Source organism: Roseateles sp. Mitsp63 (assembly GCF_059491535.1).
Map to the genome: position 1 here is coordinate 2,083,561 of NZ_CP168509.1, position 53,359 is coordinate 2,136,919.

59 protein-coding genes (2 of these 59 running past the window's edge) are annotated in these 53,359 nt (G+C 68.5%); 31 read left to right on the forward strand and 28 right to left on the reverse strand.

Features of this window, described 5'->3' with window-relative positions; genetic code table 11:
• The 3 genes from ACEN96_RS09110 to ACEN96_RS09120 form a co-directional block, all read left to right on the forward strand.
• Positions 1-604: the final stretch of an EAL domain-containing protein gene (locus ACEN96_RS09110; RefSeq protein WP_495587698.1), read on the forward strand. Its footprint begins 1,325 nt before the window's first position; only the last 604 of its 1,929 coding nucleotides appear in the window; its start codon lies off the left edge, out of view; it ends in the stop codon at positions 602-604.
• Positions 605-712: 108 nt separating this feature from the next.
• Positions 713-1,045: a hypothetical protein gene (locus ACEN96_RS09115; protein WP_495587699.1), complete on the forward strand. Its 333-nt coding sequence runs from the start codon at positions 713-715 to the stop codon at positions 1,043-1,045.
• Entirely contained in the window at positions 1,042-1,326 is a 285-nt protein-coding gene (locus ACEN96_RS09120; RefSeq protein ID WP_495587700.1) for a type II toxin-antitoxin system RelE/ParE family toxin, read from the forward strand. The genes ACEN96_RS09115 and ACEN96_RS09120 overlap by 4 nt, the downstream gene beginning before the upstream one ends.
• A 13-nt stretch (positions 1,327-1,339) precedes the next feature.
• Here ACEN96_RS09120 and ACEN96_RS09125 read toward each other — a convergent pair whose 3' ends face one another.
• On the reverse strand, positions 1,340-1,888 hold the full coding sequence (locus ACEN96_RS09125; RefSeq protein WP_495587701.1) for an NUDIX hydrolase: 549 nt from the start codon (positions 1,886-1,888) through the stop codon (positions 1,340-1,342).
• Positions 1,889-1,929: 41 nt separating this feature from the next.
• Here ACEN96_RS09125 and maiA point away from each other — a divergent pair, with 41 nt between their 5' ends.
• Both maiA and pgeF read left to right on the forward strand, forming a co-directional pair.
• Positions 1,930-2,568, forward strand: coding sequence for a maleylacetoacetate isomerase (gene maiA / locus ACEN96_RS09130; protein WP_495587702.1), 639 nt, complete (start codon positions 1,930-1,932; stop codon positions 2,566-2,568).
• Positions 2,558-3,391, forward strand: a complete 834-nt coding sequence (gene pgeF, locus ACEN96_RS09135; RefSeq protein ID WP_495587703.1) for a peptidoglycan editing factor PgeF — start codon at positions 2,558-2,560, stop codon at positions 3,389-3,391. The genes maiA and pgeF overlap by 11 nt, the downstream gene beginning before the upstream one ends.
• Here pgeF and ACEN96_RS09140 read toward each other — a convergent pair.
• Positions 3,311-3,631 carry a hypothetical protein gene (locus ACEN96_RS09140; protein ID WP_495587704.1) on the reverse strand — a complete coding sequence of 107 codons (321 nt, stop codon included), beginning with the start codon at positions 3,629-3,631 and terminating at the stop codon, positions 3,311-3,313. The genes pgeF and ACEN96_RS09140 overlap by 81 nt on opposite strands.
• A 150-nt stretch (positions 3,632-3,781) precedes the next feature.
• Here ACEN96_RS09140 and phaC point away from each other — a divergent pair, with 150 nt between their 5' ends.
• From phaC to ACEN96_RS09160, 4 genes are all read left to right on the forward strand, one after another.
• A complete protein-coding gene (phaC, locus tag ACEN96_RS09145; RefSeq protein ID WP_495587705.1) occupies positions 3,782-5,521 on the forward strand; it encodes a class I poly(R)-hydroxyalkanoic acid synthase in 1,740 nt (579 codons plus the stop codon).
• Positions 5,522-5,568: 47 nt separating this feature from the next.
• The gene (locus ACEN96_RS09150) at positions 5,569-6,756 is read left to right on the forward strand and encodes an acetyl-CoA C-acetyltransferase (RefSeq protein WP_495587706.1); all 1,188 of its coding nucleotides are present in this window, start codon (positions 5,569-5,571) and stop codon (positions 6,754-6,756) included.
• A gap of 99 nt (positions 6,757-6,855) precedes the next feature.
• Entirely contained in the window at positions 6,856-7,593 is a 738-nt protein-coding gene (gene phbB, locus ACEN96_RS09155; RefSeq protein ID WP_495587707.1) for an acetoacetyl-CoA reductase, read from the forward strand.
• Positions 7,594-7,765: 172 nt separating this feature from the next.
• Positions 7,766-8,719, forward strand: a complete 954-nt coding sequence (locus ACEN96_RS09160) for a glycine betaine ABC transporter substrate-binding protein (RefSeq protein ID WP_495587708.1) — start codon at positions 7,766-7,768, stop codon at positions 8,717-8,719.
• 54 nt (positions 8,720-8,773) lie between these two features.
• On the opposite strand, the gene ACEN96_RS09165 is transcribed toward ACEN96_RS09160, so the two are convergent.
• Positions 8,774-9,580, reverse strand: coding sequence for an IclR family transcriptional regulator domain-containing protein (locus tag ACEN96_RS09165; protein ID WP_495587709.1), 807 nt, complete (start codon positions 9,578-9,580; stop codon positions 8,774-8,776).
• Positions 9,581-9,663: 83 nt separating this feature from the next.
• Between ACEN96_RS09165 and ACEN96_RS09170 the strand changes: the two genes are divergently transcribed.
• From ACEN96_RS09170 to ntrC, 10 genes are all read left to right on the forward strand, one after another.
• On the forward strand, positions 9,664-10,476 hold the full coding sequence (locus ACEN96_RS09170) for a TIGR00266 family protein (RefSeq protein ID WP_495587710.1): 813 nt from the start codon (positions 9,664-9,666) through the stop codon (positions 10,474-10,476).
• 222 nt (positions 10,477-10,698) lie between these two features.
• Entirely contained in the window at positions 10,699-11,730 is a 1,032-nt protein-coding gene (locus tag ACEN96_RS09175) for a YncE family protein (protein WP_495587711.1), read from the forward strand.
• Between the two features lie 18 nt (positions 11,731-11,748).
• A complete protein-coding gene (locus tag ACEN96_RS09180; RefSeq protein WP_495587712.1) occupies positions 11,749-12,639 on the forward strand; it encodes a polysaccharide deacetylase family protein in 891 nt (296 codons plus the stop codon).
• Positions 12,640-12,694: 55 nt separating this feature from the next.
• Complete coding sequence (locus ACEN96_RS09185) at positions 12,695-13,714, forward strand: sterol desaturase family protein (RefSeq protein ID WP_495587713.1); 1,020 nt, start codon at positions 12,695-12,697, stop codon at positions 13,712-13,714.
• The gene (locus tag ACEN96_RS09190) at positions 13,714-14,655 is read left to right on the forward strand and encodes an EI24 domain-containing protein (protein ID WP_495587714.1); all 942 of its coding nucleotides are present in this window, start codon (positions 13,714-13,716) and stop codon (positions 14,653-14,655) included. Before ACEN96_RS09185 ends, ACEN96_RS09190 begins: the two co-directional genes overlap by 1 nt.
• Positions 14,656-14,688: 33 nt before the next feature.
• The gene (locus ACEN96_RS09195; RefSeq protein ID WP_495587715.1) at positions 14,689-15,486 is read left to right on the forward strand and encodes a competence/damage-inducible protein A; all 798 of its coding nucleotides are present in this window, start codon (positions 14,689-14,691) and stop codon (positions 15,484-15,486) included.
• A 241-nt stretch (positions 15,487-15,727) separates the two neighbouring features.
• Positions 15,728-17,146 (forward strand): type I glutamate--ammonia ligase, encoded by a 1,419-nt coding sequence (gene glnA / locus ACEN96_RS09200; RefSeq protein ID WP_495587716.1) that lies wholly within the window; start codon positions 15,728-15,730, stop codon positions 17,144-17,146.
• A gap of 210 nt (positions 17,147-17,356) precedes the next feature.
• Complete coding sequence (locus ACEN96_RS09205; RefSeq protein WP_495587717.1) at positions 17,357-17,881, forward strand: hypothetical protein; 525 nt, start codon at positions 17,357-17,359, stop codon at positions 17,879-17,881.
• Positions 17,882-17,935: 54 nt separating this feature from the next.
• Complete coding sequence (glnL, locus tag ACEN96_RS09210; RefSeq protein WP_495587718.1) at positions 17,936-19,048, forward strand: nitrogen regulation protein NR(II); 1,113 nt, start codon at positions 17,936-17,938, stop codon at positions 19,046-19,048.
• A gap of 42 nt (positions 19,049-19,090) precedes the next feature.
• A complete protein-coding gene (gene ntrC / locus ACEN96_RS09215) occupies positions 19,091-20,584 on the forward strand; it encodes a nitrogen regulation protein NR(I) (RefSeq protein WP_495587719.1) in 1,494 nt (497 codons plus the stop codon).
• A 57-nt stretch (positions 20,585-20,641) separates the two neighbouring features.
• Here ntrC and ACEN96_RS09220 read toward each other — a convergent pair whose 3' ends face one another.
• From ACEN96_RS09220 to ACEN96_RS09230, 3 genes are all read right to left on the reverse strand, one after another.
• Positions 20,642-22,042 carry a hypothetical protein gene (locus ACEN96_RS09220; RefSeq protein ID WP_495587720.1) on the reverse strand — a complete coding sequence of 467 codons (1,401 nt, stop codon included), beginning with the start codon at positions 22,040-22,042 and terminating at the stop codon, positions 20,642-20,644.
• A gap of 19 nt (positions 22,043-22,061) precedes the next feature.
• Positions 22,062-22,757: a hypothetical protein gene (locus ACEN96_RS09225; protein ID WP_495587721.1), complete on the reverse strand. Its 696-nt coding sequence runs from the start codon at positions 22,755-22,757 to the stop codon at positions 22,062-22,064.
• 85 nt (positions 22,758-22,842) lie between these two features.
• Entirely contained in the window at positions 22,843-23,415 is a 573-nt protein-coding gene (locus ACEN96_RS09230) for a PEP-CTERM sorting domain-containing protein (RefSeq protein ID WP_495587722.1), read from the reverse strand.
• Between the two features lie 307 nt (positions 23,416-23,722).
• On the opposite strand from ACEN96_RS09230, the gene ACEN96_RS09235 reads away from it, so the two are divergent.
• Positions 23,723-24,688 (forward strand): DUF3616 domain-containing protein, encoded by a 966-nt coding sequence (locus ACEN96_RS09235; protein ID WP_495587723.1) that lies wholly within the window; start codon positions 23,723-23,725, stop codon positions 24,686-24,688.
• A 35-nt stretch (positions 24,689-24,723) separates the two neighbouring features.
• On the opposite strand, the gene ACEN96_RS09240 is transcribed toward ACEN96_RS09235, so the two are convergent.
• Positions 24,724-25,479, reverse strand: a complete 756-nt coding sequence (locus tag ACEN96_RS09240; RefSeq protein WP_495587724.1) for an SDR family oxidoreductase — start codon at positions 25,477-25,479, stop codon at positions 24,724-24,726.
• A 187-nt stretch (positions 25,480-25,666) separates the two neighbouring features.
• Between ACEN96_RS09240 and ACEN96_RS09245 the strand changes: the two genes are divergently transcribed.
• The 5 genes from ACEN96_RS09245 (at position 25,667) to ACEN96_RS09265 (ending at position 28,728) form a co-directional block, all read left to right on the forward strand.
• Complete coding sequence (locus ACEN96_RS09245; RefSeq protein WP_495587725.1) at positions 25,667-26,143, forward strand: NUDIX hydrolase; 477 nt, start codon at positions 25,667-25,669, stop codon at positions 26,141-26,143.
• Positions 26,140-26,835 carry an alpha/beta fold hydrolase gene (locus tag ACEN96_RS09250; RefSeq protein ID WP_495587726.1) on the forward strand — a complete coding sequence of 232 codons (696 nt, stop codon included), beginning with the start codon at positions 26,140-26,142 and terminating at the stop codon, positions 26,833-26,835. Before ACEN96_RS09245 ends, ACEN96_RS09250 begins: the two co-directional genes overlap by 4 nt.
• A gap of 112 nt (positions 26,836-26,947) precedes the next feature.
• Positions 26,948-27,325 carry a hypothetical protein gene (locus tag ACEN96_RS09255; protein WP_495587727.1) on the forward strand — a complete coding sequence of 126 codons (378 nt, stop codon included), beginning with the start codon at positions 26,948-26,950 and terminating at the stop codon, positions 27,323-27,325.
• Positions 27,326-27,451: 126 nt separating this feature from the next.
• Positions 27,452-27,853 (forward strand): VOC family protein, encoded by a 402-nt coding sequence (locus ACEN96_RS09260; RefSeq protein ID WP_495587728.1) that lies wholly within the window; start codon positions 27,452-27,454, stop codon positions 27,851-27,853.
• Positions 27,850-28,728: a helix-turn-helix transcriptional regulator gene (locus ACEN96_RS09265; protein ID WP_495587729.1), complete on the forward strand. Its 879-nt coding sequence runs from the start codon at positions 27,850-27,852 to the stop codon at positions 28,726-28,728. Before ACEN96_RS09260 ends, ACEN96_RS09265 begins: the two co-directional genes overlap by 4 nt.
• 45 nt (positions 28,729-28,773) lie before the next feature.
• Here the strand turns inward: ACEN96_RS09265 and ACEN96_RS09270 are convergent, their stop codons facing one another.
• Complete coding sequence (locus tag ACEN96_RS09270) at positions 28,774-29,154, reverse strand: tetratricopeptide repeat protein (protein ID WP_495587730.1); 381 nt, start codon at positions 29,152-29,154, stop codon at positions 28,774-28,776.
• Positions 29,155-29,315: 161 nt separating this feature from the next.
• Between ACEN96_RS09270 and ACEN96_RS09275 the strand changes: the two genes are divergently transcribed.
• A complete protein-coding gene (locus ACEN96_RS09275; protein ID WP_495587731.1) occupies positions 29,316-30,152 on the forward strand; it encodes a hypothetical protein in 837 nt (278 codons plus the stop codon).
• 447 nt (positions 30,153-30,599) lie between these two features.
• Here the strand turns inward: ACEN96_RS09275 and ACEN96_RS09280 are convergent, their stop codons facing one another.
• Positions 30,600-31,031, reverse strand: coding sequence for a hypothetical protein (locus tag ACEN96_RS09280; protein ID WP_495587732.1), 432 nt, complete (start codon positions 31,029-31,031; stop codon positions 30,600-30,602).
• Between the two features lie 238 nt (positions 31,032-31,269).
• On the reverse strand, positions 31,270-31,779 hold the full coding sequence (locus ACEN96_RS09285) for a GNAT family N-acetyltransferase (RefSeq protein ID WP_495587733.1): 510 nt from the start codon (positions 31,777-31,779) through the stop codon (positions 31,270-31,272).
• 53 nt (positions 31,780-31,832) lie between these two features.
• Between ACEN96_RS09285 and ACEN96_RS09290 the strand changes: the two genes are divergently transcribed.
• Positions 31,833-32,309, forward strand: a complete 477-nt coding sequence (locus ACEN96_RS09290; RefSeq protein WP_495587734.1) for an ankyrin repeat domain-containing protein — start codon at positions 31,833-31,835, stop codon at positions 32,307-32,309.
• 25 nt (positions 32,310-32,334) lie between these two features.
• Here ACEN96_RS09290 and ACEN96_RS09295 read toward each other — a convergent pair whose 3' ends face one another.
• Positions 32,335-33,327, reverse strand: coding sequence for an MBL fold metallo-hydrolase (locus tag ACEN96_RS09295; RefSeq protein ID WP_495587735.1), 993 nt, complete (start codon positions 33,325-33,327; stop codon positions 32,335-32,337).
• A 96-nt stretch (positions 33,328-33,423) separates the two neighbouring features.
• Between ACEN96_RS09295 and def the strand changes: the two genes are divergently transcribed.
• Positions 33,424-33,960: a peptide deformylase gene (def, locus tag ACEN96_RS09300; RefSeq protein WP_495587736.1), complete on the forward strand. Its 537-nt coding sequence runs from the start codon at positions 33,424-33,426 to the stop codon at positions 33,958-33,960.
• A gap of 112 nt (positions 33,961-34,072) precedes the next feature.
• Complete coding sequence (locus tag ACEN96_RS09305; RefSeq protein ID WP_495587737.1) at positions 34,073-36,121, forward strand: DUF6600 domain-containing protein; 2,049 nt, start codon at positions 34,073-34,075, stop codon at positions 36,119-36,121.
• Positions 36,122-36,154: 33 nt separating this feature from the next.
• Here the strand turns inward: ACEN96_RS09305 and ACEN96_RS09310 are convergent, their stop codons facing one another.
• The 6 genes from ACEN96_RS09310 to ACEN96_RS09335 all read right to left on the reverse strand — a co-directional run bounded on the left by ACEN96_RS09310 (position 36,155) and on the right by ACEN96_RS09335 (position 42,665).
• The gene (locus ACEN96_RS09310; protein ID WP_495587738.1) at positions 36,155-36,913 is read right to left on the reverse strand and encodes a DUF481 domain-containing protein; all 759 of its coding nucleotides are present in this window, start codon (positions 36,911-36,913) and stop codon (positions 36,155-36,157) included.
• A gap of 92 nt (positions 36,914-37,005) precedes the next feature.
• The gene (gene fahA / locus ACEN96_RS09315) at positions 37,006-38,337 is read right to left on the reverse strand and encodes a fumarylacetoacetase (protein WP_495587739.1); all 1,332 of its coding nucleotides are present in this window, start codon (positions 38,335-38,337) and stop codon (positions 37,006-37,008) included.
• A gap of 66 nt (positions 38,338-38,403) precedes the next feature.
• Complete coding sequence (gene hmgA, locus ACEN96_RS09320; RefSeq protein ID WP_495587740.1) at positions 38,404-39,759, reverse strand: homogentisate 1,2-dioxygenase; 1,356 nt, start codon at positions 39,757-39,759, stop codon at positions 38,404-38,406.
• Positions 39,756-40,004: a DUF2783 domain-containing protein gene (locus tag ACEN96_RS09325; protein ID WP_495587741.1), complete on the reverse strand. Its 249-nt coding sequence runs from the start codon at positions 40,002-40,004 to the stop codon at positions 39,756-39,758. Before ACEN96_RS09325 ends, hmgA begins: the two co-directional genes overlap by 4 nt.
• Positions 39,995-41,707 (reverse strand): FAD-dependent oxidoreductase, encoded by a 1,713-nt coding sequence (locus ACEN96_RS09330; RefSeq protein ID WP_495587742.1) that lies wholly within the window; start codon positions 41,705-41,707, stop codon positions 39,995-39,997. The genes ACEN96_RS09325 and ACEN96_RS09330 overlap by 10 nt, the downstream gene beginning before the upstream one ends.
• A 4-nt stretch (positions 41,708-41,711) precedes the next feature.
• Positions 41,712-42,665, reverse strand: coding sequence for an MBL fold metallo-hydrolase (locus ACEN96_RS09335; RefSeq protein WP_495587743.1), 954 nt, complete (start codon positions 42,663-42,665; stop codon positions 41,712-41,714).
• A 117-nt stretch (positions 42,666-42,782) separates the two neighbouring features.
• On the opposite strand from ACEN96_RS09335, the gene ACEN96_RS09340 reads away from it, so the two are divergent.
• Complete coding sequence (locus ACEN96_RS09340) at positions 42,783-43,631, forward strand: IclR family transcriptional regulator (RefSeq protein ID WP_495587744.1); 849 nt, start codon at positions 42,783-42,785, stop codon at positions 43,629-43,631.
• A gap of 27 nt (positions 43,632-43,658) precedes the next feature.
• Here the strand turns inward: ACEN96_RS09340 and ACEN96_RS09345 are convergent, their stop codons facing one another.
• The 5 genes from ACEN96_RS09345 to ACEN96_RS09365 form a co-directional block, all read right to left on the reverse strand.
• The gene (locus tag ACEN96_RS09345; RefSeq protein ID WP_495587745.1) at positions 43,659-44,558 is read right to left on the reverse strand and encodes a spherulation-specific family 4 protein; all 900 of its coding nucleotides are present in this window, start codon (positions 44,556-44,558) and stop codon (positions 43,659-43,661) included.
• Between the two features lie 28 nt (positions 44,559-44,586).
• Positions 44,587-45,681 carry a tetratricopeptide repeat protein gene (locus tag ACEN96_RS09350; RefSeq protein WP_495587746.1) on the reverse strand — a complete coding sequence of 365 codons (1,095 nt, stop codon included), beginning with the start codon at positions 45,679-45,681 and terminating at the stop codon, positions 44,587-44,589.
• 21 nt (positions 45,682-45,702) lie between these two features.
• Positions 45,703-47,058, reverse strand: coding sequence for an Nramp family divalent metal transporter (locus tag ACEN96_RS09355; protein ID WP_495587747.1), 1,356 nt, complete (start codon positions 47,056-47,058; stop codon positions 45,703-45,705).
• A 114-nt stretch (positions 47,059-47,172) separates the two neighbouring features.
• Positions 47,173-47,481 (reverse strand): class IIb bacteriocin, lactobin A/cerein 7B family, encoded by a 309-nt coding sequence (locus tag ACEN96_RS09360; RefSeq protein WP_495587748.1) that lies wholly within the window; start codon positions 47,479-47,481, stop codon positions 47,173-47,175.
• Between the two features lie 248 nt (positions 47,482-47,729).
• Complete coding sequence (locus ACEN96_RS09365) at positions 47,730-48,425, reverse strand: arylesterase (RefSeq protein WP_495587749.1); 696 nt, start codon at positions 48,423-48,425, stop codon at positions 47,730-47,732.
• Here ACEN96_RS09365 and ACEN96_RS09370 point away from each other — a divergent pair.
• Positions 48,424-49,119, forward strand: a complete 696-nt coding sequence (locus ACEN96_RS09370; protein ID WP_495587750.1) for an ABC transporter ATP-binding protein — start codon at positions 48,424-48,426, stop codon at positions 49,117-49,119. The genes ACEN96_RS09365 and ACEN96_RS09370 overlap by 2 nt on opposite strands.
• A 20-nt stretch (positions 49,120-49,139) precedes the next feature.
• On the opposite strand, the gene ACEN96_RS09375 is transcribed toward ACEN96_RS09370, so the two are convergent.
• The 6 genes from ACEN96_RS09375 to ACEN96_RS09400 all read right to left on the reverse strand — a co-directional run.
• Entirely contained in the window at positions 49,140-49,709 is a 570-nt protein-coding gene (locus ACEN96_RS09375; protein WP_495587751.1) for a DUF2062 domain-containing protein, read from the reverse strand.
• A 105-nt stretch (positions 49,710-49,814) separates the two neighbouring features.
• Entirely contained in the window at positions 49,815-50,612 is a 798-nt protein-coding gene (locus ACEN96_RS09380; RefSeq protein WP_495587752.1) for a peptidylprolyl isomerase, read from the reverse strand.
• Between the two features lie 69 nt (positions 50,613-50,681).
• Positions 50,682-51,023: a BolA family protein gene (locus tag ACEN96_RS09385; RefSeq protein WP_495587753.1), complete on the reverse strand. Its 342-nt coding sequence runs from the start codon at positions 51,021-51,023 to the stop codon at positions 50,682-50,684.
• Entirely contained in the window at positions 51,020-51,670 is a 651-nt protein-coding gene (locus ACEN96_RS09390) for a septation protein A (protein ID WP_495587754.1), read from the reverse strand. Before ACEN96_RS09390 ends, ACEN96_RS09385 begins: the two co-directional genes overlap by 4 nt.
• Positions 51,671-51,691: 21 nt before the next feature.
• Positions 51,692-52,147 (reverse strand): peptide-methionine (R)-S-oxide reductase MsrB, encoded by a 456-nt coding sequence (gene msrB / locus ACEN96_RS09395; protein WP_495587755.1) that lies wholly within the window; start codon positions 52,145-52,147, stop codon positions 51,692-51,694.
• Positions 52,144-53,359: the 3' portion of a protein adenylyltransferase SelO gene (locus ACEN96_RS09400; protein WP_495587756.1), read on the reverse strand. 326 nt of this gene lie beyond the right edge of the window; only the last 1,216 of its 1,542 coding nucleotides appear in the window; the start codon falls outside the window, past its right edge; it ends in the stop codon at positions 52,144-52,146. The genes msrB and ACEN96_RS09400 overlap by 4 nt, the downstream gene beginning before the upstream one ends.

Consider the following 53,359-nt stretch of genomic DNA (forward strand, 5'->3'; position numbering starts at 1 on the left):
GAAGCTGAACCCCGTCGGCGAATTCGAGCCCGCGGCGCGCTGGCTGCCGCTGGCCTTGCGGCATCGCTTGAGCGCCGAGGCCGACCTGCAGGCGCTGGCGCTGGCGCTGCAGGCCTCGCAGCAGGACCGCCGGCCGCGCTGCGTCAACGTGGCGCCGGCCTCGCTCAACGACGGCAGCTTCATCGCCCGGGCGCGCGAGCTGGTGCAGGCCGCGCCGTCGGCGGCGCGGCGGCAGATCGGTCTGGAGCTCGCGGAGCCCGCGGCCGTGCAGCATTTCGAGGCGCTGCAGGAGCTCGGCCGCCAGTTGAGGCCGCTGGGGGTTCAACTGGGCCTGGAGCACGCGGGTGCGGGACTGGCTCAAATCGATCGTCTTTTCCAGGCGGGCCTGGACTACGTGAAGCTGGACAGCGCGGTGGTGTCGGGGGTGTCGGCGGACGTGGCGCGGGCGGCCTTCGTGCGCAGCCTGGTGGTCATGCTGCGCAGCCTGTCGCTGAAGGTCTACGCGGAGGGCGTGACGGACGCGCTCGACGCGCAGGCGCTGTGGGACTGCGAGCTCGACGGCATCACCGGTCCGTGGGCCTCGGCGCAGGAGATCAAGCCCTGACTCATCGAAGTCGGTGAATCGCTTGATGGCCGTCAAGCACTCTTGCCAAGCGTTTTGAAGCTCTCAGAATCCGCGCCTTCCTCTTGTCGCTGAAAGAGCAGGTGCAGAATGTCCGCCGTTCTCCAACCGATTGAACCGTTCATGCCGCGCGTCGATTTCCATGTCCAGATTGACGAGCAGATCAAGGCCCGCGTCGAGGCGCTCGCCACGCGCATCAACGTGGACATGAGCGAACTCGTCGAGTTCCTCGTCAAGCGCTGGGTCGAGCGCACGGATCCCGACGAGCCTGACGTGACCCTCCATGAAGTACTCATGGAGCGCCGTCTCGACAACGGCGTGAAGGCAGCGTTGCGCGGGGACTTGGTGCCCGAAGAGGAAATCGAGGCCGAAGACGCGCAGATGATGGCTGACATCCGCCGTCGCCAGGAGCGCGGTGGGTGAAGGCCCGCTGGACCCGCGAAGCCCGAGCCCAACTCCAGCGTCAAGTCCGATATCTCGCGGCGCGCAATCAGCAGGCAGCCGATCGGCTCTACGTTGATGCGCGCGCCGCTGCGGACCTGATCGCGCGACATCCGGAGTTTGGCCGGCGCATCGACCCTCGCGTGCGGGAGTGGGGGGTTGGAAAGGACAAACGTTACGTGCTTCGCTACGTCGCGAAGATCGTCGTCGTCGAGATCGTGGAGTTCTGGCACACCGCGCAAGACCGTCCGTTGGCGGCCTGAGCGGGACGCGCTGTCAGTCGATATCCGCCGTATGCAACGGATACCCGTTGCCGCCGCGGCGGTCGTCGAAGAAGCGCTGCAGCGCTTCGCGGATCGTGTGGAAGGCGATCTCGTCCCAGGGGATCTCGTGCTCGTGGAAGAGCTTCGCTTCCAGCGTCTCCGGACCCGGATCGAACTCGGGGCTCAGCAGCTTCGCGCGGTAGAACAGGTGCACCTGGCCGACGCGCACCACGTTCATCACGCAGTACAGGTTCTGCAGCTCGATCCGCGCGCCGGCCTCCTCGACCGTCTCGCGCGCCGCGCCCTCGGCGAGCGTCTCGCCCAGCTCCATGAACCCCGCCGGCAGCGTCCACTTGCCCAGCCGCGGCTCGATCGCGCGCTTGCACAGCAGCACCTGCTCGCCCCAGACCGGCAGCGTGCCCACGACGTTCAACGGATTCTCGTAATGGATCGCCCCGCACACCGTGCAGGTCGCCCGCTCCCGGTTGTCATCGGCCGGCACGCGGTACTCGATCTGACCGCCGCAGGTGGAGCAATGCTGATGGCGCCGCGCTTGGAACATGGGGCGCAGTGTAGCGGCCTCACATGGCATGATCGCCGGCCATGGAGCTCTACAACTACTTCCGTTCGTCCGCCTCGTACCGCGTCCGCATCGCGATGGCGCTCAAGGGCCTGGACTTCGACTACAAGTCCGTGCACCTCGCGAAGAACGAGCAGTTCAACGAGTCGTACGCCAGCGTCTCCGCCTCGCGCCTCGTGCCGCTGCTCAAGGACGGCGACGCCATCGTCACGCAGTCGATGGCGATCATCGAGTACCTCGACGAGCAGTACCCCGAGCCCTCCCTGCTCCCCGGGGACGCGCTCTGCCGCGCCTACATCCGCGCGCTGTCGCAGGACATCGCCTGCGAGATCCATCCGCTGAACAACCTGCGGGTGCTGCGCTACCTGGTCAAGGACCTGGGCGTCGGCGACGAGAACAAGACCCGCTGGTACCAGCATTGGGTCGAGAGCGGCCTGTCGGTCGTCGAGCACCGGCTGAAGGCGGAAGGGCGCTCGGGCCGCTTCTGCTTCGGCGACGCGCCGACGATGGCCGATTGCCTGCTCGTGCCGCAGGTGTTCAACGCGCAGCGCTTCGACTGCCGGCTCGACCACGTGCCCACCGTCATGAAGATCCATGCGAACTGCATGGCGCTCGACGCCTTCAGCCAGACGCAGCCGAGCGCCTGTCCCGATGCGGAATGACGCGCCTGGCGCCGGCCCGCATCCCGACTGGCTGCGTCCGGACTGGGACGCGCCGCAGGTCCAGGCCTTCATGACGACGCGCGCGGGCGGCGTCAGCGGCGGCGCCGGCGGCGTGGAGGGATCGGCTGACCAGCGCGGGCTGGCGAGCCTGAACCTCGGCCGCTCGGTCGGCGACGATCCGGCGAATGTCATCGAGAACCGGCGCCGCGTCGCCGCCGCGATCGGTGGCGAGCCGGTGTTCCTGAAGCAGGTTCACGGGACCGCCGTGTTGCGCCTGCGCGCCGGGCACGCGTTGCCCGGCGCCGATCCCGAGCCCGCCGATGCCGCGATCAGCACCGATCCGGCGCTCGCCTGCGCGGTGATGGTCGCGGACTGCCTGCCGGTGCTGTTCGCCGGTCCGGGTGTGGTGGGCGCGGCGCATGCGGGCTGGCGGGGACTCGCCGGCGGCGTGCTCGAGCGCACGGTCGCCGCGATGCGCGAGGCCGCCGGCTGCGACGGCGCATCGATCCGCGCCTGGATGGGCGCCTGCATCGGACCGGCGCGGTTCGAGGTCGGCGCCGACGTGCTCGAGGCCTTCGGCGTCGAGCCGCTCCATCGCGATCAGCCCCTGTTCCGCTTCCAGCCCAACGCGCAGGGCGAGCCGCGCTGGCGCGCCGACCTCTACGGCCTGGCGCGGCGCAGGCTCGATGCCGTCGGCCTTCACGCCATTTCGGGCGGCGGCTGGTGCACGCTCAGCGAGCCTTCACGGTTCTTTTCGTTCCGGCACGAGCGCGTCGACGGCCTGCGCAGCGGGCGCATGGCCGCGGTCATCCGGCTGCGCTGAGCCAGCCCCGGCCGAGGGCGCCGCTGGCGCCCCCCGCGCCGCGGCTTCGGCGGTTTCCGCCTTCCTTCGCCGCGCGCGCCGCTGCGGCGTGCCCATCAGGTACATCACGATCGACAACGGGACCAGCCCGTAGAGCACGAACGTCACCAGCGCGCCGAGCACCGAGCCCTGCGGACTGAAGGCCTCGGCCACGGCCATCATCAGCACCACATACATCCAGGCGATGGCAACCAGATACATCAACGATTTCCTCGGGGCATCGCCACGGCGCCGTCACGCGGGGGTAAGCTGAACGGGCTACAAAAGCGGTTGAGCATATGCGATGCCGCCGCAGTGATCGATGCGATCGGCTGTGGCAAGCTTCTTGCACAGGTCCGCATGAGGAGACACATGAGCGCGAACAACGCCGAGGCCGGTTTCACCGGTGCATCGTTCCAGGGTTTCGAAGCGTGGGCCCGTCAGGCGCAGCAGGCCGCGAGCGGCCTGTCGCAGGGCTTGGGCGATGCCGTCCAGCAGCTGCAGGCGATGCAGGTCGCGCCCGACGCGTGGAGCCAGCTGCAATCCGAATACCTGCGCCAGGCCGGCGAGCTGTGGAACGCCGCGATCGGTGAGTCGAAGGACGGCGCAGCCGCGGCCGCGCCGCTCAAGGACCGCCGTTTCTCCGACGCCACCTGGACCGAGAACCGCGTCGCCCACTTCACCGCGCAGCTCTACCTGCTCAACGCCCGCACGCTGCAGCGCATGGCCGAGCAGGTGCAGGGCGACGACAAGACCCGCGCCCGCGTCCGCTTCGCGGTGCAGCAGTTCGTCGACGCCGCGTCGCCGAGCAACTTCCTCGCGCTGAATCCGGAAGCGCAGCAGCGCGCGATGACCACGCAGGGCGAGAGCCTCGCGCGCGGCCTGCAGCTGCTGATGGCCGACGTGCAGCGCGGCCATGTGTCGCAGACCGACGAGTCGGCCTTCGAGGTCGGCCGCAACGTCGCCACCACCGAGGGCAGCGTCGTCTTCGAGAACGAGTTCTTCCAGCTGCTCGAGTACAAGCCGCTCACCGCCAAGGTGCACACGCGCCCGCTGCTGATGGTGCCGCCCTGCATCAACAAGTACTACATCCTCGACCTGCAGCCGGAGAACTCGCTGATCCGCTACGCCGTCGCGCAGGGCCACCGCACCTTCGTGGTGAGCTGGCGCAACCCGGATGCGGGCTGCGTGCACTGGACCTGGGACGACTACATCGGCCAGGCCGCGATCCGCGCGATCGAGGTGGTGCGCGAGATCGCCGGCACCGACACGATCGACACGCTGGGCTTCTGCGTCGGCGGCACCATCCTGGCGACCGCGCTGGCGGTGATGGCCGCGCGCGGCGAGCAGCCGGCCTCCAGCGTCACGCTGCTCACCACGCTGATCGACTTCAGCAGCAATGGCGTGCTGGACCTGTTCATCGACGAGCAGGCGGTCAAGCTGCGCGAGATGACGCTGGGCGAACACGCGGTCAACGGCCCGGGCCTGCTGCATGGGCAGGAACTGGCGACGACCTTCAGCTTCCTGCGCCCGAACGACCTGGTCTGGAACTACGTGGTCGGCAACTACCTGAAGGGCGAGGCGCCGCCGGCCTTCGACCTGCTGTACTGGAACGGCGACGCCACCAACCTACCGGGGCCGATGTACTGCTGGTACCTGCGCCACACCTATCTGCAGAACGAGCTGAGACTGCCGGACCAGCTCACCGTCTGCGGCGAGCGCATCGACCTGGGCCGCATCGAGGCGCCGGTCTACATCTACGGCTCGCGCGAGGACCACATCGTCCCCTGGGACGCCGCGTACCGCAGCACGCAGGTGTTCAAGGGCAAGAAGCGTTTCGTGCTCGGCGCGTCCGGGCACATCGCCGGCGTGATCAATCCGCCGGAGAAGAACAAGCGCAGCCACTGGATCGGCAAGGGCGCGGCGCTGCCCGCCGATCCGCAGCAGTGGCTGCAGCACGCCACCGAGCATCCCGGCAGCTGGTGGACCGATTGGTCGCAATGGCTGGCCGGCCACGCGGGGCCGCTGAAGGCGGCGCCGCGCGCGCCCGGCAACCGCGTCCACAAGGCCATCGAGCCGGCGCCAGGCCGTTACGTGAAGCAACGCGCCTGAACGGTTTCAACCCGCTGACGTCAGCAGTTTCGAAAGAGGAGCGAGTCATGAGTTCACCGCAGGACATCGTCATCGTCGCCGCGGCCCGCACGCCGATCGGCAAGTTTGGAGGGGCACTGTCGACCACCCCGGCCAGCGAGCTGGGCGCGACCGTCATCCAGGAGCTGCTGCGCCGCAGCGGCCTGCAGCCCGATCAGGTCAATGAGGTCATCCTCGGCCAGGTGCTGACCGCCGGCGTCGGCCAGAACCCCGCGCGCCAGGCCGTCATCAAGGCCGGCCTGCCGGTGAGCGTGCCGGCGATGACCATCAACAAGGTCTGCGGCTCGGGCCTGAAGGCCGTGATGCTCGCGGCGCAGGCGATCCGCGACGGCGACTCGGACATCATCATCGCCGGCGGCCAGGAGAACATGAGCCTGTCGCCGCATGTGCTGCCGGGCTCGCGCGACGGCCAGCGCATGGGCGAGTGGAAGCTCGTCGACACGATGATCGTGGACGGCCTGTGGGACGTGTACAACCAGTACCACATGGGCATCACCGCGGAGAACGTGGCCAAGGAGTACCACGTCAGCCGCGCGCAGCAGGACGAGCTGGCGCTGGCCAGCCAGCAGAAGGCCGCCGCGGCGCAGGACGCCGGCCGCTTCACCGCCGAGATCGTCCCCGTCACGATCCCGCAGCGCAAGGGCGATCCGGTCGTGTTCGCCGCCGATGAGTTCATCAATCGCAAGACCAATGCCGAGGCGCTGGCCGGCCTGAAGCCTGCTTTCGACAAGGCCGGCTCGGTGACCGCCGGCAATGCCTCGGGCCTGAACGACGGCGCGGCCGGCCTGCTGCTGATGACCGACGCGAAGGCGAAGGCGCTCGGGTTGACGCCGCTGGCGCGCATCGCGTCCTACGCGAGCGCCGGCGTCGATCCGAAGACCATGGGCATGGGCCCGGTGCCGGCCTCGCGCAAGGCGCTGGCGCGCGCCGGCTGGCAGGCCAAGGACCTGGACCTGCTGGAGATCAACGAGGCCTTCGCCGCGCAGGCCTGCGCCGTGCACCAGGAGATGGGCTGGGACCTGAGCAAGGTCAACGTCAATGGCGGCGCGATCGCGCTGGGCCATCCGATCGGCGCCTCGGGCGCCCGCATCCTGGTCACGCTGCTGCACGAGATGATCAAGCGCGATGCGAAGAAGGGCATCGCCAGCCTGTGCATCGGCGGCGGCATGGGCGTGGCGCTGTGCGTCGAGCGCTGATCCGCGCCCGGAGTTCCTTCCGCGTCTGAACGATCCGATATTCCAGGCTTGCCGGCCGTGGACGCGGCGGCGCGGCAAGCCCCTCAGGAGGCAAGCAAGATGAGTCAGAAAGTTGCATACGTGACCGGCGGCATGGGCGGCATCGGCACCGCCATTTGCCAGCGCCTCCACAAGGAAGGCTTCAAGGTCATCGCCGGTTGCGGTCCGAGCCGCGACCATGCCAAGTGGCTGTCCGAGCAGACCGCGCTCGGCTACACCTTCCACGTGTCGGTGGGCAACGTGGCGGACTGGGACTCGACGGTCGCCGCCTTCGACAAGGCGATCGCCGAGCACGGCAAGATCGACGTGCTGGTCAACAACGCCGGCGTGACCAAGGACCGCATGTTCCTGAAGATGACCCGCGACGAGTGGGACACCGTCATCGACACCAACCTCAACAGCATGTTCAACGTCACCAAGCAGGTGGTGCCGGGCATGGTGGACAAGGGATGGGGACGGATCATCAACATCTCGTCGGTGAACGGCGAGAAGGGCCAGGCGGGCCAGACCAACTACTCGGCCGCCAAGGCCGGGATGCATGGCTTCACGATGGCGCTGGCGCAGGAGCTGGCGGCCAAGGGCGTGACCGTGAACACCGTCAGCCCGGGCTACATCGGCACCGACATGGTCAAGGCGGTGCGGCCGGACGTGCTGGAGAAGATCGTCGCCGGCATCCCGGTCAAGCGCCTGGGCGAGCCGGACGAGATCGCCTCCATCGTCGGCTGGCTGGCGGGCGAGAGCTCCGGTTTCACGACCGGCGCAGACTTCAGCTGCAACGGCGGGTTGCACATGGGGTGAAGCGGGACCGAGTTCAGTCCGGTGGACTGAGCGACGCCCGCTGAACGGCTGTGGACCGCAGGTCCACAGGCTGGGGGGCGGCGATTCGAACCAAACCCCCTCTTTCAGCGACGCAGCGCCAGCGTGCCCTTCAGGCCGCCGGCGTTGCCGTTTCCACTGGAGGAGATTACCGATGTCACCACCGTCGCGCCCGCATGCCGGGCGCCGTTCCCTGTTGCTGGCCGCCGCGGCCTTGCCGCTCGCCGCCGCGCAGGCCATCCCCGCGAAACCCGCCGCATCGTCCGCGGGACGCGTCCTGCGCGTTGGCGTGATCGATCTGAGCTTCCATCGCGCGAGCGCCGGCATCGTCACGCAGGTGCTGCAGTCCGGCGGCGTCGCGCATGAACTGCGATTCGCGCCCCATGAGCGCATCTACGAACTGCTGGGCCGCAGCGAGATCGACATGACCGTCTCCGCCTGGCTGCCCGGCAGTCATGGCGGCTTCGTCCGCGACTTCGAGGGCGAGCTGCTGCCGCTGGGCCTGCTGTACCAGCCCTACGCGCTGTGGGGCGTGCCGGACTACGTGCCGGCGGACCTGCTCAGCACCGTCGGCGACCTGCGCCGCGCCGACGTCGCCGAGCGCATGACCAAGCGCATCCAGGGCATCGGCCCGGGCGCGGGCATCAGCCGTTTCTCGCGCGAGATCGTCGAGCGCTACGACCTGGACGCCCATGGCTACCGTTTCGAGAATGGCTCGCTCGAGGACTGCGTCCAGGCCTTCGAGTCGGCCATCGCGCGGCGCGAATGGGTGGTGGTGCCGCTGTGGCGTCCGCAGTACCTGCATGCGCGCCATCGGATCCGCGAGCTGCGCGAGCCCGGCGGACTGCTGCGCGGCGTCGACGACGCGACGCTGGTGCTGCGGCGCGACGCGCGCGCGTTGATCCCGGACCGCACGCTGGCGGTGCTGGCCGGCATGTCGCTGGGCAACGAGGTGGTCGAGGCGCTGGACGAGCGCGTCGGCCGCGAGGGCCGGGACGCCGGGCAGGTGGCCGCGGAGTGGCTCGCCGGGCACGGCGCGGCGGCGGACGCCTGGGCTCGCGCGGGACAGCTCGCGCTGGCGTCGGCGAGCCGGATTCCTGCGCGATGAAAAAGGGCTGCCCCTGGCAGCCCTTCGTCGTCCGGCCGGACCTCGGTCCGCCGGTCAGTCCTTCTTCATCAGGACCAGCAGTTGCGACAGGTTCTGCGCCGCCGCCTGGAGCTTGGGCAGGCCCTGCTCGAGCAGGACGTGCGGCGGCGTGCGCGACGCATGCGTGCTGATGTTGATCGCCGCGATCACGCGGCCGTCCCGGCCGGCGATCGGCACGGCGATGGTCAGCACGCCGTCCTCCAGTTCCTGGTCCACGAGGCACCAGTGCTGGCGCCGCGCCTGCTCGACGGCGGCACGCAGTTCCTCGTGCGAGCGCACCGTGTTGCTCGCGCGCCGCGCCAGCTGCACGTGGGCCAGTCTGGCCTCGCGCTCCTCGGCCGGCAGCGCCGCCAGCAGCACGCGGCCGGTGGCGGTGGCCCAGGCCGGCAGGCGGCTGCCCACGCCCATCGGGTCCGACATGATCTTGCGCAGCGGCGCGCGCAGCACGAAGACCACGTCCTCGGCGTCGAGCACCGCGATCGAGACGGACTCGCGCACGTCGTTGGCCAGCTGCATCGCCACCGGCTCGGCGAAGCGCCACAGCGGCTGCGACGACAGGTAGGCGAAGCCCAGATCCAGGATCTTGGGCGTCAGCTCGAACATGCGCCCCTCGGACCGCACGTAACCCAGCGTCTGCAGCGTCAGCAGGATGCGGCGCGCGCCGGCGCGCGTCAGGCCGCAGCGCTTGGCCACGTCGGTCAGGGTCTGACGGGCATGGTGGGTGTCGAAGGTCCGGATGACCGACAGGCCTCGCGCGAAGGACTGCACGTAGCTGTCGCCAGGCTTCAGGGAGGTGTTGGGTGCGCTTTCGTCAGGAGACATGGGCGTCATGACCGCAGTATAGGAAGGCCGCGAAACGTTAATATCGCGCCCCTTTCCTTGTGATGTGACAGAGGGTGAAAACCATGGCCATGGACGTTGTCGACTACGAAATCAAGGGCGCTGAAATGCAGTTCGTCGAGGTCGAACTCGACCCCGGCGAAGCCGCCATCGGCGAAGCCGGCAGCATGATGTTCATGGACGCCGGCATCGGCATGGACACGGTGTTCGGTGACGGATCCGCCAACCAGGGCGGTTTCTTCGGCAAGCTGCTGGGTGCGGGCAAGCGGTTGGTGACCGGGGAATCGCTGTTCACCACGGTCTACACGAACCAGTCTCATGGCAAGCAGCGGGTCGCGTTCGCGGCGCCGTATCCCGGCAAGATCCTGCCCATGGATCTGGGCAAGCTGGGAGGCACGCTCATCTGCCAGAAGGACGCGTTCCTGTGCGCGGCCCGCGGCGTGTCGCTGGGGATTGCTCTCCAGCAGCGCCTGTCGACTGGCTTCTTCGGTGGCGAAGGTTTCATCATGCAGAAGCTCGATGGTGATGGGCTGGCCTTCGTGCACGCGGGGGGTACCGTGGTTCGTCGGACGCTCCAGCCCGGGCAGACGGTGCTGGTCGATACCGGTTGCGTGGTGGCCTACACCCCGTCGGTGAGTTTTGAGATCCAGTACGTGGGCAAGATCAAGACCGCCCTGTTCGGCGGCGAAGGCCTGTTCCTGGCCAAGATGACCGGACCCGGCGAAGTCTGGCTGCAGAGCCTGCCGTTCTCGCGCCTGGCGTCGCGCGTCTTCGCGGCGGCGCCGCAGCGCGGCGGCTCGCGCGAGGAGGGCTCGGTGCTCGGCGGCTTCGCCACCGGCGGCCTGCTGGGCGGGCTGCTCGGCGGCGACGACGAATGAGCCTCGCGTCCGCCTGAACCGGCCGGCAAGTTCGAGATGCGCAGACTTGCCGCAACGCTGGCGGCAAGTCTGGCGCAACCGGATGCAACCGTGAGCACGCGCTCAAGCCCGCATCAACACGGCGTTGGCGGTGCTGTTCCGCTCGGGGCCTAGGGAGAACCCGCCTACACTTGAGGGCTTCGCGCCGCTCGGTGCGACGGGCATCTCCTGTTGAGGATCTCCATGCTGTCTTCCCTCGCGCGGCCGCTGCTGGCCGCCCTGGCCCTCACCGCGCTGGGCGCGGTTCTCGCGCCGGCCACGCAGGCCGCCACCGGCAATGCCAACGGCAACGGCGCCAGTCCCATCTTCGTCCTGAACTCGCTGGATGCCGACATCAGCGTGATCGATCCCAAGGACTTCCGCGAGCTCAAGCGCATCCCGACCGGCAAGGAGCCGCACCACCTCTACCTGACGCCCGACCGCAAGACGATGGTCGTGGCCAATGCGCTGGGGGATTCGCTGACCTTCCTCGACCCGGTCACCGCCGAGGTGCAGCGCACCGTGCGCGGCATCCCCGATCCCTATCACCTGCGCTTCTCGCCCGACATGAAGTGGCTGGTGCTGGCCGGCAACCGTCTGGACCACGTCGACATCTACAAGTGGCAGCCGCAGAACGCGGCGCAGCCGCTGGCGCTGTTCAAGCGCTTCTCCGCGCCGAAGACGCCCAGTCACCTGTCCATCGACAGCAGGAGCAGCGTCGTCTACGCCAGCCTGCAGGACAGCAGCGAGCTGCTGGCGATCGACCTGAGCACGATGACCCCGCGCTGGAAGATCCCGGTGGGCAAGCTGCCGGCCGACCTCTACCTGACGCCGGATGACAAGTTCCTGCTGGTGGCCCTGACCGGCGAGCGCAGCGTCGAGGTCTACGACGTCAGCGGCGCGCAGCCCCGGCTGGTGAAGCGGCTCGAGACCGGCGACGGCGCGCACTCGTTCCGCGCGCTCGGCGACAGGAAGCATGTGCTGGTCAGCAACCGCGCGGCCAACACGATCAGCAAGATCGCGCTGGCCGACTTCACCGTGGTGGACACCTTCAAGGCGCCGGGCGGCCCCGACGACATGGAGATCCTGACCGACGGGCGCACGCTGATGTTCACCTCGCGCTGGGCGCGCAAGCTCACCGTGATGGACCTGCAGACCAAGCAGATCCTGCAGCAGGTCAAGGTCGGCAAGTCGCCGCACGGCGTCTGGACGCTGGACCAGATGCCGCGCCAGTGAGCGCGGACCGGTGCTAGCGTGAAGACGTCCTTCGTCCTGCGGCATGGCGCCGCGCTGCTGCTGGGCCTGACGCTCGCCGTGCAGGCGCAGCCGCAGGCGGCCGCCTCGGCGCCGGCCGTGCCGTGTGACAAGCCGGTCTACCTGACCTTCGACACCGGCCACATGGGCGTGGCGCCGTTGATCGTCGACACGCTCAAGCGCTTCGACGCGAAGGCGACCTTCTTCCTCGCGCAGGAGCCGACGATCGACGGCGGCCAGACGCTGGACGACAAGTGGGCGCCGTGGTGGAAGCAACTGGCCGGGGAGGGGCATGACTTCGGCTCCCACACCTGGTTCCACGACACCTGGACCGCCGACCTGCCCGATGGCCGCTTCCGCTTCCGGCGCGCGGCCGGCGAGCAGGTGCCGCAGACGGTGGTGCTGAGCCCGGCCGAGTACTGCGAGGAACTCAAGCGCCCCGCGCGCCGTTTCCTCGAGATGACGGGCCGGCCGATGTCGATGATCTTCCGCGCGCCGGCCGGGCGGACCTCGCCGGCGCTGCTCGCGGCGGCGCAGGCCTGCGGCTTCCGGCATGTGGGCTGGAGCGCGGCGGGCTTCCTCGGCGACGAGCTGCCCAGCGACAAGTATCCGAACCTCGCGCTGCTGGAGCAGGCGCTGCGCCGCGTGAAGCCGGGCGACATCCTGATGGCGCACCTGGGCATCTGGTCGCGCCAGGAGCCCTGGGCGCCGGCGGTGCTGGAGCCGCTGCTGCAGGGTTTGAAATCCCGCAGCATGTGCTTCGCGCCGTTGCGCGATCATCCGGACTACGTCGCCTGGATGCGCAAGCCGCAGGAGGCGGTCGCGCTCAAGCCGGCCGCGGCGCCGGGCGCGAGCGGGGCGGTCGGCCCGAAGGACGCGCTCAAGCGTTGAAGCCTCGACACCTTGACGCCGTGAATCACCGAATCCCAGGAGCACAGACAGCGTGATGGACTGGTTCACCGATCTGTTCGGACAAGCGCAGCAGGCGCTGTTCGAGAGCCTCATCCAGCCGATCGTCTTCGGCCTGGGCTACGGCAACCTGCTCGAGGACGCGTTCGACGCGACCGGCTGGCTGCTGGTGGGCCTGGCGCAGATCGTCGTGATGCTGGCGGTGATCGGCTCGCTGCAGCGCTGGCGGCCGGCCGAGGCGGTGACCGACCGCCGCGCCATCCGCGTCGACATCGTCTACACGCTGATCCAGCGGCTGGGCCTGTTCCGGCTGGCGATGTTCTTCTCGCTGGATCCGCTGTTCGACAGCCTGGTCGGCGAGCTGCGCATGCAGGGCGTCCCGACCTTCCAGCTGGACGCGATCTGGCCCGGCGTGACGGACCAGGCCTGGGTCAGCTTCCTGCTTTATCTCGTCGCCTTCGACCTGCTGCAGTACTGGCTGCACCGCGCGCAGCACTCGTGGAACTGGTGGTGGGCGCTGCACTCGCTGCATCACAGCCAGCGTCAGATGACGATGTGGAGCGACAGCCGCAACCATCTGCTCGACGACCTGCTGATCGACAGCGCGGTCGCGCTGACGGCGATCCTGATCGGCGTCGGACCGGGGCAGTTCGTGGCGCTGGTCGCGATCTCGCAGTTGCTGGAGAACCTGCAGCACGCCAACCTGCGCCTGAGCTTCGGCCGGATCGGCGAGCGGCTGCTGGTCAGCCCGCGCTTCCACCGGCTGCACCATTCGATCGGCATCGGCCACGAGGGCCTGGGCAGAGGCACGCTGGGCGGCCACAACTTCGCGGTGCTGCTGCCGGTGTGGGACGTGCTGTTCCGCACCGCCAACTTCGAGGACCGCTGGGATCCCACCGGCGTGCGCGACCAGTTGCCGGAGGAGGGCGGGCGCGACTACGGCCAGGGCTACTGGGCGCAGCAGTGGCTGGGCCTGAAGCGGCTCGCGGGCCGTGACAAGATCGCGCCCTCGACGATGACCATCGCCGGCCAGGAGCCGGCCGGAGGGGACGACTGATGATCAAGCCGATGAGCCGCATCGCGGACTCGTTCTGGCGCGCCGCCGCGTACTGCCTGCATCCGCGGGTGATCGGCCTGTCGCTGCTGCCGCTGATCGTGTCGGCCGCGCTGGCGTTCGGACTGGGCTACTTCTTCTGGGAGGCGGCCGTCGCCGGCGTGCGCGCGACGCTGGAATCCTGGAGCCTGGTCGACGGCCTGCTCAAGTGGCTCGACAGCCTGGGCGCCGCGTCCTTCCGCACGGTGCTCGCGCCCATCATCGTGCTGGCGATGGCGGTGCCGGCGCTGGTGGTGCTGAGCCTGCTGCTGGTGGCGCTGCTGATGACGCCCTCCATGGTCGACCTGGTGGCGCAGCGCCGCTTCGCCGGTCTGGAGCGCAAGCGCGGCGCGGGCTTCATGGCGAGCCTGGGCTGGTCGCTCGGCCACACGGTGCTGTGCGTCGTGCTGCTGATCGCATCGCTGCCGTTCTGGCTGATCCCGCCGCTGGCGCTGATCCTGCCGCCGCTGATCTGGGGCTGGCTGGGCTACCGCGTGTTCACCTTCGACGTGCTGGCCGAGCACGCCACCGGCGCCGAACGCCGCCGCCTGCTCGGCGAGCACCGGATGCCGCTGCTGCTGGTGGGACTGGCCACCGGCTACCTGGGCGCCGCGCCGGCCGCGATCTGGGCCATGGGCGCGCTCACGATCGCCTTCGCGCCGGTGCTGATCCTGGTGTCGGTGTGGCTGCACACGCTGGTCTTCGCCTTCAGCTCGCTGTGGTTCGCGCACTATGCGCTGGCCGCGCTGCAGGAGATGCGCCGCGCGGACACCGCCGCCGCGCGCGCGCCCGATCCGGTGATGGACGCGCTGCCGGCCAACTACGCCACCGCGCCGCCGCTGAGCGCGGACGATCCCGAGCCGGGCCCGCCGCCCGCGATCGAGAACCGTCCGTCGCCGCTCTGACGCTTCCGTTCCCACGCCATCGCAGGACTTCGCATGACCATCGGACTCTTCATCATCGGCGACGAGATCCTCTCCGGGAAACGCCAGGACAAGCACCTGGCCAAGGTGATCGAGCTGCTGGGCGCGCGCGGCCTGCAGCTCGCGTGGGCGAAGTACCTGGGCGATGACCGTGAGCACCTGGTGCGCGAGTTCGAGGCCGCCTTCGACAGCGGCGACCTGTTCTTCAGCTGCGGCGGCATCGGCGCGACGCCGGACGACCACACGCGCCAGGCCGCCGCGGCGGCGCTGGGGCGGCCGCTCGAGCTGCATCCGCAGGCCGCCGAGCTGATCTGGCAGCGCGTCCAGCAGATGGCGGCGGAGCAGGGCACGACGCCGGAGCGCGACCATCCCGACACGCTGCGCCGGCTCGAGATGGGCGTGTTCCCGCAGGGCGCGGCCATCATCCCGAATCCGTACAACAAGATCCCGGGCTTCTCGATCGAGAGCCGCGCGCATTTCGTCCCCGGCTTCCCGGTGATGGCGCATCCGATGATCGAGTGGGCGCTGGACCATCTGCACGCCGACCTGCATCGGGCGGTCGGCACGCGCGAGCGCTCGCTGATCCTGCAGGGCGCGATGGAGGCGAGCCTGACGCCGCTGATGGAGCGCATCGAGGCCGACTTCCCCGGCATCAAGGTGTTCTCGCTCCCGAGCGTCGACCATCCGCAGTACGGGCGCCACATCGAACTGGGCGTCAAGGGCGACGCGCAGGCGATGGACGCGGCGTACGCGGCGCTGCGCGCGGGCGTTGTCCAATTTGGTGCCGCCATCAGCACTGAATTGGTGCGATGATGCACCGATCCGGGTTTCGCCCCCAGGCGGTGCACCGGCGGGTCTGACGGCTTCCCTGCCGCGTCCCTGGCGCCGCCCTCGCGTGGCGCGCTGGGCATCGAGGGTTGGCGCGCCATGCACCGGTCTGGCGCCTGCCTGTCACGCCGGCGCCATCTGTTGGCATGCAAACTGCTAAATCGTCCCCGCTGGGCCGAAGCCCGACGACTCTTTCTTTCTCATCCAGCCCCCCTAGGAGTGATTGATGGCCACCAAGACCGTCGCCGACGTGATGAACATGGTGAAGGAGCACGAAGTCAAGTTCGTTGACTTCCGCTTCACCGACACCCGCGGCAAAGAGCAGCACGTGTCCGTGCCCGTGTCCGCCTTCGACGAAGACAAGTTCCAGTCGGGCCATGCCTTCGACGGCTCCTCGATCGCCGGTTGGAAGGGCATCGAAGCCTCCGACATGCTGCTGATGCCGGACCCCAACACGGCCAACATCGATCCCTTCTTCGAAGAGCCGACGCTGATCCTGACCTGCGACGTCATCGATCCCACCGACGGCAAGGCCTATGAGCGCGACCCGCGCTCGCTGGCGCGCCGCGCCGAGGCCTACCTGAAGTCCTCCGGCCTGGGCGACACGGCCTTCTTCGGTCCGGAACCCGAGTTCTTCATCTTCGACAGCGTCCGCTGGAACGTGGACATGTCGGGCTCCTTCGTGAAGATCGACGCCGAGGAAGCCGCCTGGAACACCGGCAAGGAATACGAGCACGGCAACAGCGGCTACCGTCCCACCGTCAAGGGCGGCTACTTCCCGGTCCCGCCGGTCGACAGCGGCCAGGACATGCGCTCGGAGATGTGCCTGATCCTGGAACAGATGGGCATCCCCGTCGAAGTCCACCACCACGAGGTCGCCAACGCCGGCCAGATGGAGATCGGCACCAAGTTCAGCTCGCTGGTCGAGCGCGCCGACTGGCTGCAGCTGCAGAAGTACATCATCACGAACGTCGCGCATGCCTACGGCAAGACCGCCACGTTCATGCCGAAGCCCATCGTCGGCGACAACGGCTCGGGCATGCACGTGCACCAGTCGGTCTGGAAGGATGGCAAGAACCTGTTCGCCGGTGACGGCTACGCCGGCCTGAGCGACTTCGCGCTGTACTACATCGGCGGCATCATCAAGCACGCCCGCGCGCTGAACGCCATCACCAACCCCGGCACCAACTCGTACAAGCGCCTGGTGCCCGGCTTCGAAGCTCCGGTGAAGCTGGCCTACTCGGCCAAGAACCGCTCGGCCTCGATCCGCATCCCCTACGTCGCCAACCCGAAGGGCCGCCGCATCGAGGCGCGCTTCCCGGATCCCTCGGCCAACCCGTACCTGGCCTTCGCCGCGCTGCTGATGGCCGGCCTGGACGGCGTCGAGAACAAGATCCATCCGGGCGAAGCCGCCACGAAGGACCTGTACCACCTGCCGCCGGAGGAAGACGCGAAGATCCCGACCGTCTGCCACAGCCTGGACCAGGCGCTGGAGTACCTGGACAAGGACCGCGCGTTCCTGACCAAGGGCGGCGTGTTCACCGATGCCTACATCGATGCCTACATCGACCTGAAGATGCAGGAAGTCCAGCGCTTCCGCATGACCACGCACCCGGTCGAGTTCGACATGTACTACTCGCTGTGATCGCGAGCGCGGACGGCGCCATGACCGCTTCGGCACGGCCCGCTCCGCACCGCCACCGCGCAGGGGGACGGCCACGGCCGTCCCTTTTCGTTTTCGCGCTGCCGCGGCCGGGGCGGTACACCTGGCAACAGCGTGTGTGGGTGCCGGTGAGGCGGCGCTGGACCGATTGCGTCACAATGCCCGATGACTCTGGTCAGTTAGAAGCAGGGAATGCAGATGAAGCTGCAGATCAAACGGGTGGGACGTTGGGGAATGGCGGCGCTGGTGGCGCTGACCGGCATGGCGGGGAGCGCTTCGGCGCAGGGCGTGGTGTACCGCTGCCCGGGACCGCCGGTGCTGTACACCGACGCGATGTCGGCCAAGGAGGCCGCCGAGAAGGGCTGCCGCAGCATCGAGGGCACGCCGATCTCCGTGATCGCGCCGGTCAAGCCGCGACCCTCGGTGACACCGTCACCGACATCGGGAGGCCAGAGTGCTGACCTCAAGGTCGACGCCAAGGACCAGCGCGTGCGCGACGACGATCGCCGCCGCATCCTCGAGCAGGAATTGCGCGAGGCCGAGGGCAAGCTCGCCAAGCTCCAGCAGGAGTACAACAACGGCCAGCCCGAGCGCCGCGGCGACGAGCGCAACTATCAGAAGTACCTGGACCGCACGGCCGAACTCAAGGCGTCCGTCACGCGCCAGGAGGCCGACGTGCAGGCCATCAAGCGCGAGCTCGGCAAGCTGCCGCCCTGATCACCGCGCGGTGGTCCGGGTGACGCGCGCCGAGTCTGGCCAGAGCGACACCCGATGACTTCCACTTCCGACGCTTGCGTGCCCGCCGGCGATGACGGCGCGGCCTACCAGTGCTTCGACCTGCTGGCGACGCTGGTCGCGGTCGTGCGCCCGGACGGCACCTGCGAGTTCGCCAACACCGCCGTCGAGACGCTGTTCAACCTGCCGCGCCGCGCGGTGCAGGGCAGCAACCTGCTCGAGTGGTTCACCGACACCGGCCGCCTGGTCGAGGCGCTGGAGGAGGTGAGCCGCAACGCGTTCTCGAGCTCGCGCTTCGACGCGACGATCCGCCGCGGGCCGCGCACGCACGACGATCTGCTGCCGGTGCATGTGATCGTCAGCCAGACCGAGGATCCGCAGCGGCTGGTGATCGAGCTGATCGAGAACGCGCAGCAGACGCGCCAGGACCGCGAGGAGCGCAACCTGGACCAGGTCCACGCGACCAAGGAACTGACGCGCAACCTCGCGCACGAGATCAAGAACCCGCTGGGCGGCATCCGCGGCGCGGCGCAGCTGCTGGCGCTGGAGCTGCAGCCGACGGCGCGCTGGGCGGAGCTCGAGGAATACACCGAGGTCATCATCCACGAGGCCGACCGGCTGCAGTCGCTGGTGGACCGGCTGCTGGCGCCGCACCGGCGCGCGCAGGTGGTGGGCGACGTCAACATCCATGAGATCTGCGAGCGGGTGCGCACGCTGGTGCTGGCGCAGTACCCGCGGGGCCTGACGCTGCTGCGGGACTACGACATCTCGCTGCCCGACTTCCGCGGCGACCGCGAGCAGCTGATCCAGGCGGTGCTGAACATCGTGCAGAACGCCGCGCAGGCGCTGCAGGCGCGCATTGCATCGGGCGACGCGCTCATCGCGCTGCGCACGCGGGTCGCGCGGCAGGTGACGATCGGCAAGCAGCGCTGGCGCTTGGCATTGGAATTGCATGTCGAGGACAACGGCCCGGGCGTGCCCGAGGAGATCAAGGACCGCATCTTTTTCCCGCTGGTGTCGGGCAGGGATGGGGGCTCTGGTCTCGGGCTGACGCTGGCGCAGACGATCGCCCAACAGCACCAGGGCATGATCGACTGCGACAGCCAGCCGGGCCGGACCGATTTCCGAATCACCCTGCCTTTGCCTTGAGCCGCGGCCACAAGCCGACAACAGGGGAAAGGGGAGCCATAGATGAAGTCGATCTGGATTGTTGACGACGACCATTCGATCCGTTTTGTTCTCGAGAAGGCGCTGGCGCGCGAGGGGCTGCCAGTGCGCAGCTTCAGTCAGACGCGCGAGGTGCTGGCCGCGCTCGAGGAGGACACGCCACAGGTGCTGGTGTCCGACATCCGCATGCCGGGCGGTTCAGGCCTGGAGCTGCTGACCACGGTCAAGAAGCAGCTGCCGGGGCTGCCGGTGATCATCATGACGGCCTACTCGGACCTGGACAGCGCGGTGAGCGCGTTCCAGGGCGGGGCCTTCGAGTACCTGCCCAAGCCCTTCGACCTGCCGCGCGCGGTGGAGCTGATCCGGCGCGCGCAGGAGGAGAGCCAGCGCGAGGCGGTGGGCGAGGCCGAGAAGGTCGAGATGCCCGAGATGCTGGGCCAGGCGCCGGCGATGCAGGACGTGTTCCGCGCGATCGGGCGGCTGAGCCAGAGCCACGTGACGGTGCTGATCACCGGCGAGTCGGGCTCGGGCAAGGAGCTGGTGGCGCGCGCGCTGCACAAGCACAGTCCGCGCGCGGACGGGCCTTTCGTCGCGATCAACACGGCGGCGATCCCGAAGGACCTGCTGGAGTCGGAGCTCTTCGGCCATGAGCGCGGCGCGTTCACCGGCGCGCAGGCGACGCGCAGAGGCCGCTTCGAGCAGGCCGAAGGCGGCACGCTGTTCCTGGACGAGATCGGCGACATGCCGCTGGATCTGCAGACGCGGCTGCTGCGCGTGCTGTCGGACGGGCAGTTCTATCGCGTCGGGGGTCACAGCCCGCAGAAGGCGAACGTGCGGGTGGTGGCGGCGACGCACCAGAACCTGGAGACGCTGGTGAAGGAAGGGCGCTTCCGCGAAGACCTGTTCCACCGGCTCAACGTGATCCGGCTGCGGTTGCCGCCGCTGCGCGAGCGCCGCGAGGACGTGCCGCTGCTGGCGCGCTACTTCCTGCAGAGGAGCGCGAGTGAGCTGGGCGTGGAGCCCAAGCGGCTGTCGGACGCGGCGCTGCAGCGGCTGGTGGGTTTCGACTTTCCGGGCAACGTGCGGCAGCTGGAGAACATCTGCCACTGGCTGAGCGTGATGGCGCCGAGCCTGATGGTCGAGGCCAAGGATCTGCCGCAGGAGCTGCTGGCCGCGGCGCCGGGCGCGCCGGCGCTGACGGGGACGATGTCGGCGGAGGTGATGCCGCTGGCGAGCGGGCTGAGCGGCGCGGCGGCGATGGGGCCGGCGCCGCTGCCGGCGGTGCCGATTCCGCCGTCGCCGGACGCCTGGGTCGCGGAGATGGCGCGCGAGGCGCGCCGCCTGCTCGTGGCCGGCGAGCCGAACGTGTGGGACGTGCTGACGCGCCGCTTCGAGGCCAGCCTCATCCTGACGGCGCTGGACCTGACGCGCGGCCGGCGCATCGAGGCGGCGCAGAAGCTGGGCATCGGGCGCAACACGATCACGCGCAAGATCCAGGAGCTCAACCTGGACGCGTGAGGCGGCGGGGAGCGGCCGGCCGCGCCCGGGCAGCGCGGACCGGACGCGCCGTCACCCTCAGGGGGGCGACCCCGCGGGCTTGGCGGTGCCGTTGTCGGTCGTGCTCGCGGCCCCCTGTTTCGCCGCGGGCGCGACCAGGATCATCGGCCTGCCAGTGGTGGCGCCCGTGCCCAGGGAAATGTTGTCGATGAAGAAGTCCCATGAGCCGGTGTTCGACGAGATCACGACCCGCTTGATGCCCTTGGTCGGCAGGTCGACGATGGCCGAGCCGCTGGACGAGTTGGGAGGCAGCGTGACGCTGGACGTGCCGCCCTTGTCGTCCTGGACGACGTACGAGACATTGAACACCTGGCCATTCATCAGCAGCATGCGCACGCCATCGGTCGGCGTGGCCAGGTCCATCGTGATCGTCGACGAGCAGCCCGGGCAGAAGTAGGCCGTGCCATAGACCACCGACGCATTGCGCGGCAGGAAGGTGGTGCCCTTCAGGATCTGGCCGCCGGAGAACGTTGCGCCTTCGGATTTCAGCGGCGCCTGGACTCCGCTGAAGACGCTCGGGCCATTGAACTTCTCGAAGTCGATGAAGCAGCCTTGAGGCTGCGCACCGGTGACGTCCAGGTAGTGCTTGATGAGCGAAGCAGCGTACTTGACCGCCACTGGGCCGAGTTCCCTGAACTGCTCGGTGGCGATGACGTCGTTGATCGTCGCGTCGGTGGGCGCCGGTGTGATGTGGAACAGCACCTTGGTCTTGTAGACCACGCTCTTGTAGGCGATGCGGCGGCCCCGGGCGTCGTAGAAGTAGTCGGTGTCTTCCGAGGCCGAGGCCGGCCCAAGACCGGTGAACACGGTGTCCTTGCTGTAGAAGTTCGATGCCGTCCAGTTCTGCAGCTGCTGGTAGAACGAGGCGACATCGCCCACGGGCAGAAGACCCTCGCTGATCGGCGGCGAAGTCGGCGTTCGGGTGACTGCCTCCACCGGGTCGAGGTCGCCCACGCCGCCGTAGTTGAGGTGCTGGTCGTTGCGCGTGTGGGCGGGCGAGGTCAGGTCCTCCAGCAGATGCAGCGGGAAACCGAGTTGCCGCAGACCTTCCTCGGAGATGGCCCCGTCGGCTCCTTGCGCGGCAGCGACGGCGTCGCTCCAGCGATGGGTGTTGATCAGCGTGCCGAATGTCCAGGAGCAAGGGCCGCTTCCCAGACCCCAGGCGATCGAGCTGCAGCTCGAACCCGAGGCGCTCAGCGCGGGCGTGAAGTGGAAGACCGGGCGCGTGCCTTCGTCCTCGGCGGCGGTGCCGACCTGCAGGAGCTGGTTGAGGTTGGTCGAGCAGGCCGTCCGGCTGTCGATCTGCTTCAGATACTCCACGGCCGAGGCCGTGATGTTCTGATGGGTGGGTACCGCGTGCGAGAACGCGGCCATCGGCGAGCCGATCAGTGCGGCAGCCAGGAGTCCGAATCGAAACATGGGTGTCTCCCGTTGCCGGTTACCAGTACATGACGTACCACTCGCCCGATGGGATCTGCGTGAGCCCGATCTCGGCGATGACGAATGCGCTGCCGTTGGCGACCCGCACGGCGTAGACGCGGGTGGGGCCGTCCGTGCGCAGCAGCGTGGCGGTGCGCAGCCCCGCGCTCAGCGCCTCCAGCATCGGAGGTGTGAGGCTGGTCAGCTTCTGACGGTTGTTCGCATTGGCCGAGAAGTGCTTGAGCGCGGCCTCGATGTCGCCACTGGTCAGTTCGTCGGCCAGGCGCGACAGCATCTGCTCGGGCGTGCCGCCCGGCTGCGCATTGACGTAGATGATCTCGGACTGCGCGCGCTTGATCTGGCCCTTGAATGAGGCCGACACGCGAAACCGGAACTCCGTGGGCGCGTCCGCGCTGAGCGGGAAGCGCAGCGTGAAGACCCGGTCGCCGAAGGACACGTCGCCATCGAGGCCGTCGTCATGAAGCGTGCCGACCGTGGTGACCGTGCCGTTCGCGTTCAGCCGCTGCAGGGTGACGCTGGTTGGAATGAGGGTGGGGTCACTGATCGTCGAGGTGACGACGATCTGCGGCGTGGCACCGACCACGAAGGTGCTGGTGGACACGTTGGTCTGGCCGATCACCGAAGCGGCGAGGGCGGGTGCGGCGCCGAGCAGCATGAATGCGGCGCACGCGAGTCGTCGATGGGCAGGGCTCATCATCTGGCTCCAGGGTTGGGATGCGATGTCGCCCCCGGGAAGGGTGGCGCGGCGGGGGAGGTCTGCGCTTGGCGATTCGGGCGGATCAGACCCCGGCGGCGCCACGGCGACGCATGCCGGCCAACAGCGTCAAGGCCGTCGCCGCCAGCAGCATGCTGGCCGGTTCTGGCACTTCGCTCGTGCTCGTCGGCACGTAGGACGCATCGTCCATGACGAACGAGTCGCCGCCGATGTCGCCGAGGATCTCGATGCGCCGGATGCCTGAGGCGAAGTCGACCGCGATGGCTTCGTTCGGACTGCTCCCAGGCGTGCCCGAACCGGCGTAGTTCACGTTGAACAAGGACGTGGCGGTGTCGACCACCGCGCCATTGGCGTCGTAGGCGCGCATCGTCAACTGGGAGACGTAGGTGAAGAACGCCGAGAACGACGAGATGCTGTTGTTGAACAGGATCGACATCGGACCGCCGGCGTCGACGACGACGTTGATGCCGCTGTGAGGGGGGAAGTTGGCGTCATTGAGCGAGACGCCAGCCTGGAGCACGGTCGCATTCGTGAACGTGAGACCGCTGATCTGTCCTGTCAGCGATTCACCGTCGAGAAAGCCCTCGAAGTCGACCGGGGCGGCACTGGCGCACAGCGGCGCCAGCGTCGCGATCATGGCGGCCGCGCAGGCGCGCCGGAGGCGGAGCATGTCCTTCACGTGGTTCTCCCTTGCGGCCGGACGTATCGCGCGGCGCTGTTTGAATGGTGTGAGGAAATGATGGTGGCCGCGAATACGAACCGTCAAGCAAGCGGAAAGCGTGTTTCAGCGACGGCGTCCTCAAAGGAGGTGAGACGAGCGTCGCATGTTCAGGTGTCATTGCGTTATCTTCGGGGGATGGAAACCGATGCGGTCGCGTCGGCATTCCGGTCGCTGGGCATCCGCTATCGCCGTGGGTCAGCATAGGGTGTGGCTGGGAGAACCCATGAATCGAAGTCATGGCGCATGCGCCTTCATCGTCTGTCTTGCCCTGCTGCCGGCGGCGACGTTCGCGCATGACGTGGTCATCTACCGCGGCATGTGCGACGCGTCCGCGGCGGTCGCGCTGGACGCCAACCACTTCGCAGTGGCCGATGACGAGCACAACACGCTGCAGGTCTATCGCCGAGGCAAAGCCAAGGCAGTCACATCGCTGACGCTCGACGAGTTTCTCGGCACGAAACGCGAGTCGGACCTTGAGGGTTCGGCAACCATCGGAGGCGTGACCTACTGGATTGCCTCGCATGGCCGCAATGCCGATGGCGAGCTGCGCAAGGACAGGCATCGCTTCTTCGCCACTGAAGTCGTGCCGGGATCCAAGCCGCCGGCCTTGCGCATTCGCGGGAAGGCGTATCGCAAGTTGCTCGATGACCTGAAAGCGGCGCCTGCCTTGCTGCCGTTCAAGCTCGCCGAAGCATCGCAGCGGGCCGCGGAAGCACCGGGTGGACTCAACATCGAGGGACTGGCAGCGACCCCGGACGGCCACCTGCTCATCGGCTTTCGCAACCCGGTGCAGGCTGATGGCGCGTTGCTGGTGGAACTCGTGGACCCCGAAGACCTCTTGGCGGATCAACCGGCTCGTATCGGCGCGGTCTTCCAGCTGCAGCTTGGAGGACGCAGCATCCGCAGCATCGAGCGCGTGGGCGCTTCCTATTTGATCGTCGCCGGGCCGCCCGCCGACGCGGGCAGCTTCGCGCTGTACCGCTGGTCGGGGCAGGCCCATGCGCAACCTACTCAGCTTGACGCCGACTTCAAAGGACTGGGCCCGGAGGCGCTGTTCGAGATACCGGGCACGCAGACGGTGCAGGTGCTCAGCGACGACGGGGGCGTCAAGGTCGGCGGCGTGGCGTGCAAGAAGCTGCCGGCCAAGGACAGGTCCTTTCGCAGCCTGACGCTGGACCTGCCGCGCTAGCCAGTCCGTCTCGTATGCGCGTCAGGACGGCCGGGTCAGGCCGTCTGGGTGGCGAGCCAGCTCCTGAAGCCGGCCTTGCCCAGGCGCGGCGTCGCGCCCTTGGAGGGCACCAGCGTCGCGTCGTCCAGCGCGGCGCCGAAGTACAGCGCGCCGGGATCGGCCTTCACATGGCGCGGATCGCGCTTCGCATCCAGCCACGTCGCGACCAGCTCGTGCAGGCGGAACTGCTCGGGGCCGGCGATCTCCTGCGTGCCGTCGAGGGGCTGGCCCACGGCGGCGTCGAACATCGCGTCGGCCACGTCGTCCGACGCGATCGGCTGGATCATCGCGGTGGACAGGCGAACCTGATCGCCTTCGGTCGACGACTGCGCGATGCCGGCGCAGAACTCGAAGAACTGCGTCGAGTGCACGATGGTGTAGGGCATGCCGGAGGCCTTGATCAGGTCCTCCTGTGCCTGCTTGGCGCGGAAGTAGCCGCTGGCCTGCAGGCGGTCGGTGCCCACCACCGACAGCGCGACGTGGTGCTTGACGCCGGCCTTGGCCTCGGCGGCCAGCAGGTTGCGGCCCGAGGTGGTGAAGAAGGTCATCACGGCGTCGTCCGCGAACGAGGGCGAGTTGGCGACGTCCACGACGACGGTGGCGCCGGCGAGCGCGGCATCGAGGCCCTCGCCGGTGATCGTGTTCACGCCGGTGTTGGGCGATCCGACGACGACCTCGTGGCCGGCGGCTTTCAGGCGCGCGACGAGCTTCGAACCGATCAGGCCGGTTCCGCCGATGACGACAACTTTCATTTCAAGACTCCTGCGGGTGGAAGGCGGGGGAGGGTCGCGGAGGACCCGCCGCTACGGACAAGACGGAATGGCCGCCCCGGATGTGACATCCCGGACGCGCGAAGGTCTCTCAGCGATCCGGCGCCACCGTCTTCACGAGCTTGCTTGCCCCATCGTGCGGCGATGGCAGGTGCGATATCTTCGACCCATGCGCCGACGCCCAGCTTCCCGTCTTCTCGTCCTCGACTCTGAGGAGCGTCTACTGCTCTTTCGCTTCGTCCACACCGACGACGCCATTGCAGGACGCGCGTACTGGGCGACTCCTGGAGGCGGCGTGGAGTCGGACGAGACCTTTGAGCAGGCGGCCATTCGCGAGCTGCACGAAGAGGTCGGGCTGGTGGTCGAGGATGCGGGGCCTCAAGTGGGGCGGCGCGTTTTCCCATTGACCTTGCCGGATGGGGAGGTCGTCGAGGCCGACGAGCGGTTCTTCATCGTGAGAGTCAAGGACCACGTCGTGCGTGACGACCTGCGGACAGCCATGGAGCAGCGGATGATCGTGGAGCACCGCTGGTGGACGATGGAGGAACTCCGGTCGACGCAGCAGACGGTGTGGCCGAAGGACGTCGCGGAGATGCTTCAGGGTGTCGTCAACGCGGAGCGTCCACGAGCTCCTGCCGGTCGATGACCACGCTGGTGCTTCTTCCCGGAATGGATGGCACTGGAACCTTGTTCGGGCCGCTCATCAAGGCGTTGCCGAATACGTTGCCGTTCAAAGTGGTGGCATACCCTCCCGACATCCCTGCTGGATACGATGCCCTTCGGGACTTTGCCGAGGCCGCTCTTCCAGTGGACGACCAAGTCATTCCGCTGGGCGAATCCTTCTCCGGTCCTATCGCCATATCGCTGGCGGCGAAGCATCCGAATCGAATCAAGGGCGTCATCCTTTGCTGTACCTTCGCGCGCAGTCCCCGTCCCAGTCTTTCGGCGCTCGAGTTCCTTGTGGCAATGGCGCCGATCAAGCAACTGCCCATCGTCTTCGCCTCCGCGGCGCTGTTGGGACGACATGCAACGCCCGAGCTGCGGACCGCATTGCGTGGTGCGCTTGCGATGGTCCCGGCTGCTGTCATCCGCGAAAGACTGAAGGCCGTGATGTCTGTCGACGTTTCGGCAGACTTGGCAAAGGTCTCGGCCCCGATTCTCTATTTGCGCGCGACAGAAGATCGCCTGGTGCCAAAGCACGCGAGCGACATCATCAAGCGTCTTCAACCCTCAACGAACGTCGTGGAGATCGTCGGGCCGCATTGCCTGCTGCAAGCCGCGCCCGTCATTTGCGCTGCGGCCGTTCAGGACTTCATGCGCTCATGGGGCCGGTTGTGAAGCGTCACAGCTGATCGCCCTTCAGCGTCTTGATCCGGTCCTTCGTTTCGCCGACGTCGCAGCGACTCCGCAGGCGGCGAAGCTCGCCAATTCATCTCACGAATACGAACACATGATTGCCAACGTCCTGAAGACGACCTGCTGCGTGCTCGTCCTTTGCCATGCCGCGTTCTCCTTCGCGGCTCCAGCAGCCAACCCTGTCACTGGTGAGCCGGTGCGCGTCGAGTTTCGCGGGGCAGGCCGTTGCGATCGTTGGACTCCGCCGCAGCAAGTTGAGCAACCAGAATGGCGCGGACGCGTCGTGATCCAGGTGAACGCCCAACTGCAAGGCGGCCGCGTGAAGGAAGTGGACATGCGCGTTCTTGAAGGGCCGGCCGATCTTCCGAGGCCAGTGAGACGCGCTCTGATGAATAGCGTCATGGGGACGATCGCCGATTGGCGTTGCGAATCCAGTGCCCGGCTGGACGTGCTTCTCACATTTGAGCGATGAGTCCTTGCGGCAGCGTATCCGCCTTGCGATCGCTCCTGAGCGGATCAGCACCAAACTTGAGCGCTCGAGGCGAGCCATGATGACCGGCGCTTCCTACACTGGAAGCGTCTTCCATCAGGAGTGTTCATGTTCAATCACATCGTCATCGGCACCAACGACATCGAGCGCTCGCAGCGTTTCTACGACCAGGTCCTGGGCGTGCTCGGCGCGGGCGGCGCGATGCCGCACCAGGCCAGGTCGGGCCATCGGCGGCTGTTCTACCGCCACGACGGCGGCACGCTCGGCATCTCGCAGCCGATCAACAACGAGCCCGCGACCTGCTCCAACGGCGGCACCATCGCCTTCCGATGCGTGTCGCCGGAGCAGGTCCATGCCTTCCACGACACGGCCGTCGCGAATGGCGGCGTCTCGATCGAAGAGCCACCCGGCCTGCGTGTCGATTCGCTCGGCCAGTTCTATCTGGCCTATGTCCGCGACCCGGATGGCAACAAGCTGTGCGCCGTCCATCGCGTGAACCCGGCATCTTGAGCGCCGCACGCGCCAGCGCGGCGCTGGCCTCCGGCGCCGGACTCGCACGAAGCCTGCATGTCCGGCCCGGTCTGGGCGTGGCCGCCCATGTGATGCAGGGAGAGGGCCTGGAGATCGTGCGCATCCGCGTCGAACGGCCGGCCGTGATCCTCGTCGATCGGGGCATCAAGTCGGTCAAGGCCGCGCGCGGGGGCGCGATCCGGGCCTTGCCTGGCCAGATGCTGCTGCTGGCCGGCGGGCAGACTGTCGACTTCCACAACCGCGTCACCGACGGCGAGCGCTATGAAGCACGCTGGCTGATGTTTGGCGGGACGGTGCTGGACGATCCCTTCTACCTCGCCACCGCGCAGCGCGTGTCGGCCGCGGACGCAGCCATGCCGCCGACGGCCGTGCTGCGGCGCGTGTCGAGCGGACTGGCCGACGCCTTCGAGCGCGCGCGGTGCGGCCTGGCGCCGGACCCGTCGCGGCCGGAGTCGGTGGTGCGCCAGCAGTTGCTGGAAGTGGCGCACTGGCTGCTCGCGCAAGGGCTGGTCTTGCGCGTCCCACCCGACGACGCGAAAGTCTCGGGGCAGATCCGGGCGATGTTGTCGTCGCAGCTCGATGGGGACTGGGACTCGGGGACCATCGCGAGGGCGCTGGCGATGTCGGAGGCCACGTTGCGGCGCCGCCTCGCGGCCGAGGGCGTCACGCTGCGGGAGCTGATCGCCGATGTGCGCATGGCCTCGGCATTGGTGCTGCTGCAGGCCACGTCGCGGCCGGTATCCGAGATCGCCTCGAAGGTCGGGTACGAATCGCCATCACGGTTCGCGGTGCGCTTCCGCGATCGCTTCGGCTTCGCGCCGACCGCGGTGCGGGGACATGCGAGGGGCCTGTGAGGAAGGACGAGCCCCCGTCGCTCATTCCGTTGACTGCCCGCCGACTCAACGCCCGTCGTCCGCCGCGGCCTGCCGGGCTCTCGCGCGCCGTTTGAGGAAGACCTCGATCTCCTTGATCGACTGCAGATCGCCGCGCTCCCGGGCGACCTCCAGGCCGTGTCGCCACGCGGCTTCAGCTTCCTCTCCGCGGTCCAGCCGCTCAAGCGCCTTGCCGAGCAGCTTCCATGCCGCCGAGTACGCCGGATCCAGCCGCGTGGCCTCTCGCAGATGCAGTTCGGCGGCATCGAACTGCTCTTCGCGCAGCAGCGCCTGGCCCAGGCCGTAGCGCAGCATGGCGCCATCGCGGCCACTGGCCAGCAAGCGCTCGAGGTTCGCTCGCAGGTTGGGCGGCGCCGCAGGTGCGGAGTCGTCTTGAACGTTCGTCATGGCGGGAGCATGGCGCATCGCGGAGATGGCCCCGCGCACGGCCGGCAATTGCCTTGAGAACTGAAAGGGGATGCTCGCCGTTTGAATATGGATTGGCGGCACTCGCATCGCTCGCTGTCGAACGCAGAATGTATGGATCTTGTGTTCGGGGAAGGGAAAGAATGAAGAATTTCAGATGCGTTATGGCTGCGGCCGCGCTGGTACTGATGTGCACGCTGCCAAAGGCTGCACAGCACAACATCAGTGAAGTCTCCGAAGCGATCCTTCCGACACCGTTGGTCGCGGAGTACACCTGCGGTCTTTACACGGAAGCCTTGATGCGTCCGGAGTTCCTGAGCCGATGGTCGTGGGAGCTGCAGAAATCGTCGAACAGGCAGCTTGCAGTCCGGGAGGCTCTGACGGAGTACTCGGGGCTGATGAGGTCCTTCTGTCGGGCCATTCAGGACGCCTTCAAAGGCAAGGACCACGTTGTTTCAGACACCTACGGGTGGCAAATTCCGTCCTTTGATGGCCGTGCTCCGGCCTTGGAGGACCGAGAGGTGATGGCTTGGCTCAAAAGAGAAAACGTGTTTCTTCAACGAGCCGTTGTGCTGCACGAGATCTATGGAGTGGCGGGGCTGCTGGCGCCTGACCTGATAGCTCCCCGCGGGTCGATCCGCGTGACCGATGAAGAGTTCCACGAGGTCAGGAGAATCTCGGAGGGGCTCCTGGCAAATCGAGAGCGAGAAGATCTGATCATCCTTCTGCAAGACAGGGGGTTCAGTCTTGTGGTTCCGAAAGAGTTTGATCTGGACGCATGGCGGAACGAGGAGAAGGCATCGTGCGCCGAAGCCCGCCGATTTGGATTCCGTCTGTCAGGTTTCAATGGCACTGCCAACGATTTGACCCGGCGTGAAGTGCAGCGCGTTGTCTCCAAGGAGATCCTTGAGCGGTATCGGATGTTTTTTGCTTCACCGCCCGAGGTCCCCGACCAACGGAGCCCTATGCAAGCCCGTTAAAGGGTCAAATACCGTCGGCATAAGACTGGTTGGAGCGCATAGGAGGAAGACCGATGCTCACGAGGTTGAGCTCGCAACAGTGCCTGCCTCTTCGGTGGGATCGACTACCCAGTCTGCGGGAGACGATGGACGCGGGACGACGGACCGGTGAGAGGGCATGCTCAGTTGAAAAGGTAGAGGCGTATCTTCTGTTAGTTGCCTCTCAACTGCTATTCGGGAATGCAAGACGCTGCCGCCTTACCAAGCGCTGAAGATCTCCTTTGAGTTTGAACTACCCGAGTCGTCGTCCCAAGTAAATCGGACCTTCAACTTTGGTGGACTTCCCCAGGCCGCAATTGCCGTCAAGCTTACCCCCGTGTTGCGGTTCAAGCAGCTCGTGCTCAAAGTCAATGCCCCCCGCAAGGGGAATTGAAGTGTGATCTGGCGAGAAAGGCCCATGTGCTCAGCTCACTTGGTTTGCGGGTCAGCAACTTCGACATCGCGGGTCATGTGCTTGTTCTTGATGTCGTTCGCTGAACTTTCGATGTTGGGAAAAACCGTGCTCTCTGTGATGTTCAGCAACCTTAGGTCCCTTAGGATTTCCGCCTTGTCCTTAATCGTGATGCGTTGAACGCGGATATCCGTTGATCCTTCTTCGTTGAAGCTTGCCTCGTTGCCGAACAGCAGGAAGGCTCCGGACTGTGAAGTAATGCGATCATTACTATGTTTGCCCCTCACGCAGATCACGGAGTGGAGGTGAGTCGGGTTAATGCGCGCTTCGAAGTAGGACTTCTCTGCTTTGATGAAATGCAGGAGCTTTTCCGATTCCTGGTGGCGATTGAACTCCAAACTGTGCTGGTTGCGTTCACTATCAGACTGGAGAGTTTTGTACTTGTTCAAGCGCTTATCGATGAGCTGACGGTCTGTGATATTTCCGTTACCCGTGGTGAGAGGCCCCGGGGCTGCTACTGTCCCGCTGGTTCGCCGTGGTGTTCTCTCTCTCGTGGCGCTGAGTCTAGCGGCTAGGTGGATGGCGTCGTCTTGTCGCTACCCTCTGACAGCGGGAACACCCTCTTCGGCACAACATGCAGGTGAGATATCTGGCACTGTGCGGACTCTCAGAGCGTCCTAAGATGGCTCAAAGGCGGCTGGCGTCGTTGACGATAAACTCGCGCAGCTCCGGATACTCGGGCGGCAGAAGCTCTTTGACCGATGAGAACGGCAGGCGCTCGAATGCACGCTCCCAGAAGCGGATCGCGTTCAGGTCGTCGCGAAACACGCCGATCAGCCACGGTTCTTCAGAAGCCAGGACGGTTTGGCGAGCTACCTCCGAAGCGATACCGCGTCCGCGGAACTTAGGCAGGACGTAAACATCGGCGAACTTCTTGATCGTCGTTTCCTCCAGTTGCTGGAGGCTCTCGACGAACAGTCCGGCAAGGTTTCCCTCGTAGCGGATGAGATAGCCTTTCTGCAACGCGTCAGCGTCGCCCAGGTGGCTGAGAAATTCGAACAAGGAGTTGAACCGGCCGTTGGCATCGATGTCTTCATGAGACCAGGCCGATGATTCCAGCTCGTAGAACTGCCAGAGGTTGTCCAGCAGTGGTCCATCCGCTGGCGATACTGCCGTGAGAGTGACGGGAGAGTTCATCCGCGAGTTGTACCCGAATGGCACCCAGGAAGGACATCAGTCACTGAGGACCGATGCTGCTTATTGAAGGCTACACGCCGGACCAGTTTCTTGAACTGCTCATCGGTGGCCACCTTATGTTGGGAACCATGACCGAAACCGATCCCGCCTGGTATGACCTCCGCAATGCGCTTCATGCCCAGGACTACGAGCGGTCCGTCGCTCTCGTGGAGGCCCGACCCGAGTTGATCCATCTCACGAATGGCATCGGCGAAACGGTGCTTCACTTTCTCGCCGTGGAGAACGATCAAGCGGCGGTCTCCTGGCTCCATGCGCGCGGAGCGGATATCAACACCAGGAACTCATTTGGCGAGCCAATCCTGTTCGAGGTCGCGGCGCTTGGCTATAAGGAGCTCTTCGTCTGGCTCGTGACTGCGGGCGCTGACCCATTCGCTGTGGGATCCGACGGGCAGGGCCTGGTCGATTACCTGTCCGAGTTCGAGAAGGACGAGATGGCCACTTGGGCTTGCTCCCAGATTCCCGGACTCTGATCGACGTCTCCACGTCTCCACGCCTTCACCGCCCCGACTTGTCCTCCTTGTCGAGCCACACCGCCAGCCCTTGTGCATTGAGCTCGACATCCATCGCCAGCAGCGCGGCCACGCGCGTCGGCGCCATCGGCTCGGTCAGGTGCTCCGCGGCGCGGCGCTGGAACAGCGCCAGCAGCTCGCGCTTGAGCGCCGCGTGCCGGTCCGGCGCATCCTTCAAGCGCCGCGCGATCGCCGCCATCTCGTCGATCTGCGCCACCAGCAGCGCCGCCAGGCGCTCCACATCGGCCGCGTCCTCGCCGATGCGGCTGTAGTGCGTCAGGTACATCCGCGTCGGATGGACGGCCATCATCCGCGCGATCGATGCGCGCAGCGCGTCCGGGTCGAACTGCACCGGCGTGCTGGTCGGCATGATCCAGGCGCCGCGCACGGGATCGTCGAACTCGCGGTACGACAGGCCGAAGGTATCCCCCGTGAACCAGCCGCCGCTGACCTCGTCCCAGATGCAGTGGTGATGCCGCGCATGCCCCGGCGTGTCGATCAACCGCAGCGTGCGGCCGCCCAGCGCGATGCGCTGCTCGTCGCTGCTCGCCTGCGTGCGCGACTCCGGCACGCCGACCAGCTCGCCGTAGGAGCGGCGCATCTCTTCCTCGCCATACACGGCCAGCGCGCCCGCCCACAGCGCCGACGGATCGACCATGTGCCGCAGCCCGCGCGGATGCACCAGCAGCGTCGCCGCCGGCAGCGCCGCCATCAACGGACCCACGCCGCCGGCGTGGTCCAGGTGCACGTGGGTCGGGATGACCCAATCCACCGCGTCGCGCGCCAGGCCCAGCACCTCCAGCGCACCCAGCAGCCGCGGCAGCGCGTGTCGCGTGCCGGTGTCGATGAAGGCCGCGCGGCCGCCGTCGACGATCAGGAAGGCCGCATCGAAGTGGTCGCGCTGGAAGGCCGTGTCGATGGCGTAGATGCCGTGGCCGAGCGGTTCCAGATAAGCGGGCAGGGCGGTCGAGGCGCTCAAGGGAGTCTCCTGGATGGCGTTCTTAGAATGGTCCGCAGATTACGCGATGCCGCCGTCCGGCGCCGTCGCCCGCATGTCACCGCAAAGGAAGCCGCCATGGCCGTTCGCGAGATTCTCAAGATGGGCGATCCCCGCCTGCTGCGCCACGCCCAGCCGGTCCAGGCCTTCGACACCCCCGAGCTGAAGTCGCTGCTCGAGGACATGTTCGACACGATGAAGGCCGCCAACGGCGCGGGCCTGGCCGCGCCGCAGATCGGCGTGGACCTGCAGGTCGTCGTCTTCGGCTTCCAGCGCAACGAGCGCTACCCCGACGCGCCGCCGGTGCCGATGACGGTGCTCATCAACCCGGTCATCGAGCCGCTCTCGGACGCCATGGAGGACGGCTGGGAAGGTTGCCTGTCCGTGCCCGGGCTGCGCGGCGTCGTGCCGCGCCTGAGCCGCATCCGCTATCGCGGCGTCGACGAGCACGGCCAGCCCATCGACCGCGAGGCCGAGGGTTTCCACGCCCGCGTCGTCCAGCACGAGTGCGATCACCTCGTCGGGACGCTGTATCCGATGCGGATCAAGGACTTCAGCCGCTTCGGCTTCACCGAGATCCTTTTCCCCGGCCTGGACCCGAACACAGACGATTAACAGGGCGTCAAGTTGTAAGCAGGCGTGCACCGCGGCGTCGGCGGCGCGTTAAGAAACGATCGCGGCACTCCGCGCCCCGCATGCCGCCGGCTTCCGGCGGAGGTTTCCAGCCATGACCCACACCTTGAACCGTTCCCCGATGCCGCGCTGGCTGGCGGCCACGGCCTTGCTGCTGATCGCGCTGGCGGCCCTGCTCGCGCACGGGCCGGCGCTGGCCGATCCGCCCGCGCGCGCGGGGCGCCTCGCCGAGGTGAGCGGCACCGTCTGGCTTTACGACGCCGAAGAGCGCGAATGGGTGCAGATGCAGCGCAATCAGACCATCGGCGACGGCGACCGCCTGCGCGCCGATGACGGCGGCGGCGCCACCATCACCATCGGCGCCTCGACGCTGTGGGTGGACCAGCGCAGCGAAATCGAGTTCAACGCGCTGAACGACAACCGCGTGGCGGTGCAGATCGCCAAGGGCTCGGTGGGCGTGCGGCTGCGCGGCCAGGATTCGGCGGACGAATGGACGCTGCGCACGCTGGAGGGCCGTTTCGCGTTCGAACGCGAGGGCCTGTACCGCGTCACGCAACTCGACCGCGGCAGCGAGGCGCAGGCCTGGCAGGGCAAGTTGCGGTTCGAATCGCGGGCGACCGATGCGCAGCCGGTCTGGCTCACGACCAATGAGCAGGCCGAGTTCTGGTGGGACAACGGTCCGCGCACCGAGCGCCAGCCGCTGCGCCAGGACGGCTTCGCGCGCCTGATGCTGGAGGACAGCCGCGACACGGTGCAGCCGCTGGTCGGCAGCGGCACGCCGGTGCCCTATGTGTCGCCCGAGATGACCGGTTCCGAGGACCTCGCACGCTACGGCGCCTGGGAGCAGAGCACCGACTACGGCGCCGTGTGGGTGCCGACCGTCGTGGTGTCGGACTGGGCGCCATATCGCTACGGCCGCTGGATGTGGAGTTCGCGCTGGGGCTGGACCTGGGTCGACGACATGCCCTGGGGCTTCGCGCCGTTCCACTACGGCCGCTGGGCTTACTGGCGCGACCGCTGGTGCTGGGTGCCGGGGCCGTACGTGCGCCGTCCGGCGTACGCGCCGGCGCTGGTGGGCTGGGTGGGGCCGTCGGTCTCGGTGGGGGTCGTCATCGGCGGCCGCCGTCCGCCGCCGCCGCGCTACGGCGCCTGGGTGCCGCTGGCGCCGCGGGAGGCCTGGATCCCGTCCTACCGCCACAGCCCCGAATACTGGCGCCGCGTGAATCCCAATCCCCTTCTGGCCACCGCCGTGCGGCCCGGCGAGCGCCCGCCGGTCTACCGGCATGAGCGCGAGCATGGCTCGCTCTTCACGCAGCGGCCAGTGGCCGGACCGCTGCCGACCGCCGCGCTGCAGCCGCAGCGCTCGTGGCCGCCGCGGCCCGGCAATCAGACGGAAGGCCGCCCCGATGGCCGGCCGTTCATCGACCGCAATGGCGATGGCAAGCCGGACGGACGCAATGAGGGCCGCCCCTTCTTCGACCGGAACCACGACGGCCGGCCGGACGGCGTTGGCGAGGCTCGGCCCGGCGAGAACCGCCCGGTGCGCGGCGTGATCCGGCCGGAGCCCGAGGCCACGGCCGTGCGTCCGCAGCCGCCGCAGATGCCGCAGACGCCTGCCGTGACGCCTCAGCCCGCGGCGCCATCTCGCGGACCCGATGCGCAGCGTCCGTCGGAACGCCGCGAGGGCGACCGCGACGGCTGGCGACAGCGCTCCCCGGAGAACGCCGATCGAGGCGACCGCGGCGATCGTGGTGATCGCGGTGACTGGTTCCATCGCGGCCGCGATGGCCAGCGGGACGGCCAACGCGATGGCCAGCGCGACCGGCAGGACGCGGTGCGCGTCGCGCCGCCGGTGCAGCCGCGCGTGGAGCAGCCCCGCATCGAGGCGCCCCGCCCGGAACAGCCGCGCTTCGAGGCGCCCAGAGCCGAGCAGCCGCGCTTCGAGCGTCCGCAGCCGCGGATCGAGGCCCCGCGCGCCGAGCCGCCCCGCATCGAGGCGCCTCGGCCGATGCCGATGCCGCAGCCGCGGATGGAAGCGCCCCGCGCGGAACCGGCGCGTCCGGCGGCGCCTCGCGCCGAGCCGCCCCGTGTCGAGCCGCCGCGAAGCCGCGGCGATGGTCCGCCGCGGCAGCAGGAACGCTGAAGCGCCGGATGCCGCCTCAGCGCGCGGCGCGGCTCAATCGACCCTGAACGACACGCCGGTGACGAACAGCGTGTCGTTCTTCTTCAGCCCTTCGCCGGGATTGCTGTCGTAGCGGTGCTGCACGGTGGCCGTGAGGCTGAGCCGCTTGGTCATCGCCACCGACACGCCGCCATCGAAGGTGGCGCGGAACTCGCCGCTGTTGCGCAGATCCGGCAGGTAGGCCAGGCGCTGCTTGAGCGTGGTGTTGTCGGAGATCTTGTGATTCGACTCCTCGGCCAGCAGCAACTCGATGTTGCCGTACTTGCTGCGGGTGACGCCGTCGACGATCTCGGGCTCCACATAGCGCTCACGCGTGTAGCCCAGACCGCCGGAGACATCCCAGGTCAGGTCGTCGCGCTTGATGAGGTGATAACCGGCGCCCGCGCCGACGGAGAGCCGCGAGGACAGATTGGCCGGCTCGTCCTTCAGGGCGTCGAACTGGCCGAAGCCGAACACCCGGTCGTTGAGGTCGCGCTGGTAGTGCGTCCCGAACGCATAGCGCTGTTCGGAGTCGGCGTCGTTGTTCTTGACGTAGAGCGCACGGCCGTTGACGGTGAGCTTGTCGGACGTGGTGGCCTTCACGGCTTCGCCGCTCAGGTTGATCGTCGTCGAATCGCTGTTGCCGGATGACACACTGGCGCCCGCGGTGAGCAGGGCGCGCCACTCTCCGTCGGTCTTGACGGTGACCTGCGCAAAGGCCAGGACGGGGAGGGCAGTCAGGCAGGCGGCGGCGAGGAGGCGCGTCGGCGGCATGTCGGTTCCTTTCGGACGAGTGAACATGCCCCGGGCTGGCAACCTCCGGTCCTGTCGTGTTTCCGACTGTGAGCGCGCGGGCGCTCGCGGCCTCAGCCCACCGCCGGCAGCACCGTGCCGATGCACGGCCCGAAGCCGATCGCGCGGCGGCCGGGCGCCTCGCAGCGGCCGGCCAGCGCGACGCTGTCCCCGTCCTGCAGGAACACGCGTTGCTCCCCATTGGGGAGCGTGATCGGCTGCTTGCCGCCTTGCGTGAGTTCGAGCAGCGAGCCGCCCTGGTCCGCTGCCGGGCCGGACATGGTGCCCGATCCGAACAGATCGCCCGGCTGCAGGTTGCAGCCGTTGCTCGCGTGGTGCGTCAGCATCTGTGCGACGGTCCAGTACGCATCGGCGAAGTCGGATTGCATCAGCTTCACCGGCGCGACGCCTTCATCGCGCATCGCGCGCGTCTGCAGATGGACTTCCAGCGTGATGGCGATCGCGCCGCGCTCGCGGTTGGCGTCGCCATCCAGGTAGGGCAGCGGCTGCGGATCCCCCTGCGGCCGCGTGAACGCGCGGCGGAACGGCGCGAGCGCCTCCATCGTGATCACCCAGGGCGACAGCGTCGTCGCGAAGCTCTTCGACAGGAAGGGCCCCAGCGGCTGGTACTCCCAGGCCTGGATGTCGCGGGCCGACCAGTCGTTCAGCAGCACCAGGCCGAACAGGTGCTGCTCGGCCTCGCTGATCGCGATCGGATGGCCCTGCGCGTTGCCGGTGCCGACCAGCGCGCCCACTTCCAGTTCGTAGTCGAGCCGCTTGATCGGACCGACGGCCGGCGTCTCGGCATCGGGCGCCCTGGTCTGCCCGACCGGACGGCGGAAGGTCTGCCCGCTGACGCCGATCGACGAGACCCGCCCGTGATAGCCGATGGGCACCCACTTGTAGTTCGGCAGCAGTGGGTTGTCCGGACGGAAGAGCTTGCCCACCGTCGTCGCGTGATGGATGCCGGCATAGAAGTCGGTGTAGTCGCCGATGCGGCACGGCAGCGTCATCTCGACATCGGTCATCGGCGTCAGCGCCTGCGTGAGCAGCGTCGACTGCTTCGGCCCCGCGTCGGCGTTCAGCGCGGCGACGAGCTCATGGCGCAGTTGCCGGCGCAGCGCCGGTCCGATGGCCATCAGCGGATTCAGCCCGAGGCCCTCGCAGGTGCGCAGCACGGCGCCCATCGATTCGGACAGCGCGCCCAGCTCCGCCGCGGCGATCAGGTCCAGCACCTGGTCGCCGATGGCCGTGCCCGGCCGGAACGAGCCGGTGGCGCCGGCGGCCCGGAACATGCCCAGCGGCAGGTTCTGGATCGGGAAGTCGGTGTCCGGCGTGTTGGCGGACGCGACCCAGCTGCGCAGCGCGGGGTCGTGGGTGTGGTCGAGGTCGGCGAGGGCGGTCATGGGATCTGCTTTCATTGTTCTGATCATCGATGGAGCGGGCGCGGCAAGCCGGATGCCGCCGTGGCGTCAGGCCGGCTTGAACTTGTCCTTCAGCGCGCCCCAGCAGGCGGCGTAGTCCGTGTCGAGCGCGCCGCCTCGCAGCGCCCATTCGGACGGCCGGAAGCGCCAGCGGCTCTCGAACATGAAGGCCAGCGTGTGATCGAGCTTCTGCGGCGTCAGCGCGCGCGTGCTGGCGGCCTCGAAGGCGTCGGCATCGGGGCCGTGCGGCACCAGGCAGTTGTGCAGGCTCGCGCCGCCGGGACGGAAGCCTTCGGGCTTGGCGTCGTACTGGCCGTGGATCAGGCCCATGAACTCGCTCATCACGTTGCGGTGGTACCAGGGCGGACGGAAGGTGTCCTCCTGCACCAGCCAGCGCGGCGGGAAAATCACGAAGTCGCAGTTGGCCGTGCCCGCGGTGTCGCTCGGCGAGGTCAGCACGGTGAAGATCGACGGATCCGGATGATCGAAACTGATCGAGCCGATCGTCATGAAATGCTGGGTGTCGTACTTCAGCGGCGTCAGGTTGCCGTGCCACGCGACGACGTTGAACGGCGTGACCGCCTGCTCGTTGCGCCACAGCGCGCCGCCGGTCTTGCGGATCACCTCATGGGGCGCGCCATCCGCTTCATGCGCGGCGACCGGGGCGAGGAAGTCCCGCGGATTCGCCAGGCCGTTGGAACCGATCGGACCCAGCTCCGGCAGGCGGAAGGCGGCGCCATAGTTCTCGCAGACGTAGCCGCGGGCCGCGCCGTCATGCGCGTCGACGCGGAAGTTCACGCCGCGCGGGATCAGCGCGATCTCGCCAGGGATCACGTCGAGCAGGCCCATCTCGGTGGTCAGGCGCAGGCCACCCTGCTGCGGCACGATCAGCATCTCGCCATCGGCGTTCATCAGCGCGCGGCGCGTCATCGGACGGTTGAACGCATAGACCAGCGCGGCCATGCCGGTCTGCGCATCGGGATCGCCGTTGCTGACCACGGTCTTCAAACCGTCGACGAAGTCGACACCCGGCTGGTCATCAGGCATCGGGAACGGATGCCAGCGCAGCGGGTCCGGCGGCGACGCGACACCGCCCGCGGCGCCACTCGTCCAGAACGGCTGCTCGTAGGCATGGAATGCGCCCGTCACCACGGACGGCTGGCGTCTGTAGAGCCAGGTGCGGCGGTTCTCGACCCGCGGCGCGGTGAAGGCGCTGCCGGACAGCAGCTCCGGATACAAGTCCATCGGCGCCCGCTGCGGGCTGTTGCGGCCTCGGGGCAACGCGCCGGGCACGGCCTCGGTCTCGAACTGGTTGCCGAAACCGCCCTGGTAGCGGAGCGTCGCGGCCTGGGCCGCGTCCACGTCCGCGGGCTCGGCAGGGCGGAGGGTCTCTGGTGCGTTCATGCTGGTCCTCGTGGGGAAGCGGAGCCCGGGATCAGGGCCCCGGCGGAAGTGGCGGGAAGGGCGCGGGCCGCGGCGGACAGCGCTTCAAGCAGCACCTCCTGGCGGCCGATGTGATTGGCAAGCAGCAGGATCAGCCGCGCATTGAAGGCGTGACTCTCCGCGGGCTCGAGGCCCCGATGCGCGGCAAGCAGCGCTTCGTAGAAATCGTCGCCGGCGTCGAAGTGGGGGGCGGTGATCAGGGACATGCGGGCACCTCCTCGAGGACGGCCTCCCGCGCCAGCGCGCGGCGCATGGCGGCCTCGATGTCGGCCTGCGTCGGATGATGAAGACGGGCGCAGACATGCTGATCCGGACGCAGCAGAACCACAAGACCCGGCTCGGCGGCGTAGCGGGCTCGGACCAGGCCTTGCGGGTCGACGGCGTCGTCGATGGGGACGAGCACGGGCACGTTCCACTGCGGGAGGCCAGGCGCGGGCTCTCCACGGGGCGTGGGGGATCCCTCCTGGACCCCCAAGCCCCATTCCGGCCCCACGGAGACTCGCTGCCCTCGGCCTGCGGAGGACGGGGCGTCGAAGATCAATGCGGTGAACCGGCCGGGGCGCATCTGGCGCAGCAGCCAGTCGTCGCGGCCATCCAGGCGGATCGGCGCGTCGGCGGCGACAGCGCCGTATGTCGTCGTCGGGACGGAGAGGCGGCCGCTGTTGACGAGACGGCGCGCGAAATCGAAATCGCGCGCGAGCGTCAGCGTCGCATCACGGAAGAGACGGCTGACCTCGCTCTTGGGCGTGATGAAGTCCGTCGAACGCGTCGAGTTCAGGATGTTCTCGTCGGCAGCGATCTCACGTTCGCGCGCGTAGCTGTCGAGCAGCGCGTCCGGCGCGCGGCCCTGCACGACCGCCGCCAGCTTCCACGCCAGGTTGTCCGCGTCCTGGATGCCAGAGTTGGCGCCCCGCGCGCCGAACGGCGAGACGCCATGCGCGGCATCGCCGGCGAACACAATCCGCCCATGCCGGAAACGGTCCATGCGCATGCAGGCAAAGGTGTAGACACTCGCCCAGACCAGCTCGATCTCCGGCACCTGGCCATCGCCGCCCGCGGCGATCGAGGCCTCGCGCATCAGCGTGCGCACGCGCGGCAGGATGCGCGCCGGCTGCTTCTCCAGCTCGGGATCGGCATCCCAGCCGAGCTGGAAATCAATGCGCCAGACACCGTCGGGCTGGCGGTGCAGCAGCACGCTCTGGCCCGGATGGAAGGGCGGGTCGAACCAGAACCAGCGCTCGGCCGGGAAGGGTGCGTTCATGCGCACATCGGCGATCAGGAACCGGTCCTTGAAGGTCCTGCCGTGGCTCTCCTGGCCGATCAGGCGCCGCAGCGTCGAGCGCGAACCATCGCAGGCGACGACGTGATCCGCCCGCACGGCGTACGGACCCTCGGGAGTGTCGATGTGGAGCATGACCGCGTCGCCGTGTTGCTCCAGGCCGGTGACGCGGTGATGCCAGCGCAGGTCGATCAAGGGCAGCTCGAGCGCGCGTTCGACGAGGAATCCCTCGACGTAGTACTGCTGCAGGTTGACGAAGGCGGGACGCTGATGACCGGCCTCGGCGAGGAGATCGAAGCGGTAGACCTGCTCGTCGCGGAAGAAGACCCGGCCCACGCCCCACGAGACGCCCTTGTCGACGAGCCGCTGCCCGCAGCCGAGGCGGTCGAGGATCTCGAGCGTGCGCTTGGAGAAGCACAGCGCGCGCGAGCCGACCGAGAGCCGGCCATCGTCGTTGAGCAGCACCACGGGCACGCCCTGCAGCGCGAGATCGATCGCCGCCGTCAGCCCGACCGGCCCGGCCCCGACGACGACCACCGGATGGCGCGCCGGCTGGCCGCGCTCATGCGCATCCTGGTCCGGGCTGCGCCGGTGGGGATAGACGACGCGCTGATAGTCGACGCCGGACATGGCATCAGCCTTCGAGCGTCTGCCACATCTCCTGATCCCGCTCCGCGGTCCAGATGCGCGGATCGCGGTACTGCGTGACCTCGTCGTAGCAGCGGGTGACGTCGAAGGGCATGCAGTGGTCGAAGATGACCCAGTGGCCGTACTTCGCCTTCATCGCCGCATGGGTCGACTTGTAGACCGCGTTGAGATCCTTTCCCGCCGCGACCCCCGCCTTGACCGAGTCATGCAGATCCGCGATGAACGCCCGCGTCCCCGCGAGTCCCTGCGCGACCGATTCAGGCGTGGTCAGCGCGGCGCCGCGTCCCGGCACCAGCGCGGCCGGCTTCAACGCGGCGATGTTGTCCAGCGTCCGCGGCCAGTCCGCGAAGTAGGCGTCGCCCGCGTACGGCGTGGCGTCGAACTCGACCAGGTCGCCGGAGAAGAGGATCTTCTGCTCCGGCAGCCAGACCACCGTATCGCCCTTCGTGTGACCGCGGCCCAGCTGGATCAGCTGCACCTCCAGCTTGCCGAGCCACAGACTCATCCTTCCCTCGAAGGTGAGGGTGGGCCAGGTCAGGCCGGCGGGCACCGATTCGACATTGCGGAACAGCCGCGGGAATCGCCCGATCTCGCTGGCCTTGTCCTGCTCGCCGCGCTCGACGATGAGGTCGTAGGTGTCGCGGCTGGCGATGACGTGCTGCGGTTCATACGCCGAGGCGCCCAGCACGCGCACCGCGTGGTAGTGGCTCAGCACCACGTACTGGATGGGCTTGTCCGTGACCTCGCGGATGCGACGGATGACGTCCTGCGCCATCACCGGCGTGGCCTGCGTGTCGATGACCATCACCGCGTCGTCGCCGATGACGATGCCGGTGTTGGGATCGCCCTCGGCCGTGTAGGCATAGGCGTTGTCGCTGAGCTTGACGAAGGAGACCTGCTTCTCCTGGACGTCGGCGTGGCTGGCGAACTGCTTGGTCATGGCGTGTCCCGGGCGGTGGCGGAGTGGAGGGCGGCAACTGAGCGAATTCAGCAAAACCAAATCCGTTCGTTGAAAGCGAATATAGCCGGAGCGTGAAATTCGTTCAACAATGGCGAAATGAGCATCCAGGATATGACCGATGACGGATCCGGTTCCAATGACCGCGAGGACCGGCGGGGGATCCAGAGCATCGAGGTCGGCGGCCGGCTGCTGAAGGCCGCCGCGGCGCGCGGGCAGCCGCTGCCGCTGAAGGTGCTGTCGCAGGCGGCCGGGATGAGCCCGGCCAAGGCCCACCCCTATCTGGTGAGCTTCTGCAAGCTCGGCCTGATGCGGCAGGACCCCGCCACCGGCTATTACGGCCTGGGGCCGCTGGCGATGGAGATGGGCCTGATCGGCATCCAGCAGATCGATCCGATCCGGCTGGCGACGGCGCGGCTGGAGGCGCTCGCCGAGGAGATCGGCCACACGGTGGCGATCGCCGTGTGGGGCTCGCAGGGCGCGACGATCGTGCGCACCGCCGCGTCGCCCGCCGCCGTGTACGTGACGATGCGCCACGGGACGGTGGTGTCGCTGTCGGACACGGCCTCGGGGCCGCTGTTCGCGGCCTACCGCCCGGAGCCCGAGATCAAGGCGATGCTCGCCGAAGCGCGGCGCAAGGGGCCGACGGATCTCGCCCGCGTCGGGCGCCACGATCCGCCGCAGGAGCTGCCCGCCTGGCCGGCGTTCTCGCGCACGCTCGCGGACATCCGCGGCCGCGCGATGCATCGCTCGGTGGGCGGGATCGTCGAGGGCGTGAGCGCGCTGGCCGTGCCGGTCTTCGACAGCGACGCGCGGATGGCGCTGGCGCTGACGGCGATCGGACCCTCCGGCGCGTTCGACGCCGAATGGGACGGCGTGGTCGCGCGCGGCCTGACCGCCGCGGCCACCGCGCTGATGCGCGAGATCGGCGGCCGCTTCCCCGGCTGAGCGCCGGCGGCGCTCACGCCATGGCGCTCAGCAGCGCTCGCCCGCTCTGAGCCGGCCCAGGCAGCCGCGCTCGCTGGTCCGGTCCGTCTCCGGCCCCCAGAACGCTGGCACGTGGTTCCAGATCGGACCGCCCCAGGGCAAGTTCACGTTGCGATAGGTGCTGGTCACGTAGAGGTAGTCGGCCCGCGACGCCGCGAGCGCGGCCTGCATCTCCGCCCGCGTCGCGGAATGGATCAGCACCCAGGTCTTCACGTTCGACGAGGCCGCGAGCGATGGCAGCTCCCCGTTGATCCAGGCGCCCGATGCCACATGGTCGGCGTACGACGCCTCCTGCACGACGACGTGCTCCCCCGGCCGCGCCGCCCGGACGAAACACCCGTTGGCGCCGGGCCGGCCGGCGTTCCACACCAGCGTGCCGCCGCTTCCCGCCTCGTTGAGCAGCGCCCGCACCTTCGCCCATTTCGCCGGCGTGGCGGCACAGGCCTGCGCCTCGCTGACCGCCGGACCTTCATGCGGGGCCTCGGCGAAGAAGAAGCCATCGACCCCGCCCAAGGCGTTGCCATAAGCGCCCAGTTGCGCCGGAATGGCCTTGAAGCGCATCTGCCCGTCGTTGGTGCTGCCGTCGCCCCCGGTGGCCACGTAGCCGAGCACCTTGCCGCCCTGCGCGCGGATGCTGGCGACGACGGCCCTCCACTTGCCGGCCTGTTCCCGGTCGAGCCCCATCGCGCCGTCGTTCGGGTTGATGACGACCAGGCTGCCGGCGGGGATCTGTCCGTCGTAGGTGCCCGGGTCCTTGTCCCAGTACGCCAGCATGCCGAAGCCGCCCGGCGCCGCGTGGGCGCCCGTTCCGAGGCCGCAGGCGATCGCGGCGGCGATCGCCGCCAGGCGCGTTCGAGCGATGAAGCCGCTCGCGTGGATAGTCTGCATGGATCCTCCCGGGTGATGCGATGCGCCGTCAGCGGGCAGCCGGCGGCACGAGCGAGAACATGTGCGCGTCGGAGACCTCGCCGTTGACCAGCAGCCGGTTGCGCAGCACGCCCTCGTAGTGCGCGCCCGCCTTGATCGCGACCGCGCGGCTGGGTTCGTTGCCCACCGACACGACGATCTCGACGCGCTGCATCTTGAGCGCGTCGAAGGCATGACGGCTGAGCGCCCGCACCGTGGCCAGGGCGACGCCGCGCCCTTGCCACGACGCGCGCACCCAGTAGCCGAGATTGCAGAGCGGGTGGACCGAATTGAAGTGGTTGAGCCCGCCGCCGCCGACGAAGGCGCCGGTGTCGCGCTCGAAGACGCCAAGCTCGTAGCCGGTGCCGGCCGCGAGGTTCTGCGCGGTGCGCGCGAACCAAGCGGCCCCTTCCTCGGCGGAGTAGGCCGCGTGCGCGAAGCCGAGCCAGCGGCCGACCGTGGCCGCGGACTCGCGCGCCGCCTCGACGAAGGCGGGCAGGTCCTCCGGCCGGTAGGGGCGCAGCACGAAGCCGCCCTCGTGCAGCGGCTGGAAGGCCGGGCGCGGCGGCTGGCCGTCGTCCCAGACCTCGCCGGCGAGCTGCTTCGCGCAGGCCAGCATCGAGCGGTTGTAGCGCGACAGGCGCGGCGCGAGCGCGGCCAGCGCCAGGCCCGCGGCCTGCTCGCCGCGGCCTTGCGCCGCGTAGGTGAGGGCGAGCAGGGCGCGCGCCTCGTCGTGCAGCGGGCGGTCGTTGCCCGGCAGCAGGTGATGGGTGAGCTCGCCGGCGATCAGCGCCTCGCTCTCATCGAGCCGGCCCAGCCAGCGCAGCGTGCTGCCAAGCTGCAGCACCGCGCGCGTGCGCCGGTAGGGATCGAGCTGGCCGCTTTCGAGCGCGGCGCGGTACAGCGGCTCGGCCTCGGCCTCGCGGCCGGCCGTGTCGCGCGCGCAGGCGCGTTCGAACAGCGCGCGGCCATCCTGCGCGGGGCGCTCGGCGGCGAGGGCGTCGATCGCGGCCACCAGCTGGTCGCCGGCCATGTCGGGCGCGCGGCGCCAGAGGTCGTCGATGCGCAGGGTCCAGGCGTCGTGGAGCGGGGCGGGCGTGGTCATCGGGCCAGTCTAGCCCTGGCCTCAGGCGCTGCCGGAAGTCTGCAGGACCAGCATCGCCACGGTCGCCGCGGCCATCGCCGCCGTCGCCAGCCAGCCCAGCGCGCGCCAGACCGCGGGCATGCGCAGCTCCCCGACGATCTTCGGATGCGAGGCCGCGATCATCACCGCGGTCATGATCGGCACCGAGATGACCGCGTTGACCACCGCCGACCAGTACAGCGCCTTCATCGGGTTGAAGCCCGAGAGGCTGACCGCCAGGCCGATCAGCATCGCGCCGCTGAGGATCGCGTAGAAGGTCCGGGCCGACCGGGGCGGCCGGTCCAGCCCCCGGCGCACGCCCGCCAGCGTGGCCACCGCGTAGGCGGCCGAGCCGGCCAGCACCGGCAGCGCCAGGAAGCCGGTGCCGACGATGCCCGCGGCGAACAGCGCGAAGGCGAACTCGCCGGCCACCGGCTTGAGCGCGGTCGCGGCCTGGGCGGTGGTCTCGATGTCGCGCACGCCGTGGGCATGCAGCGCGGCGGCCGTCGCGACGATCATGAAGAAGGCGATGGCGTTGGAGAAGCCCATGCCGACCAGCGTGTCGGTGCGCAGGCGCCGGAACTGCGCCGCCGCCTGCTCCGGCGCGACGGCGAGCGGGCGGTCGGCGTCGATGCGGCGGATCTCCTCGGACTCCTGGTTGGCCTGCCAGAAGAAGAGGTAGGGACTGATGGTCGTGCCCAGGATCGCCACGACCGTGGTGGCGTACTCGCGGTCCCAGCGCAGCGACGGCAGCACCAGCGACTTGAGCGCCAGCGCCCAGTCCGCCTTCGCCGCGAAGCCCACGCCGACATAGGCGAGCAGCGTCAGCGTCAGCCACTTGAGCAGCATCACGTAGCGCTCGTAGGGCAGCCAGATCTGCAGCAGCAGCGAGAGCAGCGCCATCGCGACGACATAAGCGCCCGCGGGTCCGCCCAGCGCGAGGTGCATCGCCTCGCCCATCGCGCTGAGGTCGGCGCCGAGGTTGATCACGTTCGCCACGACCAGCAGCGCGACCAGCGCGACCACCAGCCAGCGCGGACACAGCCGCGAGAAGGTCTCGGTGAGGCCCTTGCCCGTGATGCGCCCGATGCGCGCGCTGGCCAGCTGGATGCCGACCATCAACGGGAAGGTGACGAGCACCGTCCAGCCGACGGCGTAGCCGTACTGGGCGCCGGCTTGCGAGTAGGTCGCGATGCCGCTGGGATCGTCGTCGGCCGCGCCGGTGATCAGGCCGGGGCCGAGCTTGCTCCACCACGGCTCGCTGATCGGCGGCTTGCCGGACCGCTCGCGCGGGCTCGCAGGCGCGCCGGCGGCGCTGGCGGCGCTGGCGGCATTCTGGGGAGGGTCGTCATGCACCACGCGAGGCTCGCTCCATGTCGCGTCCGTTGTTGACGACCCTGAGGCAAGCGGAGTGCCCGCCTCGGCCGGTGGCGGGCCTCAGCGCCCCTCAGCGCCTCATCGGCGCCGGGGACCTCATTGCGAGGTCTCGGTCCGGAGCTTCTTCTGCGGACCGCCCGCCAGGACTTGCGCGCCGGCGGCGATGGTGCTCACCTGCACGCCGCGCACCGCGGTGGCGATGACGCTCATGCCCCCGGTGCCGCCCGCGATCGCGCCGATGGCCGCGCCGATCGCCGCCGCCGTCATCGCGCCGCGCATGCCTTGGCCGGTGATGTACGCCGCGCTCCCCTGGGACACCGCGCCGATCACGCCACCCACCAGGGCGCCAGCCGGGCCGAAGCCCCCTTGCACCTGATCCATCTCCCGTTCAGTCAGAACCTGCATCTGCACACCTCAAAGCGTTGAAAAGTGGAAGGGATGTCCTCCGACAGGCCAGGGATCCCAGGCATCCCGGCCCAGGAACCGGTCCGATCGGAGGACCTCCATCCTCAAAGCTCGTGGGGGCTTCAACAAGCGCTCACGCTGGTGGAGATCCGCCTCATCCAAGGCAGGATCGCGACGTCTCCCACCCAGGGATGTGGCGGTCGCGTGACGCGCGCCCAGCGCTCGAACACGAGGCGGCGAAAGCGGGCTCAGAGCAGCGGCCGCAGCACTTTCCAGACGTTGTCCAGCATCACCGGATGGGCCTTGGCCAGCGGATGGATGCGATCGGCCTGGAACCAGTCCGCCGCGTCGGCGCGGTCCGCCACGCCGGCCAGCAGGAAGGGCACCAGCGGCACCTTCTCCTCCTGCGCGACGGTCCGGAAGCCGGCCTCGAAGTCGCGTCCGTAGCTCGCGCCCATGTTGGGCGGGATCTGCATGCCCACCAGCATCACCTTGGCGCCGGCCTCCTTGCCGGCCCGCACCATGGCCGTCAGGTTCTCGCGCGTCATCTTCAGCGGCAGCCCGCGCAGCGCGTCGTTGCCGCCGAGCTCGATGACCAGGTGGGTGGGACGATGCTGCCTGAGCAGCGCCGGCAGGCGCGAACGGCCGCCGGACGTGGTGTCGCCGCTGATGCTGGCGTTGATCACCGCGGCGCCCAGCTTCTGCGACTTGAGCCGCTCGTCCAGCAGCGCCACCCAGCCGCTGCCGCGGGCCAGGCCGTACTCGGCCGAGAGGCTGTCGCCCAGCACCACGATGCGCCGCGGCGCTTGCGCGGCGGGCGCGGCCGCTTCGGTGCGGCCTTGCGCAGCGACAGGCCGCGGCAGGGCCCCCGCCGCGGCGAGGGTCACGACACAGGCGCTACAGTGCACGATCCATTCACGGCGGCGCATCTGCGGTTGATTCATGGTTCAGAACATCCTCGAAGTCGATCACGTCAGCAAGTCGGTCCAGGATGCCGACGGCGTGCTGACCATTCTGCATGACATCAATTTCCAGCTGCAGGCGCGGGAGTCCGTGGCCGTCGTCGGCGCCTCGGGGTCGGGCAAGAGCACGCTGCTGTCCATCCTCGCGGGCCTGGACACGCCGTCCGAAGGCACGGTGCGGCTGCGCGGGCAGGACATGTTCGCGCTGGACGAGGACGGCCGCGCCGCGCTGCGCGGCGCGCACCTGGGCTTCGTGTTCCAGAGCTTCCAGCTGCTGGCGCACCTGACGGCGCTGGAGAACGTGATGCTGCCGCTGGAGCTGCGCGGCGAGCGCGATGCCCGCGGCCAGGCCCGGCAGATGCTGGAGCGCGTGGGACTGGGGCAGCGGCTGTCGCACTACCCGCGCGTGCTGTCGGGCGGCGAGCAGCAGCGCGTGGCGCTGGCCCGGGCCTTCGTGCAGCAGCCGGCGCTGCTGCTCGCCGACGAGCCCACCGGCAGCCTCGACTACGCCACCGGCGAGCAGGTGATGGCGCTGATGTTCGAGCTCAACCGCGAGCTGGGCACGACGCTGGTGATGGTCACCCACGACCAGGGCATCGCGGCGCGCTGCGAGCGGCAGCTCAAGATCTCGGCGGGGCATCTGCAGGACATCACGATGGCGGATCTGCCGGCGTGACGTTCACTCCCTCCGCGGGCTCAGTGACGCGCGTGGCGCAGCGCGCGTTCACGCAGGCGCCGGCGGCGTTCGAGGCGGATGACGGCCCACCAGCCGATGTAGACGATCAGATACAGCGCCGCGCCGAGCAGCAGGCCGGCCAGCGGCAGCCCCGCGAGCAAGGGCGCGCCCAGTTCGGAGATCCACTGGCTGAGCGCATGCCACCAGCTTGAGGGATCACCCCAGTCCAGCGCCAGCTCCTTCGGCGCCGAGATCGGCCCATGGATGCCCAGCACCTGGCGGCCCAGGAAGATCGCCAGCGTCCAGATCGGCACCAGCGTCAGCGGATTGGTCAGCCAGGTCGCGGCGATCGCGGCGGCGACGTTGGCACGGCACACGATCGCGACCACCGCCGCCAGCAGCATCTGCGTCGGCAGCGGAATCACCCCCACCGCCAGGCCCAGCGCCGCGCCCAGCGCGACGCGGCGCCGGTGCGCGACCCACAGCCAGGGCCGCTCGCGCAGGTAGTGGCCGAGCCACTTCAGGCCCCGGGTCTGCTCCAGGGCTTCGGGCGAGGGCAGCAGGCGGCGGGCAAGTCGGGAAGCCGTCATGAAGGAGTCAAGTGGGCACGGAGGCCGGAAAAGAAAGCGCCAACCAGATGTGAAAAGCCCGCGCGGCGGTCAGCGGCGCGGGCTTTGCGGGTCGGCGGGACCGGATCAGTTCGCGGAGAACTTGTAGTCCGTCTTGGCCTTGGAACGCAGTTCCTCCTGGAACTCAGCCACCTTCTGCTGCTGCATGCGCTGGATGATCTGGCCCTTGACGTCGTCGAAGGCCGGGAACTGCTGCGGACGCGACTCTTCCAGCTTGATGATGTGGAAGCCGAACTGCGACTTCACCGGCTCCTGGGTCATCTCGCCCGGCTTGAGCTTGGCCATCGCGGCGCTGAACTCGGGGACGTAGGCGTCCGGCGCGGACCAGCCCAGGTCGCCGCCGTTCTGCGCCGAGCCGGTGTCCTTCGAGTTCTTCGTCGCCAGGTCCTCGAACTTGGCGCCGCCGTTGAGCTGCTTGATCAGCGCCTTGGCGTCGTCTTCCTTCTCGACCAGGATGTGGCGGGCGTGGTACTCGGTGCCCGAGGCCTGCGCCTTGAACTTCTCGTACTCGGCCTTGGCGTCGGCTTCGGTGATCGGGTTCTTCTTGGCGTAGTCGGAGAACAGCTCGCGGATCAGCAGCGACTGGCGCGCCAGTTCCATCTGGTTCTTGTAGTCGTCGGTCTTGTTCAGGCCGCGCTTCTCGGCTTCCTGCAGGAAGATCTCGCGCAGCACGACCTCGTCCTTGACCTTGGCTTCCATCTCGGGGGTGCGCGGCTGGCCAGCCTTGGTGATCTGGCTGATCAGGACGTCGGCGCGGGCCTTGGGCACCGGCTTGCCGTTCACGAGCGCGATGTTCTGGGCCATGGCCGGCAGGGACACGGCGCCGATGGCCGCCAAGGTGGCGGCAAGCACAAACTTCTTCATGATGGGTAAAGGGCCTTTCGACTCCCGGATGAGCGCGAACGCTCCAAAACAAAGCGCCGGCAGGCGGCGCTACTGAGGACCTGGTTTCTGCTGTTCGTCGGGCGCGCGGGCCTCGATGGCCAGCGCGTGGATGCCCTTCTGCATCAGATCGGCGAGCGCATGATATACGAGCCGATGCCGCGCCACCCTGGGTAAACCGGCAAAGCGCGGGCTGACGATTTCGAGGTAATAGTGGCCGCCTTCCCGCGCGCCCGCATGCCCCGCGTGGTGGGCGCTGTCGTCGCGCAGCGAGAGCGAGACCGGCGCCAGCGCGGCGCGCAGCCGGGCCTCGATCTGCGCCGACGGCGTCGCCGCCGTCACCGCTTCCGCCGCCGGACCGGCCTTGCCCAGAGGGATCTCGCCGCCACTCATGGCTTGCGTTCCTCGGCCGCCGGCGCCTCGGCTTCCTGCGGCAGATGCCGGCTCATGTAGAGCCCCTGGCCCAGCGTGAACAGCAGGATCAGCCCGGTCGAGCCGAAGGCCTTGAAGTTGGCCCAGGCCTCGGTGCTGAACGAGTAAGCGACGTAAAGATTCGCAAAACCCATCGCCGCGAAGAAGGCCACCCAGGCCCAGTTCAGCCGCGTCCAGACCGGATCCGGCAGCGCCAGCTCGGCGCCGAGCATCTTGCGCAGCAGGTTGCGGCCCATCACCACGTGGCTGACCAGGAAGGCCGCGGAGAACGCCCAATAGAGCATCGTCGGCTTCCACTTGATGAAGGTCTCGTTGTGGAAGTAGACGGTGGCGGCGCCCAGCGTGACGACCAGGCCCAGGCTGATCCACAGCATCAGGTCGACCTTGCGGCGGCGCAGCTTCAGGTAGAGCACCTGCGCGATGGTCGCGAGCATCACGACGATGGTGGCGAGCAGCACCGGCGCCTCGGTCGGTCCGACCTTGCCGCCCGACACCAGGAAGCCCAGGTGCTCGGTGGCGAAGGCCGCCGCCCAGTCGGGCTGTCCATCGGCGTACTTGAACGTGACGAAGAACAGCAGGAGCGGCAGGAAATCGAGCAGGAGCTTCATTCGGAATCGGAACGGCAGCGCTCAGCGCTGGGGCTCGAAGTCTATCGCGGCGGAATTGATGCAGAAGCGCTCGCCCGTCGGTTCCGGGCCGTCGGGAAAGACGTGGCCCAGATGGGTGCCGCACTTGTTGCAGCGCACCTCGACGCGGACCATGCCGTGCGTCGAGTCGACGACACGCTCGACCACCTCGGCGTTGATCGGCTCGTAGTAGCTGGGCCAGCCGCAGCCGGCGTCGAACTTGGTGTCGGCCTGGAACAGCGGCGTGTCGCAGCCCACGCAGTGGTAGCGGCCGGGCTCCCAGTGGTCCCAGTACTTGCCGGTGAAGGCGCGCTCGGTGGCGGCGTGGCGGGCGACCTGGTACTGCGTCGGATCGAGCTGGGCGCGCCATTCGGCGTCGGTCTTCTTCACCGGATAGTCGGCGTCGCGGTCGCGGTCCACGGTGGAAGCGTCTTGGATGAACTTGTCGTAGCGGCTCATGATGAACAGGAAACCTCCAGCGTTTGCGCCCAGTCGGGCGGGAATCCGGCGTCCGAGGCCTGCGCCGGCTCGTCGAACGGACGGCGCAGCACGTCCAGCAGGCGGTGGACCTCGGTGAAGTCGCCGCCCTCGGCCCGCTGGATCGCCGTCTCGGCCAGGTGGTTGCGCAGCACCACCGCCGGATTGACCGCGTTCATCCGCCGGGCACGGGTCGCAGATGCGTCCGCCGGCTCGATCTTCAAGCGCGCGGCGTAACGCGCGGCCCAGGCGTCGAAGGCCGCGCGGTCCAGGAACAGGTCGCGCAGCGGCGCCTGGCCCGCGGCGCCGGCTGGCTGCGCCGGGTCCAAGCCCGCCAGCCGCCGGTGCGCGATCGTGTAGTCGGTCCGATGGGCGGCGAGCAGCCGCAGCCAGTCGTCGATCAGCGGGCCGTCCTCGCCGCGTTCGTCGACCTCGGCGCTCAGGCCGAGCTTGGCGCGCATCGCGCCGAGCAGCGCGGTGCCGAAGCGCTCACGGTAGATCTCCAGCGATTCGATCAGCTCGTCGCCGGCGGCGTCGGCATCGCTGTCGACGTTCGGCATCAGCGGCAGCAGCGCCTGCGCCAGCGCGTGCAGGTTCCAGAACGCGACCTGCGGCTGCCGCGCGAAGGCGTAGCGGCCCTGATGGTCCGAGTGGTTGCAGACGTGGCCGGGATCGAAGCCGTCCATGAAGCCGAAGGGCCCGTAGTCGATGGTCAGGCCCAGCATCGACATGTTGTCGGTGTTCATCACGCCATGCATGAAGCCGACGGCCTGCCATTGCGCGATCAGCTCGGCCGTCTGCGCAGCGACCTTGGCCAGCGCGGCGGTGACGGGATTCGGCGCGGCGGCGCATTCCGGCGCGTGGTGGCGGACGAAGAAGTCGAACAGCTCGCGCGTGCGGGCTTCCATGCCGTGATGCGTGAAGTGCTCGAAGTGGCCGAAGCGCAGGAAGCTCGGCGCGACGCGGGTCACGACGGCGCCGGTCTCGACGCGCTCGCGCTGCACCTTCAGCGACGTCGAGCCGGTGATCGCCAGCGCGCGCGTGGTCGGGATGCCGAGCGCGTCCATCGCCTCGGAGCAGAGGAACTCGCGGATCGACGAGCGCAGCACCGCGCGGCCGTCGCCGCGGCGCGAGTAGGGCGTCAGGCCCGCGCCCTTGAGCTGCAGTTCGAAATGGCCGTTGGGGCCGTCGACG

What these genes read in the sequence shown, in the direction of transcription:
- ACEN96_RS09365 (WP_495587749.1), bottom strand. Translation starts at nt 48,425, where the DNA reads ATGAATCAACCGCAGATGCGCCGCCGTGAATGGATCGTGCACTGTAGC.
- ACEN96_RS09345 (WP_495587745.1), bottom strand. Translation starts at nt 44,558, where the DNA reads ATGCAGACTATCCACGCGAGCGGCTTCATCGCTCGAACGCGCCTGGCG.
- ACEN96_RS09240 (WP_495587724.1), bottom strand. Translation starts at nt 25,479, where the DNA reads ATGAAAGTTGTCGTCATCGGCGGAACCGGCCTGATCGGTTCGAAGCTC.
- ACEN96_RS09225 (WP_495587721.1), bottom strand. Translation starts at nt 22,757, where the DNA reads ATGAGCCCTGCCCATCGACGACTCGCGTGCGCCGCATTCATGCTGCTC.
- ACEN96_RS09195 (WP_495587715.1), top strand. Translation starts at nt 14,689, where the DNA reads ATGACCATCGGACTCTTCATCATCGGCGACGAGATCCTCTCCGGGAAA.
- ACEN96_RS09380 (WP_495587752.1), bottom strand. Translation starts at nt 50,612, where the DNA reads ATGAAGAAGTTTGTGCTTGCCGCCACCTTGGCGGCCATCGGCGCCGTG.
- ACEN96_RS09360 (WP_495587748.1), bottom strand. Translation starts at nt 47,481, where the DNA reads ATGCAGGTTCTGACTGAACGGGAGATGGATCAGGTGCAAGGGGGCTTC.
- ACEN96_RS09390 (WP_495587754.1), bottom strand. Translation starts at nt 51,670, where the DNA reads ATGAAGCTCCTGCTCGATTTCCTGCCGCTCCTGCTGTTCTTCGTCACG.
- ACEN96_RS09245 (WP_495587725.1), top strand. Translation starts at nt 25,667, where the DNA reads ATGCGCCGACGCCCAGCTTCCCGTCTTCTCGTCCTCGACTCTGAGGAG.
- ACEN96_RS09375 (WP_495587751.1), bottom strand. Translation starts at nt 49,709, where the DNA reads ATGACGGCTTCCCGACTTGCCCGCCGCCTGCTGCCCTCGCCCGAAGCC.
- ACEN96_RS09250 (WP_495587726.1), top strand. Translation starts at nt 26,140, where the DNA reads ATGACCACGCTGGTGCTTCTTCCCGGAATGGATGGCACTGGAACCTTG.
- ACEN96_RS09125 (WP_495587701.1), bottom strand. Translation starts at nt 1,888, where the DNA reads ATGTTCCAAGCGCGGCGCCATCAGCATTGCTCCACCTGCGGCGGTCAG.
- ACEN96_RS09160 (WP_495587708.1), top strand. Translation starts at nt 7,766, where the DNA reads ATGTCACCACCGTCGCGCCCGCATGCCGGGCGCCGTTCCCTGTTGCTG.
- phaC (WP_495587705.1), top strand. Translation starts at nt 3,782, where the DNA reads ATGAGCGCGAACAACGCCGAGGCCGGTTTCACCGGTGCATCGTTCCAG.
- ACEN96_RS09220 (WP_495587720.1), bottom strand. Translation starts at nt 22,042, where the DNA reads ATGTTTCGATTCGGACTCCTGGCTGCCGCACTGATCGGCTCGCCGATG.
- ACEN96_RS09170 (WP_495587710.1), top strand. Translation starts at nt 9,664, where the DNA reads ATGGCCATGGACGTTGTCGACTACGAAATCAAGGGCGCTGAAATGCAG.
- glnL (WP_495587718.1), top strand. Translation starts at nt 17,936, where the DNA reads ATGACTTCCACTTCCGACGCTTGCGTGCCCGCCGGCGATGACGGCGCG.
- pgeF (WP_495587703.1), top strand. Translation starts at nt 2,558, where the DNA reads ATGCGGAATGACGCGCCTGGCGCCGGCCCGCATCCCGACTGGCTGCGT.
- ACEN96_RS09310 (WP_495587738.1), bottom strand. Translation starts at nt 36,913, where the DNA reads ATGCCGCCGACGCGCCTCCTCGCCGCCGCCTGCCTGACTGCCCTCCCC.
- ACEN96_RS09305 (WP_495587737.1), top strand. Translation starts at nt 34,073, where the DNA reads ATGACCCACACCTTGAACCGTTCCCCGATGCCGCGCTGGCTGGCGGCC.
- ACEN96_RS09150 (WP_495587706.1), top strand. Translation starts at nt 5,569, where the DNA reads ATGAGTTCACCGCAGGACATCGTCATCGTCGCCGCGGCCCGCACGCCG.
- ACEN96_RS09175 (WP_495587711.1), top strand. Translation starts at nt 10,699, where the DNA reads ATGCTGTCTTCCCTCGCGCGGCCGCTGCTGGCCGCCCTGGCCCTCACC.
- ACEN96_RS09165 (WP_495587709.1), bottom strand. Translation starts at nt 9,580, where the DNA reads ATGTCTCCTGACGAAAGCGCACCCAACACCTCCCTGAAGCCTGGCGAC.
- ACEN96_RS09230 (WP_495587722.1), bottom strand. Translation starts at nt 23,415, where the DNA reads ATGATCGCGACGCTGGCGCCGCTGTGCGCCAGTGCCGCCCCGGTCGAC.
- def (WP_495587736.1), top strand. Translation starts at nt 33,424, where the DNA reads ATGGCCGTTCGCGAGATTCTCAAGATGGGCGATCCCCGCCTGCTGCGC.
- ACEN96_RS09370 (WP_495587750.1), top strand. Translation starts at nt 48,424, where the DNA reads ATGGTTCAGAACATCCTCGAAGTCGATCACGTCAGCAAGTCGGTCCAG.
- ACEN96_RS09185 (WP_495587713.1), top strand. Translation starts at nt 12,695, where the DNA reads ATGGACTGGTTCACCGATCTGTTCGGACAAGCGCAGCAGGCGCTGTTC.
- fahA (WP_495587739.1), bottom strand. Translation starts at nt 38,337, where the DNA reads ATGACCGCCCTCGCCGACCTCGACCACACCCACGACCCCGCGCTGCGC.
- ACEN96_RS09350 (WP_495587746.1), bottom strand. Translation starts at nt 45,681, where the DNA reads ATGACCACGCCCGCCCCGCTCCACGACGCCTGGACCCTGCGCATCGAC.
- ACEN96_RS09270 (WP_495587730.1), bottom strand. Translation starts at nt 29,154, where the DNA reads ATGACGAACGTTCAAGACGACTCCGCACCTGCGGCGCCGCCCAACCTG.
- maiA (WP_495587702.1), top strand. Translation starts at nt 1,930, where the DNA reads ATGGAGCTCTACAACTACTTCCGTTCGTCCGCCTCGTACCGCGTCCGC.
- phbB (WP_495587707.1), top strand. Translation starts at nt 6,856, where the DNA reads ATGAGTCAGAAAGTTGCATACGTGACCGGCGGCATGGGCGGCATCGGC.
- ACEN96_RS09190 (WP_495587714.1), top strand. Translation starts at nt 13,714, where the DNA reads ATGATCAAGCCGATGAGCCGCATCGCGGACTCGTTCTGGCGCGCCGCC.
- ACEN96_RS09290 (WP_495587734.1), top strand. Translation starts at nt 31,833, where the DNA reads ATGCTGCTTATTGAAGGCTACACGCCGGACCAGTTTCTTGAACTGCTC.
- ACEN96_RS09260 (WP_495587728.1), top strand. Translation starts at nt 27,452, where the DNA reads ATGTTCAATCACATCGTCATCGGCACCAACGACATCGAGCGCTCGCAG.
- ACEN96_RS09285 (WP_495587733.1), bottom strand. Translation starts at nt 31,779, where the DNA reads ATGAACTCTCCCGTCACTCTCACGGCAGTATCGCCAGCGGATGGACCA.
- ACEN96_RS09385 (WP_495587753.1), bottom strand. Translation starts at nt 51,023, where the DNA reads ATGAGTGGCGGCGAGATCCCTCTGGGCAAGGCCGGTCCGGCGGCGGAA.
- ACEN96_RS09325 (WP_495587741.1), bottom strand. Translation starts at nt 40,004, where the DNA reads ATGTCCCTGATCACCGCCCCCCACTTCGACGCCGGCGACGATTTCTAC.
- ACEN96_RS09255 (WP_495587727.1), top strand. Translation starts at nt 26,948, where the DNA reads ATGATTGCCAACGTCCTGAAGACGACCTGCTGCGTGCTCGTCCTTTGC.
- ACEN96_RS09140 (WP_495587704.1), bottom strand. Translation starts at nt 3,631, where the DNA reads ATGTATCTGGTTGCCATCGCCTGGATGTATGTGGTGCTGATGATGGCC.
- ntrC (WP_495587719.1), top strand. Translation starts at nt 19,091, where the DNA reads ATGAAGTCGATCTGGATTGTTGACGACGACCATTCGATCCGTTTTGTT.
- ACEN96_RS09340 (WP_495587744.1), top strand. Translation starts at nt 42,783, where the DNA reads ATGAGCATCCAGGATATGACCGATGACGGATCCGGTTCCAATGACCGC.
- ACEN96_RS09115 (WP_495587699.1), top strand. Translation starts at nt 713, where the DNA reads ATGTCCGCCGTTCTCCAACCGATTGAACCGTTCATGCCGCGCGTCGAT.
- hmgA (WP_495587740.1), bottom strand. Translation starts at nt 39,759, where the DNA reads ATGAACGCACCAGAGACCCTCCGCCCTGCCGAGCCCGCGGACGTGGAC.
- ACEN96_RS09335 (WP_495587743.1), bottom strand. Translation starts at nt 42,665, where the DNA reads ATGACCAAGCAGTTCGCCAGCCACGCCGACGTCCAGGAGAAGCAGGTC.
- ACEN96_RS09235 (WP_495587723.1), top strand. Translation starts at nt 23,723, where the DNA reads ATGAATCGAAGTCATGGCGCATGCGCCTTCATCGTCTGTCTTGCCCTG.
- ACEN96_RS09330 (WP_495587742.1), bottom strand. Translation starts at nt 41,707, where the DNA reads ATGTCCGGCGTCGACTATCAGCGCGTCGTCTATCCCCACCGGCGCAGC.
- glnA (WP_495587716.1), top strand. Translation starts at nt 15,728, where the DNA reads ATGGCCACCAAGACCGTCGCCGACGTGATGAACATGGTGAAGGAGCAC.
- ACEN96_RS09275 (WP_495587731.1), top strand. Translation starts at nt 29,316, where the DNA reads ATGAAGAATTTCAGATGCGTTATGGCTGCGGCCGCGCTGGTACTGATG.
- msrB (WP_495587755.1), bottom strand. Translation starts at nt 52,147, where the DNA reads ATGAGCCGCTACGACAAGTTCATCCAAGACGCTTCCACCGTGGACCGC.
- ACEN96_RS09205 (WP_495587717.1), top strand. Translation starts at nt 17,357, where the DNA reads ATGCAGATGAAGCTGCAGATCAAACGGGTGGGACGTTGGGGAATGGCG.